A 56,087-nucleotide genomic window follows, 5' to 3' on the forward strand; every position below is an offset into this window, starting at 1 on the left:
GCGTCGCACCCCATCCAGTACCAGGCACCGCTGTTTCGCGCCCTGGCGCAATCGGGCGACATCGACTTCTCGGTTCTTTTCATCACCATGCCCGACGCGGCCCAGCAAGGGCGTGGCTTCGGCATTGCCTTCACGTGGGACATTCCACTGCTCGAAGGCTATCGCTGGAGGCAGGTCGATGACATCCGCGGCCGCGGCGGCCTCGACGGCTTCTTTGCGGCGCGCATTTCCCGCCCGCGAGCGCTGCTGCGCGAGTTGCGGCCCGACGTCCTGATGCTCACCGGCTGGCATATCTGGCCGCTGGTGCAACTGCTGTTCGCCGCCCGCAGCCTGGGCATCCCGGTGGTCATGCGTGGCGAGTCGAACAACCTGCGCACGCGTCCATGGCATGCCCGCCTGCTTCACCGCTTGCTATTGGGCCGCTGTTCGGCGTTCCTGCCGATCGGGCGGGCCAGTCGCGGCTTCTATCGCAGCTATGGCATTGCCGAGCGCCAGTTATTCGACACGCCCTATTTCATCGACAACCAGCGCTTTGCGCAAACCGCCGACAAGCTCCGGCCCGAGCGCGCCGCACTGCGCGCGAAGTGGGGGATTGCCGAGGCGGCGACTTGCTTTCTTTATGCCGGCAAGCTCGAGCCCAAGAAGCGCATCCTCGATGTGCTGGAAGCGCTGCGCGAAGCTCGCGGCCGAACGAGCGCGCCGTTGCACCTGCTGGTCGTCGGCACGGGCGAATTGATGGAACAGGCGAAGGCGGCAGTGGCGCAGCACGAGCTGCCTGTGACCTTCGCCGGGTTTCTCAACCAGACCGAAATTCCGGCGTCGTATGTCGCTTGCGACTGCCTCGTGCTCGCCTCCGACTTCGGCGAGACCTGGGGCCTGGTCGTGAATGAAGCGATGGCCTGCGGCAAGCCCGCGATCGTGAGCGACCGCGTCGGCTGCGGGCCCGATCTCGTCACGCCCGGCGTCACCGGCGACATCTTTGCGTTTGCGGACACGCAGGCGCTTGCGCAATGCATGGTGCGCGCCGCGCAAGATCCTGCGCGCCTGAAGGCAATGGGCCAGGCCGCGTGCGATCGTGTGACGCGCGACTACTGCGTCGATGTGTCGGCCAGTGGCACGATACGGGCGGTTCAGTTCGCCCACCCATCCGCTTGAAGGTCCTGCACGTCATCCCCTCGCTGTCCTCCACGGACGGCGGCCCGAGCCGCGCTATCGCGCTGATGGAGCGCGCGCTGTCCGCGCAAGGCGTGACCGTGGAGACCGCAGCGACCGACGACGACGGCCCCGGCCGCCACAACGGCAAGCCGTGTGCAACGCCACTGCCGGAAAACGGCGTCGTGCGCCGCTACTTCAGCAAGCGCCGCGATTTCTACAAGGCTGCGCCTTCGTTTGGCGAATGGATCGGGCAACACGTTCGCGACTACGACCTCGTGCACATTCACGCGCTCTTCTCGTACATGCCCATGGCTGCTGCGCGCGCAGCACGCCGGGCCGGCGTGCCGTACATCGTGCGGCCCTTGGGCACGCTCAATTCGTACGGCATGGCCAACCGCAGGCCGCTGCTCAAATCGTTGTCGATGCGCTGGATCGAAGGCCCCGCATTGCGGCATGCGGCGGCTGTGCACTTCACCAGCGAAGACGAGGCTGTGCAGGCGCGCATGACAGGCGTTGCGATGCGCGAGCAAGTCATCCCACTCGGTGTCGAGATCGAACCCTTCGGTGCGGCCGGCATGCGGCTGCCAAGACCTGAGGCGCCGCGCATCCTTTTTCTGTCCCGGCTCGATCCGAAAAAAAACATCGAAGGCCTGCTGGACGCCTTCGCGTTACTGCTCAAAGACTTGCCGCAGGCGACGCTGGTCGTTGCAGGCACGGGTGAGCCTGCTTATGTCGAAGCACTCCAGCGTCGCGCACAACAGCTGCATGTGGCGGCCAGCGTCCAGTGGCCGGGACACGTGCAGGGTGATGCAAAGGTGGCGGCATTCGCGAACGCGGATGTCTTCGCGCTGCCGTCTTTCTCGGAGAACTTCGGCATTGCCGCGGCCGAAGCCCTGGCGCAGGGCTTGCCGTGCCTGCTTGGCGAAGGCGTGGCGCTTGCGGGCGATGTCGCGCAGGCCGCGGCTGGCGTTGCCGTGAAGCCCGATGCTGCTGCCATTGCACTGGGGCTGCAACGTATCATCGGCGGCGGCATGTATGCGTCCATGGCGCGCAACGCCGCCAGCCTGGCGCGCGACCGCTATTCGGCCGAAGCCATGGGCATTCGCCTGAAGACTCTCTACACGGACATCTTGCGGCTCACATGAATTTCCTGGATCGCGTCGAAGTCCTGATCCTCACCTGGAACGAGGAAGCCAACCTGGCCCGCACGCTGGACGCGCTGCGCTCGTTCCCACGAATCCTCATCGTGGACAGCGGCAGCACCGACGGCACACTGGCCATCGCTGCCAGCCATTCGAACGTGCGGGTCGAGACGCGTGCTTTCGACACGCATGCCAATCAGTGGAACCACGCCCTGAGCGCTTGCGGCGGTACGTCGGAATGGGTGCTCGCGCTCGACGCCGACTACGTTTTGCCGCAAGCCGTGGTCAGCGAAATCCAGGCGCTGGCGCCGGCGGCTTCGACCGGGGGCTTCTGGGCCCGGTTTCGCTACTGCGTCGAAGGGCACCCGTTGTCCGCGTCGCTCTACCCGCCGGTGATGATCCTCTATCGCCGTGCCGGGGCCAGCTACTTCCAGGATGGCCACACCCAGCGAATCGCCACCACGGGCGAGGCGAAGACGCTCACCGGCGAGGTGATGCATGACGATCGCAAGAGTCTTGCCGCCTGGCTTGCCGCACAGGACCGCTATGCGCAGCTCGAGTGCGAATTGTTGCTGGGCACGCCCTGGGAGCGCCTCGGCTGGCGCGACCGGCTCCGGAGAATGGGGTTTGTCACGCCGTGGCTTGTGCCCCTGTATTGCCTCACGGTCGGCCGGGGGTTGCTCGACGGCAAACCGGGGCTCTACTACGCACTTCAACGCGGCATTGCCGAAACCATCCTGAGTCTGCGACTCTTGCAGGCGCAAATGCGCACAACCCTGAGCGGAGCCAAGTCGCAATGAGTTTGATCCTGGGTCTCAACGCCTTCCACGGCGACGCCTCCGCCTGCATCCTGCGCGACGGCGTGATGATCGCTGCGGCAGAAGAAGAGCGCTTTCGCCGCATCAAGCATTGGGCGGGCTTTCCGAGCGAGGCCGTGCGCTATTGCCTCCAGGCGGCAGGCGCGAATCTCAGCGACGTCGATCACATCGCGCTCAACCAGGACGGCAGGGCCAATCTCGCACGCAAGGTGGCCTTCACACTCAAGCAACGCCCGGAGATGGCGCTTGTGCTTGAGCGCCTGCGCAACAAACACGAGCGCGCCGGCGCTGCTGACCACCTGGCCCGCGCGTTTCCTGATGCGAAGTTCAAGGGCCGGGTGCATGCGGTCGAACATCACATCGCGCACCTGTCGTCTGCGTTTCACGTCTCGCCGTTCGAAGAGGCCGTCGTCGTATCGGTCGACGGGTTTGGCGACTTCGCCAGTGCGGCGTGGGGCGTCGGGCGGGGCACACGCATCGAGGTAGAGGGGCGTGTTCACTTTCCTCACTCGCTGGGAATCTTCTACCAGGCGATCACACAGTTCATCGGCTTTCCGCACTATGGGGACGAATACAAGGTCATGGGCCTGGCGCCCTATGGCCAGCCGACGTACCTCGACGCAATGCGCCGTATCGTGCGGCTCTTGCCGACGGGCGCCTTCGAGCTGGACCTTGATTACTTCCGCCATCACCGCGAGAAAATCGACTACCAGTGGGAGGACGGCAGCCCGCATGTGGGCTCGCTCTTCAGCGACAGGCTTGCCAGCCTGCTCGGGCCGGCGCGCGCTGGCGACGAGCCGCTTGAGCAGCGCCACAAGGACATCGCCCGCTCGGCGCAGGCCATGTATGAAGAAGCCTTCTTCCACCTGCTGAACGCGCTGCATTCGAAACACCGGCTCAGCGCAGTTGCGCTGTCGGGCGGGTGCGCGATGAACTCGGTCGCGAACGGTAAAGTGACTGTCCGCTCGCCGTTCTCGTCGCTGTACGTGCAATCTGCGGCAGGCGACGCCGGCGGTGCGATCGGCGCGGCGCTCTCGGTCTGGCACGACCTGGGTGGTGCGCGCGGCGAGGTCCACACGCATGCTTACTGGGGCCCGTCGTTCGATGCGGGCGAGGTCGACGCGCTGATCGACAGTCGTGCTGCCTCCATCGAGGCAGCAGGATGCCGCGTCGAGCGGCTGGACGATGCCGCCCTGTTCGAACAAACGGCGGCCGCCATCGCGCGCGGCGAAGTCGTGGGCTGGTTCCAGGGGCGGATGGAATGGGGCCCGCGTGCGCTGGGCAACCGCTCGATCCTCGGCGACCCGCGCCGAGGCGACATGAAAGACATCCTGAACCTGAAGATCAAGCGGCGCGAATCGTTCCGACCGTTTGCGCCATCGGTGTTGCGCGAAGCCGTGCCCGATTGGTTCGAGCTCGATGGCGATGTGCCATTCATGATGCAGGTGTATCCGATTCGCATGGAGCGGCGCGCCACCATTGCCGCCGTGACGCACGTGGACGGCACGGGCCGGCTGCAGACCGTGACGGCAGCTGCGAACCCGCGCTATCACGCGCTCATCACGGCATTCCACAAGCTCACCGGGGTGCCGATGGTGCTCAACACATCGTTCAATGAAAACGAGCCCGTTGTGTGCACGCCCGTCGAAGCCCTGGACTGCTTCCTGCGCACACGCATGGACAGGCTCGTGATGGGCAACCTCGTGCTCTCGCGCACGCAGCCGCATGCTTGATGTCTTGCGGGCCCTCGTGTGGCTTGCCTCGCCGCTGCCACTGAGCCTGCTGCTCGCTGCTGCCGCCTGGCTCCTGCGCAATCGCACGCCTGCGCGTGCCCGCAAATTGGCCGTCGCATCGTTCACCGTTCTATGGATGGGCTCGATGCCGTTGACTGCTGATTTGCTCGGCGCGCCGTTGGAAAATTACTACGCTCCTGTCGCAGTGGCCGCTGCACCCAAAGCGGACGTCATTGTTGTGCTGGGTGGCGCCCTGGTGGGAGCCCATCCGCCGCAGCGTCCCAACCTGGCTTTGGGGCATTCCGCGGACCGCATCTGGCAAGCGGCAGCGCTCTATCGCGCAGGAAAGGCGCCGTGGGTCGTCGTGGCGGCTGGCGCGCGAGATCCGGATGACGACGGCCAGGTGGAGGCTGACGCCATCGTCGAGATGCTGCTTGCCTTGGGCGTGCCCAAGGAGCGGATTCGTGCCGAGAGCAGCAGCGGCACCACCCGCGAGAACGCATCCAACACGCGCGCCCTGGTCACCGGCTTGAATGCCCGTAGCGTCTTGCTGGTCTCTTCCGCCCAGCATCTGCCGCGGGCCGTCAAAGCGTTCGAGTGGGAGTGGCGCGGGACCGGGGTGAATGTGATTGCGTTTGCCGCAGACGTCAGCGCCGATGACGAAAACTTCACGTTTTCCGACCTCGTCCCCTCCGAGGATGCCCTCAGACATGTAACCCGGACGCTAAAAGAGTATGCAGGACTAGGCGCGCTGGCTATCATGACCACAGTCACACGGTGAAGTGACTGTGACATGCCATTACACATATCCGTCATTACCGCTGTTCTGAACAGGGCGAACACATTAGGTGAGTCGCTTGCGTCGGTGCACGGGCAATCGTGGAGCAACGTCGAACACATCGTGATCGATGGCGGCTCGACTGACGGCACACTCGACGTCATTGAACAGTACAGGGGCGGGATCGCCAAACTGACCTCATCGACAGACGCCGGCCCGTACTACGCGCTCAACAAAGGCATCGCCTACGCTTCGGGCGACGTGATCGGCTTCATGCATGCCGACGACATGTTCGCCTCACAGCATGCACTCGAGCGCATTGCGGGCGCATTCGAAGATCCTTCGGTTGACGCGGTATATGGCGATCTGGTCTATGTGCGCAAGGAAGACTCGTCGCACGTCGTGCGCTACTGGCGCGCCGGGCAGTTCGAACGGGCGCATCTCACGCAGGGCTGGATGCCTCCGCATCCGACCTTCTACGTCCGGCGCGAGCTGTATGCGCGCTTTGGCGACTTCGACACACGTTACAAAATCGCCGCCGACTACGACCACATGTTGCGCCTGCTCTGGCGGGCCAAGATCAATGCGGCTTACGTACCCGAGGTGCTGGTGCGCATGCGGATGGGCGGGCTGAGCAACCGGTCCATCTTCAACATGGTGAGTAAATCACGCGAGGACTACACCGCCATGCGTGAAAATGGAATCGGCGGCCTGCAGACTCTTCTATTGAAAAACGTCACCAAGCTGCCGCAATTCATGGTCCGCGCCGCACCCGTGCGCTGACCGATTCGACGCCTTGTAGTATTGGTTCGTATGTTCGTCGTCCGCACGAAAATCTTCGTTATTGGCTCAGTGCTGTGCGCTGCGTCGGTTTGCCACGCCCAGGCGAATTCTGCAGAGCCGAACAATGCCCCGTCCACGGCCAAGGCAGCACCGTTCCAGCCATCACAGGCAGGTGCGAACGGCTCCCAGGTTGCAACCGCACCGCAGTTCGTGCCGACCGCTCCCAACGCGCTTCCCCTTGCCACGCTGACCAAGGACTATCGCCTGGGCCCGGGTGACCTGGTCGAGCTCGAAGTGTTCGACATGGAAAACCTCAAGCGGACCGTTCGTATCAACGCCGCCGGGAACGTGTCGCTGCCCTTGATCGGCTCGCTCACGCTGGGCGGCCTCACGGTCCCGGAAGCCGAGGCCCGGATCGCCCAGAAGTATTCCGAGAAGTATCTGCAGGACCCACAGGTTTCGCTCTTCGTCAAGGAATTCACCACGGAGCGCGTCACCGTCGAGGGCGCGGTCGTCAAGCCGGGTGTCGTTCCCCTGAGCGGCCAGATGACACTGCTGCGCGTGCTGGCCGTCTCGGGTGGCTTTGGCTCGATTGCCAATATGTCCGAAGTCCTGATTTACCGCGTGAACGAGAACAATGTGCGCCAGGTTGCCGCGTTCGACGTCGAACAAATCCGCGCCGGCAAGGCAGAAGACCCCCTTGTGAAGGGCGATGACCTGATCGTGGTCCAGCGGGACCGCACACGCGCCTTCCTCAAGGATTCGATCTTTCGCGACATTGTCGATTCGGTCAATCCGTTCTCAGTGATCGTTCCCAAGTAGCCAACGCCCGAAAGACATCCCTCCCCACCATGGGCAAGACCGAACACATCCCGCCAGTCGCTCAACGGCCGCCGTCGAGCGAACTCGCCCTGCGCCAGCCCTACCTGCTCCAGACCGCCATTGCCCGGCAGCAGGAAGAAGAGGACGAAGCGAACGCGCTGACGCTGGCGGACCTGCTGCAGATGGTGCTCAAGCACAAGTGGACACTGCTGCTCGTCATCCTGATTTCCGTTTCCATCGCCGGCGTCAACACGTTCCTGCTGCGCCCCACTTATCGCGCGACGGCGGTCTTGCAGATCGAACGTGCGCCTGCACGCATCGTGGACTTCAACCAGGGCGGCGGTGACGTTGACCAGATGGCGGTCGATGAATCAGTCGGCCTGAAGACGCAGTACGAGCTTCTGCGAAGCCGGTCGCTCGCCGAGCGGGTGATCGACGACATGCAGCTCGACCGGTCGAAGACAGCGCTCACGCCTGCTGCCAAGGCCAATCCCGCGCCAGCGTCTTCAGCCAATTCATCGAACAGCTACCTTGACCGGATCATTTCCGGCTACCGCAAACTGTCAACGCCCAGCACCCAGGACGCACAATTCCTGGGCCGCGAAGCAGTGGTCGGCGCCTTCCTCGGTGCGCTCTCCGTAGACCCCATCCCGAATTCACGGCTGGTGCGCGTGTCGGTCGACAACGCCGACCCGATGCTCGCCGCCCGGGTGGCGAATGCCACGGTGCAGACGTTTGTTTCGCTCGGCCAGGAACGCCGGATCGAGTCGTCGTCTTACGCCAAGGTGTTCCTGGAAGACCAGATCAAGCAGGTCAAGGGCAAGCTCGAAGAGTCAGAGCGCAGGCTGCAGCAGTACGCGCAGCAAAAGCAGATCCTTGCGCTCGACGACAAGACCAACGTGGTCAACCAGAGCTACATGGACTTCGCCACCGCGCTGTCCAAGGCCGAGCAGGACCGCATTCGCGCAGAGGCGATGTACAACGAGGTCAAGGCCAACCCCGAGCGCGCCTTGCAGGCCCAGGAAAGCAAGACGCTGCAGACCTTCAAGGAAGCCAAGGCCAAACTGGAAGTCGAGTACCAGCAGAACCTGCGCATCTACAAGCCTGACTATCCCAAGATGGTCCAGATCCGGGCGCAAATTACACAGATCGACGACCAGATCAAGGCCGAGCACGGCAATGTGCAAAGCCTGGTGAAGGCGCAGTTCGACGCGGCTGCCGCACAAGAGCGCCAGTTGCGCGAGCGCCTGAACCAGACGCGCAAGGAAGTGCTGACAACGCAGGACAACAGCATCGACCTGAACCTGCTGCGCCGCGAAGTCGATACCAACCGCCAGATCTACGACAGCCTGCTGCAACGGCTCAAGCAGATCGGCATTTCCAGCAACCTCACGACGAACAACATCTCGATCGTGGACGCCGCGACGCCGCCGCTCTTTCCCTACAAGCCCAACTTGCAGTCCAACCTGGTGGCCGGCCTGGGCATCGGCGTGTTCCTGGGACTGTGCCTGATCTTCGTGCTGGAATACATGGACGACTCCATCAAGTTCCCGGAAGAAGTGGAGCGAGTGCTGGGCGTACCCCTCATGGGCGTGATCCCCGTTGGCGAGAAAAAACGCAGCACGCAGAATTCAATCGCCCTGGACGTCCACGGCGACCCTCGATCGTCGATCGCAGAGGCGTACCGCTCCGTGCGAACGGCGCTGCAGTTCTCGACCTCCCACGGCGCGCCGACTCGCCTGCTCATCACCAGCACCACGCGCGACGAAGGCAAGAGCACCACGGCGCTCGCGCTCGCGATCAACTTCACGCAGATGGGCCATCACGTGCTGCTGGTCGATGGCGACATGCGCAATCCGTCCGTGCACAAGATGCTCGGCATCTCGAACGACATGGGCCTGTCCAACCTGCTCTCCGCCGAAACGCGTGGCGAGCAACTCATTCAGACAACGACCATTCCGAAGCTGTCAGTGCTCACGGCTGGCCCGCCACCGCCGAACCCCGTTGACCTGCTCATGGGCCCGAAGCTGCTGCAGCTGCTCGACAAGGCTGGTGCTGTCGGCATCAGTCATGTCATCGTGGACGGCCCGCCCATCCTGGGTATTGCCGACTCCATCGTGCTGGGCAACCAGATCCAGGACATCCTGTTCGTGGTCCGTGCGGCGTCTACACGCAAGTCGAACATTCGCGATGCGCTGCGGCGCCTGCGGCTGTCCGGGCTGGCGCCGCGCGGTACCGTCATGACATTCGCACCCGCCCGTGCGATGAAGGGGTACGGCGCGTATTACGGCTACGGCGTCGAGCCCGCTGCGCCCGCCCTTCCCCGCCAGTCGGCCTGAACCCATGAACGCCACGCCAGCAGGACGTCGCAGCGCCGTCGAAAGGGCCCTGCTCGACTATCAGCGCTCCCCTGGCAAGTTTGCACTTGCCACCCGTGAGCCCGCCGCCCTGTTCTCGAACATGAAAGACGTGCTGCAGATCGCCGCCGGGCGCGCTGCCGAAGGCGAAGACACGGACGCACCATCTGCAGAGTTGCGCCAGGCCGCGTGCTTTTTCATGCGCGGCGCGATGCTGAATCAAACAGCGGATCACTACACGCTTCTTGGCCTGGACAAAACCGCCACCGCAGACGCCATCAAGGACCACTACCGCCTGATGATGCGGCTGATCCATCCCGATTTTGCGCAGCAGGAGGGCGGCACCGATTGGCCGCCGGACACCGCTTCGCGCGTGAACCGGGCGTATGAAACGCTCTCGTCGCCGCAGTTGCGTCAGCAATACGACGCTGACACGGCGCCAGTGGCCGCAACAGCTGCGCCCACAGCGCAGACCTTGCGCGCCGAAGCAGAGAAGGCGCCGCCGGCCGATCCTCGTGCCCACCTGAGGGTGGTGGCGGGCGTGATGGGCGGCGTGGGCGTCGTGCTGCTCGGGACTTTCTTCTTCGGCGGCTCGGACCGCGAAAGCCTTGTGCAAAGACAGCAGGAAGATGCGGCGGAAGCCGCGGTCGAAGCGAAGACCCGCCCAGTGGAAACCGTGACTGCGCCGGTTGCACGCCGCGCGCAGCCAGCCGCCACGACGGATGTCGTGGTGGCCGCGGCGACGGTACAACCACCGCCAGCACCACCACCACCGCCGCCGCCAGCGCCGACGCCACCCGCGCCACCACCCCCACCTCCGCCTGCGCCGCCGCCTCCACCTCCTGCGGCACCCCCGCCACGAGTTGCGAATGCCATCCTCGCACCGCTGCCCCCCATCGTCGGGCAGCTCGACCAGGCCAGGCCCTTCGTCGCGATGATCCAGCCCGCTGTCAAGCCTCAAGCGGCGGCCAGCTTGTCGCCGACACTGAAGATCTCAACGGCCGTTTCATCCATGCAGGCGTCGCGTCCGACACCGGCTGTCCCGGTCAGCACGGCGCCGGTCATCGAGATGCCGCGACCGGCGCCAGCGGCTGCTCCGCCAGCAGTTGCGATCGTCGAGCCGCCGGCACCCGCTGCGGCACCTGTGGTCGCGCCTGTCGCCCGCCCCAACCCTGGGGTGACGATCGCCCAGGTCCATCCATTGCTGGCCGACCTGGTGCAACAAGTCGAAAGCGGCACCGGCGACCGGCTGCTCACCATGCTCGACCGGGACGCGCGCCGCTCACCCTCGGCGCAGGCGCTGGTGCGCCAGTACAACAGCATCGTCGATGGCGGCACGGTCAAGGTATCGCATGTGCAGTTCCGCACCGAGCCGCAGGAGGGGCGCCTGCTCGTCACCGGCTACCTCATCATGGAAGTAGCCTCGCCAAACAGCCTGACCTCCGGCAAGGAACTTGTCCTGCAAGCGGAATTTGTCTCCCGCAACGGCGCCGTGGTCATGACCAGCCTTTCCCGCCCGGGCGCCATGCGCGCCCAATAAAGCATGCCGCGCAGCCCTGCCCATCGGGATGCTGCGCAACGGCCGTTCGTGGCGCTCCTGGTGCTCATCGCCGCGCTGCTGCTGGCATGGCCCGTGATCTCCGTGAATATCGCTCGCGGTTGCGTGGTGGCCGACACGCCGTATCTCTCACTCTGCCCCATGGGCGATGCGGGGGTGGCGGCCATTCGCGAGCGCATCGCTGCAAACCCCGGCGAAACGCCAGCCTACCTCTCGCTGGCCGACCTGGCTCCTGCGAGCGCCGCACTCACGGCCGCCCAGCGCCTGGCGCCAACGCACCCGAAGATCCTGCTCATGAGTGCCACCTCTGCACTGCAGGGCGGAAACCTGAAGGCTGCCATTGCACCCCTGATCGATCTGGCCGAATACCACGGCGACAACGGCACAGCCAACCTGATCCTGGCGCGGCTCGTCGTGGCCGGTCAAACAGAGCTGCTCGAGCCCTACCTGAAGCCTGATTCGGCGTGGCCTGCGCGCGTGCTGAACGCGATGCCGCGCGTCGGCGGCTCGACGGCATCTGCCCTGCCGCTCATTTCGAAGGCGCTCGCCGCAAAGGCGCTCGACCCCGCGGCCGTCTCGGCGTACGTCGTCCAATTGAAGGCTGCCCGCTCATGGGGCGATGCCTATGCGCTGTGGCTCACGCTGCACGCGCAACCCCTGCCCATGCTCTACAACGGCAGCTTTGACGAGCCGTTCCTGTCGGAAGGCTTCGACTGGGAGGTGAATGATCAGATGCCGCTCAGCCGCGCTGGTGCCGTGGTCGATCGCGTGGGCTATGAAGCGCGCGGTGCAGTGCTCAATGTCAAGCTCACCGGCCGCTCCATCGCGACCCCGCTCGTGAGCCAATACGTCTTCATCGGCCAGGGACGCTACCGCCTCAAGGGTGAATACCGGACGCGGCGGTTGCGCCTGGACAACGGACTGGCCTGGACGATACGGTGCACGAGCGAGGCAGGCGCTGCGGCTGGGCCATCCGATGGGTTGCCGGAGGCAGACGCTGCCTGGCAGCCATTTACCTTCGAATTCACACTGCCAGCGACTTGCGGGCCAGTGGCCATCGTCCAGCTGGAGCCGTCGTCCAGGGCCGCCGCCATGGCGGGCGGCAGCGGGGAAGCATGGTTCGACGCGCTCACGCTGGAGCGCCTTGCGAATTGACCTGCCAGGGGCCTTCCCTTATAGTGAACTTCAATTCCGTTTGCAGGATCCCTCATGAAAACCCACCAGTTACTGGCTTTGGCCACCGTCGTCCTGAGCGCCGGCGCGATCGCCCAAACCCAAATCGGCACGGTTGTCAGCGTGGCCGGTCTCGTGACCATGAGTGACGCCAACAGCGTGACCACCGTCGTGCTCAGCACACCTGTCAGGAACGGCTCCAGCTTCGTGACCAGCTCCACTGGCAATGTCGTTCTTCGCGTCAACGGCAACTGCATCGTCACACTCACACCGAATCAGACGGCGACCGTCTCCTCCGACCAGACTTGCAACAGCATCCTCGCGGGCATCACGCCCCTGCCTGCTGGCGGTGCTGTAGCAGGCGGTACGGCCGGTGGTGGCGCAGGCGGTGTCGCTGGTGCGGGCGGTGCAGGCGGCGGCGCATTCCTTCCGGTGGTTGGCGCTGCGGCGATCGCAGGTGTCATCGCCAATAACGGCAACTCACCGAACAGGCCTGTCAGCCCTCAATGAGAGCGCAGACCGGCGAATCCAGTACAACGGGGCTCTTGAGCCCCGTTGCTCTTTTTGCCGGCGCACTATTGCTGACTTGCGCGCCCGTCATGCGCGGCGGCAACCGGTATGCCGCACTGATCGTCCTCGAACTGCTGGCACTCGTTGTCCTCGTGCTATTCGCCTTCAAGTCCGCGACGACGCCCGCAGTGACGGCCGCCATTGCCCGCAGGCGGCCGTTTCTGCTGCTGCTGGCCAGCCCCCTGCTGCTTGCCCTTGTCTTTCTCACACCGCTGCCGCCAGAGCTCTGGAGCCGGCTTCCGGGCCACGCCGAGATCGTGCGTGCCATGCAGGATGCGGGCGTCGACAACGCCACGTGGCGCGGCGCATCTGTCAGCCCGTCCGCCACGGCGGCATCACTACTGGCGGGCCTGCCATTGCTGGCCTGCCTGCTCCTGGGCTTCCTGGCGTCCATCGATCAATTGCGCGTGCTCATGCGGGTCGTGGTGTGCGTCGCTTTCGCACAGGTGGTCCTGGCGCTGCTGCAGGTGGCCGGTGGCGAGACCTCGCCGTTCTACTTCGGGGTTCTCACCTTCGGCGCACCCGTGGGCACATTCGCGAACCGCAATCACTTTGCGAACTACCTCGCCATGGCGCTGGTCGCGCTGGTGTGGCTGGCCTACGAAAGCTGGCGCGACTCCAGGCAAAAAGAGGATTCAACGTTCACAGGCCGCCAGCGAACCGTGGTGTGGGTGTGCTGCGGCCTCTTCCTGATCGTGGGCATCCTGGTCTCGCGCTCGCGCGGCGGCGCGCTCTTCGGGCTGCCGTTCGCTGTGCTCGCGCTGATGGCCATCAGCCTGCGCATCAAGGGCTGGTCGCGGGGCTGGCGCATTGCGGTGCCACTTTCGCTTGCCGTCTTTGTGCTGTCGATCGCGCTGGTGGGTTACGAGCTCGTGCTGTCGCGCCTGACCACCGAACAGCTCGCGTCGTCAGCTGACTTTCGCGGCCGCCTCGCCGAGACGACTTTCGAGGGCGCCATGGCGTTCTTCCCGCTGGGCTCCGGCTGGGGCACGTTCGACCTGGCCTACCCCCGCTTCCAGCCCGCCTCATTGCCGGGCTTCGCCAACCAGGCACACATGGACTACGTGCAGATGCTCTTCGAAGGCGGCATCTTCTTCGTTGTGTTCGCCATTGCATTTATCGCATTGGCCGCCAAGCGCGCCTACCTGCTGGCGCGGCGGGCCTGGCTGGACCGCACGCTCAATCGCGAATGCATGGCCGCTGCGCTCGCGGGCCTGGGCCTCATGGCCTTGCTGCTGCACTCCACCGTGGAGTTCAACATGCGCATTCCCGCCAACGCCATGCTCGGGGCCTTGCTGTGCGGCGTCTTCCTGCGACCGCTGCACACTTCCACCGGCTCCACCACCTCCGCATGATCGACCTGCACAGCCACATTCTTCCGGGCATCGATGACGGCGCAAAGACGCTGGAAGACTCGCTGGCCATGGCGCGCATCGCCGTGCAGGACGGCATCCGGGTGATGGCGTGCACGCCGCACATCTATCCCGGCATGTACATGAACAACAAGGCCGGCATCCAGGCTGCGCGCGACGCGCTGCAGCAGGAGTTCAACCAGCACGGCATCGCGTTGCAGCTCGTGATCGGGGCCGATGTGCACCTGGTTCCCGGCCTCGTCGAGGGCATGCGAAAGGGCCTCATTCCAACGCTCAACGGCAACACGCGTTACCTGCTGCTGGAGCCATCGCATCACCACGCGCCACCGCGTTTTGAAGAGCTGGTTTTCAACATCGTGGTGGCGGGTTACACGCCCGTCATCACACATCCCGAGCGGCTCGTATGGATCGAGGACAACTTCGCTGTCTTCGGCCGGCTCGTGCACCAGGGCGCGTGGATGCAAGTCACGGCTGGCGCGCTGACCGGCAAGTTCGGCCCGCGTGCGAAGTACTGGGGCGAGCGACTGCTTGGCGAGGGCCTGACACACATCCTCGCAACCGACGCGCATACAACGGGGCGGCGCAGGCCGGTGCTGTCCGAAGGCCTTGAAGTCGCACGCAAACTGCTCGGCGATGAAGAGGCGCAGCAACTCGTCGTCGGGCGGCCCGATGCAATCTTGCGCAACGTGCTGCCTTCACAAACGGCGCCGCTGCCGGCGAGCGCGTCGCGTGCAAGCGGCATCGGCTGGCTCGGCAAGCTGTTCGGGCGGCGATAGGCGCCACGGCGCGCTCGCTGTCTTGTGTTTGACAGCCAAGTGCACCCTGGCGGCAAACAATGCATCCAACAACGAAGGAGACCGTGATGAACATCGCCTCACTCAAGGAAGTGGTCAGCGCCGAAGAGTGGCAGCTGCGCGTGGACCTCGCCGCCTGCTACAGGCTGGTGGCCCTGTACGGATGGAGCGACCTGGTGTTCACGCACATCAGCGCGCGCATTCCCGGCCCCGAGCATCACTTCCTGATCAATCCCTACGGGCTGATGTTCGACGAGATCACCGCATCGTCACTCGTCAAGGTCGATCAGCAGTGCAACAAGGTCATCGACTCGCCCTTCCCCGTGAACCCGGCGGGCTTCGTGATCCACAGCGCCGTGCATGAGGCGCGCGACGACATCCAGTGCGTGCTTCATACACACACGCGCGCCGGCGTTGCCGTGAGCGCGCAAAAGTGCGGCATCCTGCCCATCTCGCAGCAATCAACCTTTGTGCTGGGCTCGCTCGCGTATCACGACTATGAAGGCGTGGCCTTCCGCGACGAGGAAAAGCCGCGTCTGCAAAAAGACCTGGGCAGCGCCAACTTCCTGGTGCTGCGCAATCATGGCCTGCTGGTGTGCGGCAAGACGATTGCCGATGCATTCCTGTCGATGTACACGTTCGAGAACACCTGCCGCATCCAGCTCGACGCGCAGGCCGGCGGTGAGCTGGTCATGGTGAATCCGCAGATCGTCAGTGGCGTGGCGCAGGCCATGCGCGTGCAAACCGGTGGCCTGGGCGGCGCGTTCGCGTGGCCATCGCTGATTCGCAAACTGGAGCGCACGGACGCGAGCTACAAGACCTGAGCGGTATTCCCACGCGCTGCCTGAATTCGGCGCGCGGGCTCCATGCCACGTGCAGCTGCGGGCTTGCAGCCCACCTACTTCATCACCTGGTTGATCGCACGCTGAATCCGCACTTCAACGATCCACCCCAAGGCCAGCGCGGCGCCCAGTGTTAGCAGTGCGCCAAGCCATGGCGCTTCAAACAGCCCCGCCTGCCGGGCTATCTGGATCAGCGGCAGGTGGCATGCATAGAGAAAGTACGAGACAGGCGCGATCAGACAGAACGGTCGCATCAGAGGGAAGAACCCCCTGAACCTAATCATCGACCATCCGTAGGCAATGCCCACGAATGCTGCGGCAGCAAGAAAGTGACGCACCTGCAGGAATGGGCTGGTGCCAAGCGCAATCTTCGCGCCGGACATGCCGACAAGCGGAATGCTCCACACGAGCGCCAGCGCGAGCAGGCCGCCAATGATCTTCATCGCAGTGCCTCTGGCAACAAAGCCGGCCGCGCTGTAGTCGCGCGAGAGCTCCACCCCCGCCCACCAGATCACGAAATAGCCGAGGAACAGCGAAAGCTGATTGGGCAGCAGCAGGTAGCTTCCCGCGCCAAGCAACGAGAGCAGCCATACCAGTGGAAACCGTGACGCTTTCCTGTCTGCAGCCCACAGCGAGAGCGGGATGAAGCCCATGTAAAACCACCACTCGTAGGAGAGCGACCAAAGCGCCGAATTGCCACGGTACGTGTCAACCCACACGCCCGGCTTGAGCGAGGCCACGTCTTGCATCATCAAGATGTTTCCCAAGAGCTGCACCGCCTGCACGGGCACCAGTTCGCGGGCGCTGACGCACGCCGCAAGATAGGCCAGAAAGAGCGCAACCAGAAAGATCGGGTAGATGCGCCGGAACCGGTGGATCAGGTATCGCTTCGCGGTCACAGATCGGCCGCGAGTCGAATGATCAATCACGAACCCCGAGAGCAGGAAGAACAGAATGACCGCCTCCTGCCCAAAGTAGAGCAGCATTCCCCATCCGGAATTCGGGGCAAGGCGCGCGTGATGAGCGAAGACATAGAGCGCCGCAAAACCGCGCAGAGCCTCCAACCCAGGCAGCTTGACTCCCGACATGGCTCTTTCGCAAAACAATAGCGCCTGGCTCGATTGCCGGGCTGCACAGCCAATGATGCCATGCGTTGGCTGCCAGATGACCGGGGCGTGCGCTACCCGCCCGCCCCCACCGCAGCCAACTCCACCACCGCCTTGCCACTATTGGCCGTCATCCGGGGCTCGTGTTCATTCACGATGATCTCCTTGCGGATCATGTTCACATTGCCGAAGTAGGTCGCGAAGGCCACGTCTTTCGCATCGCGGCCCGTGCCGATACGAACGAGCCGGTCGACAGGTGCCATGCCCGAGCCATCGAACAGCACCCACCGGCCTCCCAGCCACGCTTCGAACACCGCATGAAAGTCCTGCGGCGGCTCGTCGAACCACACGTGGCCCACCACCAGGCGCGCGGGTATGTTCAGCGCGCGGCACAGCGTGATGCCTACATGCGCCATGTCGCGGCACACACCGGCGCGCTGGACGAACACTTCCTGCGCAGTCGTCGTCGCAGTGGTACTGCCGGGGCGGTACCGGATCGACTCATGAATCCATTGCACGATCTTGCGTACACGGCCGATACCCGGCTCGATGTCACCAAACATCTGGTAGGCCACCTGGCACATCACGTCCGACTCGCAGTAGCGCGTGGGCATGAGGTAGTGAAAGATTTCGTCAGGCACTTCACCCACCGGCGACTCGGGCAGATGCTCATCGACATGCTCCGAATACACCTCGACGTCGGCCTTGTAGTTCACCATCAGGTGCCCCGGCTGCGCGTCGAAGCGAAAGAAGCGGTTGCCGCTGCGCTCGTCGGTGAAGGTGTGCAGGTTGACGCCTGACGAGACAGCCAGCTTCTCGCTCAGGATCTTCTGCGTGGGCCAGTGCGCCGCTTCGAGGTTGAAGCAAAAGTGCGAAGGCGCCCGAACTTCATATTCAAGAACGGTTTCGACAGTCGAGACATGCATGGGTTCTACGTGGGTGAGCTCAGGCCTATCGCCTGCCCACCGATCGTAGAAATCCAGCCCAGCCGTGCGAATCAGCACCCGGCGCGGCGCCCTGTAGGACGGCGCCCTGAGTGGGGCCGTGCCTGGGGGCTATTTCCCGAACAGGCCTTTCAAGCCTGTTCCGATCGCGTCGCCAATCTTGGCCCCGCCACCCGTGCCGAGGCCGGGCGCAATCACGGTGCCAATCGCCGCGCCCACCAGCGCGCCGCGGCTCAATGACACGCTCGGCTCATCCAGCGTGCCACCCACAGCCAGGGGAATGCCCAGCGCGCCGCCGGCAGCGCCACTGACCAGATCGACCGTGATGCGGCCGCTGAGCGCCTTGTTTGGCGACATCGCAACATTGCCGCTGGCCGACAGCACGCCCGATGTCGCAACGAGGCTGTTCAACTGCACCGCGCGCCCCTGCGTGACGACATTGCCGGCCAGCGCGTCCAGATGCGTTTCGCCCCCGCGACTGGTGCCGACGGCTTTCACGGCCTGCGCCAGATCAACGCCGTGCACCACTGCACCGCGCACCGTGAACTTCGTCTGGGTACGCAACACATCGGCGAGCGCACTTGGCGCCGCAAATTCCGCTTTCAGCGTGGTGCTTGCTTCGAGCTTGCCCGTCAGCGTTCGCGATGGGGCCGTCAGCGCGGCGATCTCGACGTTCCTGGTTTCAAGTTCACCTTGCAACACGGAGAGCGCCTTGTCGCCCGAGGCCAGTTTGAGCTGGCCCGCCATCGTGCCGCCGCCGATCTGCACGCGCACCGCCCAGTGATCGGCCTCGCGCACCACGCTCGCCTTCGCGCCGGCAAGATGGCCCTTCTTCACCTCAAGGCTCGCGTTGCCAGGCAGGCCTGCTTCGTCAAACTCGGCAGTCGCATCGACCGTGGTCGTCAGGCCCTTCTCGCTTACCCAGCTGATGCCGTCCAGCACCACCTTCCTGGGCATGGCCACCTTCACGCCGGTGGCCGCAGGCTCTGCGGGTGTGGCGGCCTTGTCCGCAGGCGCCGGCTTCTTCCGCAATGCTGCGCCGATCGCGGCAACCGCTGCTTGCGGAACTACGGCATTGCGCACGATCACCGTCTTGACCTCGAGGCGCCCGCGCAGCAGTGGCGCATAGCTCGGGCGCGCGATGATGCGCTCGAGCGTCAACGGGGGCTGGCTCAACACCCGCACATGGTTGAGTGCGACGGCCGGCAAAGGCCACACATCCACATCGATGCTGCCCAATTCGACCGGCACGCCCACAGCGCTGCTCACCTGGTCAGCCACGAATCCGCGGAAGTCATCGCTGTGCACCCAGCGCTGCAATCCAAGCGCGATCACCGCCAGCATCAACGCCGGCGCCACCACCAATCCTGTTACCCACCACATCCATTTCTTCATGAGCGGCATTGTCGCGCGTCCCTACGCCCCACGAGGTCACGCTGCACCGCTAGGATGTTGGTCTACTCCACGATCCATTCGCCCGGCTTTCCAATCCCATGAAGACTCTTTTCGATCCCGTACAGGCTGGCAGCCTTCAACTTCCCAACCGCATCGTGATGGCGCCGCTCACGCGCAACCGCGCACCCGGGGCGATCCCGAACGACCTGATGGCCACGTACTACGCTCAGCGTGCGAGCGCGGGCCTGCTGATCACCGAAGCAACCGCCATCAGCGCGCAGGGCCAAGGCTATGCCGACGTGCCCGGCCTGTACGGCACCGAGCAACTCGACGGCTGGAAGCGCGTGACCGATGCCGTGCATACCCAGGGCGGGCGCATCGTCGTGCAGCTGTGGCACGTGGGCCGCGTGTCGCACGTGGACTTGCAACCCGACGGCCAGCTTCCGGTGGCACCTTCGGCCATCGCGGCAAAGACAAAGACGTTCCTGATCAAGGATGGCGTCGGCAGCTTTGCGCCGACCTCGATGCCGCGTGCGCTGGATTCAGAAGAGATCCCCGGCATCGTGCAGGACTTCCGCCACGCGGCGCGCCATGCAATCACGACATGCGGCTTCGATGGCGTCGAGATCCACGGGGCCAACGGCTACCTCATCGACCAGTTCCTCAAGACCGGGGCCAACCATCGCAAGGACGACTACGGCGGCTCGATCAAGAATCGCGCGCGCCTGCTGCTCGAAGTTGTGCGCGCCATCGTCGGCGAAATCGGCGGTGACCGCACGGCGATTCGCCTGTCGCCCGTGACACCAGCGAACGACATCATCGATGCCGATCCGCAGCCCCTGTTCGACTACGTGGTGCGTGAACTTGCGCCCCTGGGCCTTGCATACATCCACATCATCGAAGGCGCGACAGGTGGCCCGCGCGTGCTCGAAGACCGCCCCTTCGACTACCGCGAGCTTGAAAAGACCTACCGCGACGCCGGCGGCAAGGCCGCATGGATGGTGAACAACAACTACGACAAGCCCTTGGCTGAACACGCGATTGCCAACGGCGCCGATCTCGTCGCGTTCGGCAAGCCATTCATCTCGAACCCGGACCTGGTCGAGCGCCTGCGAGCCAACGCGCCATTGAACGAGCCTGACAAGTCCACGTTCTATGGCGGCGGCGCCAAGGGCTACACCGACTACCCCGCGCTAGGCGCCACCTAAGCGGCCATCGCAGCGAGCAGGAGCGGGCGGCCGACTTGCGGGGCGCCACCGGGCAGCTCGTCGAATGGACGAAACACGGTCTGCTCGCTGGCGCGCTGCGCTGATTGCGTAACAACACCGCGCGACTTCTCTGCAGACGCGATCGTGCGCTGCGTCCAGCCAAATCCCTGGGGCGTGTAGTTCGCAGGGTTGCGCATGACTGCGTCTGCTTCCTTTGCAAAATTCCGTGCCTGATTGCGCAGCGCCTTTTGCGCTGACGCATGCTGCTGAGCTGCCTGCGTCAGCGCATTCTGGGCCTTGCCCAACAAGCCGTTCGCCTGTGCACGTGCGGCTTCACTCAAGCCATATCGCATGAAAAGTTCGGCGCCGTCATCCAGGCTGCCGAGCTCCGCTGCGATGGCCTGCTTCTGCGGCGAATCGCCCGGCAGCAATGTGTCCAGACACGAGCGCTGGTTGCCAAATGCCACACGCGTCACAAGGCTGAGCGTCGGACTCAGTTCGGCGCGTTGCGGCCCACCGGCAAGCATGCCGTTCTCACGCACGATGGTGCGGCGCACGCCAAGGTCAATGCCCACGCCGGCCTCCCTGGAGGCCAGGTCCCCGGCCAGCGCCGCCCTGAGCACGGCTTGGGCGCGCACGTCGCGGCTGAAGACTTCGCGCTTGAACTGACCGCCCTCATGCACGCTATGACTCTCGCCAGCAGCCGCAGCAAGCTCCAGAGAGAGCGAGGCGATGGTCAGGTCCGCTGTCGCGGTGACGGAAACATCGCCGCGGACCAGCGAATGTGCGGCCGACTCAACCGCAGTCGCGGCCTGCACGTGTGGTGCGATGTCGGCATTGTTCGCCACGGCGACAAGCAGCGCCTCACACGCCGCCTGCTGGTCGAATTTCACGCGATACCCCTGGTCGCGCGCACGCGTCACGCCCATCCGGATGTCAATCGCGTCCATGAGTGTCGTGACTGATGCGCCATGACGCGCACTGGCTCCCGCCAGGATTTCCACATCAAAGGTGCCATCCTGCGCGAGCGAAACTGCAATGCTCCTGCGCTTTTCAGCGGACAGGCTTGTGTCAACCGACAGCCCGGGGACGGTGGGGACCGACACCGAAATTTCTCCCGCCGCACCGAACGAAATCGTGATGACCTGGCCGGGCTTGAGCGCAGCCAGGGCCTGCTTGAGCATGGCCTCATTCGCCTGTTGCCTGCCTCGCTGTGCAGCGGCAGCCTTGGCTTGCGCCGCCGGTCGGCTGGAGGGCTTGGCAATACTGGCTGGAGAGCGGAGAAAGCCGCCTGCGCGATTCGCCAGAGACGCGGGGTCAAAATCGGCGCAGAGTTTGTCGAGTGACCGCGTGTCCGCGGGCAGCTTCTCGCGCAAGTGCACAGCCGCTTCTTTCACGACAGGATTGGCTGAGTTCACATTCATGTCCTGACCCATTGCCGCCAGGCGCTGAATGATCAAGCTGCTGTAGGTGACGCCGTCGGCGCGCTGACCCGCCGGTGTGAAATTCGCATCCTGGCTTTCGTTGGCCACTTGCACCACAGCGATGCGACGCAGTGCGCGCAGCAGCTCCTTCGCGCCTGTGCGGCGATGCAGGGCTTCTTCGATCAGCGGCCGGGCCTGCACATCGATGGCGGGGTCATTGATATCGGCAGCGCTGATGCCCAGATTGGCCAGCAACTGCATGCCAACCTGCGCAACCCGCACTTGCGGATCGAGCGAAGCCACCAGTGAATTCTTCTGCAGCGCCTGGCCGAATGCCTGGATCTGATTCATGCAAGCCTGCACATCAGCGGAGCTCTGAAAGCCTTGCCGGGCATGGTCTTGCATCGAACCAATGTCGATCCCTTTGGCCTGGAGCTCAAGAAACAACGCATCGGACTGGGCGGTGTCGTCCACCGACAGCCGGATCCAGTTGGCAATTGCCAGATCACGCTCGCCCACCATGCGCGGCGCGTTCTGCACAAACCAGGCAATGAGCGTGGCATCGGCGCGCAGCGCCTGGAAAGCGCCTGTGGGAAACCTGTTCGCGCCTCGCGCACCAGACAGGGCTGCTGATTGCATGGCAATGTCGAGCGCGCGCGCAGCCTTGCGACGCAGGTGTTGTGCCTCAAGATTCAACAGAACCTGCTTCTGGGCGGGATCGAGCGCATCCGACTTGAGGCTCCACGCCAGGTCGTCCCACTGGGCACCAGGCAGCACCATGTCGATGATCTCCGCGTCGCGATCGCACATGGCTTGCAGCCACTGCACCTCACGCGTGCCGGTGATGATTTCGTCCAGGCGTTCAAAGAGTGCCGTGCGAAAGTCTGCGGCGACACGGCTTGCCACATTCGCGAGGCTCGCGCGTGCGTTGACGTAGCCGGCAACATCGAGACTGTGCAATGCCTGCCGCAGACGCGGCTGCGCGGCCATGGCGTCAAGATCGGCAGACCGCGTTCGCAGTGCTTCGAGCGTAGCGCGCGCCGCATTGGCCTGCGCCTGCAGGCGCAGCCGCGTATCACTGTCCAGGTTCGAACTGCTGGCGATTGACAAGTCACGCTCGTCGAGCTCACGCAAGCGGCCTTCAATGTCCGGTGCAGCGCTGTCGACCGTGATGCCATCGATCGCCGCGACGATGAACAACTCATGCTGGGAGGCACTCTGCTCAAGAAGAGAGCGCAGTTCCGTCAGACGCGTCAATAGCATTGCAATGCTCGCTGTCGACAGACCGCTTTCCGCCGCAAGTTCGCTCTCAATGGTGTTCAAGGCCTGCAAGCGCCTGCCGAACGTGCCGCCACCACCTTCCAGAGCGTCGATCTCTTTCGCGTAGCGCTGCAGACGCGAGCATTCCATGCCTGTGGCAAATTGAGCAACGAGCGCCGCGTAAATCACCTCAGTGCATTTGCGGGCCTTGGTCCCGCCCATGCCCGAGCGCACCAGCGCTGATCGCAAGTCATCCTGCAAGGCTTGTCCGCCATCGAGCTGGCTGAGCAACTGGGCAACGTCCTGCGGCCGCGCGGAGGCGAACTTCTTCGCGAGTTCGAACGACGCATCGGGCGCACCCTTGCCCGATTTGACAGCGCTCACCAGTTCGGTCAGTGCACCTTCACGGTCAGAGCCGTGAGGCTGACCGTCCCGGCCCTGTGTATCGCTGCCCTTGCGGGTCAACGCCTCGCGAAAAAATCTCGATTGGTGCGCGCGGCTTGCCGCGACCAGGGCGCCTGCAGGCAGGTCAGACGTTTTCCTGCGCAACAGGAAGTCGGCCACCTGGCTCTTGCGTGAGCGGTGCGAAGGCTTGATGGCACCCAGCTCTTCGACGACGTCATCCCATCCATCGAAAGATGCGGCGACTGCCAGCGAATCAATGTCTGCGGCACCATCCGGTGTCGTGGTGGGCGCAAGGAAAGCTGCGGACTTCGCGGAGGCGGAGGGGCTCACATCAGACCTTCAACATGGAGAAATTGGTGGGGGAGCGAAGCTGACTCAGCGCCTCGCGACTGGCCTCGTATTCCGCTTCGGCCAGGTCGTTGCGCAGACGTACAGCGTTCTCGAGAATCTGGACAACCAACGCGGCGAAGCTCGCTTCATTCAGGCAGGAGAGCGGGCGTTCTTGCCAAAGCACCAGCTCGGCATCAAGAGGGTCGACGCCGAAGGCGGCGCCACCAGTCCCGATGCCCATGAAGCTCGCGAGCAGGCACCGCTCCGCGAGATCAGGGTTTTCTTCAGGCTCCCAGGGCAAGAGCGCTACACGCAGATAGACCGAGCCGTTGTCAGGAACCTCGACGCAGCAGTCGAGGCCAGAGTCATGACCAATGGTGCAAACGCCATCGTGATCAAGTGCCAACCCAACCCGGGTCTGCCTGCCAATGTGCTGAAGCCAGTGATTGACGAGCGCTTTGTCGTCCCTGTGAACGCGGCGATTCTTAGCCATCGTGCTCCCCAGTGGGTGGTGCCATGGCTCCCTGAGCCCTTCATGCGAGGGCTTACGAGGGCTATCCTAGGTGGCAATGTGCTGCGCCAAACCTATCCAATTGGTTGTCCACCCCTGCGTATCTATCGAAAATTTGCCTCTTGGGCATGGCTCGCCCCACCGGCAACTCTTTACACAGCCGTGACGTCGCCTCCACGGTCCAGATACAACTCGCGCCCACACTTGCTTCCAACCTGGGATGAATCCCGGGCCCTCTGGATTCAAGCAAAGGACCTCTCGATGAAACTCGCAACCAAGCACCTCGCACTTGCCGCCATGCTGGCAACCATCGGCTTCACAGCCAGCGCCCAACCACAGAACCCGCCTGCCGGCGGCCCCGGCGCGATGCCCGGCCACTCGATGATGCGCGACGGCTTCCATTTCGGCCGCGACCCGGCACAGATGCAAAAGCACCGCGAAGAGCGCATGGCTGAGCGCATGGCGACATTCAAGCGCGCACTGCAAGTCACCCCCGCCCAGGAAGGCGCCTGGACCGCGTGGACGCAGGCCATGCGCCCCGCGCAACACCAGCGCCCCGACCAGGCCGAGATGCTGCGCATGACCACGCCTGAGCGCATTGACCGGATGCGCGCCCTGCGCAACGCGCACATCGCCGAGCAGGACCGCAAGGCCGACGCGACCAAGACCTTCTACGCGACGCTGTCGGTCGAGCAAAAGCGCGTGTTTGACACCGCCTCCATGAAGTTCATGGGCCGGGGCATGGGTGAGCGCGGCGGGCGCCACGGCTGGCATCACGGCGGCTGATTCCCGGCCGCAACAGCAGCCGCCTGATTCGGCGGCTGCCCGCAAAAGCCCGCGCCGGCATCAAGGCGTGGGCTTTTTTTTCTTTCTAGAACTTCACCCCGTAGCGCAACTGCAGAAAGTTCTCACCGGGGTTCGGGTGCTTGATGCCGGCGTTCGAATAGTGCGTCAGGCGCAAGCCGACCTCCTGCGCGCCGAAGCTGTAGCCCGTGCCGATGGTGTCGGCGAAGTTCAGGCGCGTGCTGAACGTTTTGCTGGCGGTGATGTAGACCTTGTCGGTGTACGACAGCCCGATGCCGCCTTCGACGAAGAAGCCCGTGGCCGACTTGTCGAAGTGATAGCGAAAAATCGGCTGGAGCACGACCTGGGTGAACGACACGCGACCCGTTGCTGACTTGCCGCTCCACTGCCCGAGCGACGCCTCTGTCTGCAGAGTCACGAGGCCGCCTGCCGTTTCATAACGCCAGTTCCACGGCCAGACAAGGCCCGCATTGAAGCTGTAGCCGCTGTGGTCAGCGACTGCGCCTTCAAAGAAGAATCCCGAAGGACTCCAGTCAGCGTGCGCGGCACCAGACGCAACAGCAAGACACGCAGCCAGCGGCAAAAGTTTGATTCGCATGAGGCAGCCTTCAGTGATGGGGGCGACTGGAAGCTTATGCGATTTTCCTGACCACAGGCACACGGTCTGCAGTCCTACAGCACTCATAGCTGCTCGACGGTAGAAAAGTCTCTCCCGCTTCGGGAGACTTTTCGCATGACCGATACAGGCGCTTCCACCCCAACCTTGACCGTGATGACGGTCAACATCCACAAAGGCTTCACCAGCTTCAACCGCAAGTTCATGCTGCATGAGCTGCGCGACGCTGTGCGCAAAGTCGGCGCCGACGTGGTCTTCCTGCAGGAAGTCATGGGCACGAACGGGCGTCACCGCAATGATCCGGCCGACACGCCTCACTACGAATTTCTGGCAGACGAAATCTGGCCGCAGTACGCCTACGGACGCAACATGGTGTCGACGAAGGGCCATCACGGCAATGCAGTGATGTCGAAGTTCCCCATCGTCCACCACCAGAACCACGACGTGTCGGTGTTGGGGCCTGAAAAGCGCGGGCTGCTGCACTGCATCCTGGAGATTCCCGGCACCGGCCACCAGGTGCACGCCGTGTGCGTTCACCTGGGGCTGGCCGAGTCGCACCGGCGGCAGCAACTCGACCTGCTGTGCGAGCTGGTTCGCGGCGAGGTGCCGGACGATGCACCGCTCATCGTGGCCGGCGACTTCAACGACTGGCGCCGCCGCGCGCACAGCATCCTGGAAGACGGTGTTGGCTTGAAAGAAGTGTTTGTCAGCGCGTATGGCGAATCTGCCAGGACGTTTCCTTCGCGGTTTCCGATGTTGTCGCTGGACCGCATCTACGTGCGCAATGCGTCCGTGCATCTGCCCGTCGTACTGCCGCGCAAGCCTTGGTCGCACCTGTCCGACCATGCGCCGCTTGCCGCCGAAATTCATCTTTAGGAGCTTGAGCCATGCACAGCCGCTGGATCACCGGCAACGACATCCAACTTCTCGAGAACGGCGAGGAATTCTTTCCGCGCGTCTTCGACAGCATCTCGAAGGCCAGCCGGGAAGTGATCATTGAAACCTTCATCCTCTTTGAGGACAAGGTCGGTCTTGAACTGCATGAAGTGCTGACCGCCGCGGCCCGGCGAGGCGTGCAGGTGGACCTGACGATTGACGGATTCGGCTCGCCCGACTTGTCGCCGCAATTCATCTCGTCGCTGCAGGAGGCAGGGGTTCGCATTCATGTGTTCGAGCCTGGCAAGCCCCTGTTCGGCTACCGCGTGAACCTGCTGCGCCGCATGCATCGCAAGATCGTCGTGGTCGATGCGGCCACCGCCTTTGTCGGCGGCATCAACTACTCGGCGGATCACCTGGGTGACTTCGGCCCCGAGGCCAAGCAGGACTACGCCGTGGAAATCCACGGCCCGCTCGTCGCCGAGATCCATCGCTTCACGCACGCCGCGCTGGCACAGGGCCAGCGCTTCCAGCGCGGCCTGCGGGCCTGGTGGCGCGGCCGCCGCGACTTGCGGTCAACGTCGAGCGAGTTGCCGCCCGCTGGCGAAGCAGCGGCGATGCTCGTGGTGCGCGACAACACGCAACACAAGGGCGACATCGAGCACCACTACCGCGTGGGCCTGCGCGCCGCCCGGCGCCGCATCGTCATTGCGAACGCGTATTTCTTTCCTGGCTATCGCTTCATCAAGGAGCTCAAGCGCGCCGCGCGACGCGGTGTCGAAGTGCACCTGATCCTGCAGGGCCAGCCCGACATGCCGATCGTCAAGACCGTGGCGATGATGCTGTACCACCAGCTCATCCGCGCGGGCGTGCAGATCCACGAATACTGCGATCGCCCATTGCATGGCAAGGTGGCGCTGGTGGACGACGAGTGGGCAACGGTCGGGTCGAGCAACCTCGATCCTTTGAGCCTTGCGCTCAACCTGGAAGCGAACGTGATCATTCGCGACAAGGCATTCAACCACCGGCTGTACGAGCGGCTGGACCACTTGATGCAGCACAACTGCAAGCACGTCACCAGCGAGGAGTTGGGGGAGCTGAAGGGCTGGAGCCTGGCGCGCAGCTTTGTGGCCTACCACTTCTCGCGCCTGTATCCCGGCTGGGCCAACTGGCTGCCCCGCCATGCACCGCGCCTGATGCCCGCCATCGACGCGCGGACTTAAGGTGCCATGACGGACCGCACCCTTTCCGCACGCGTGCTGGACGGGCGCGCGCCAGCAGGTACGCGGCCGTGGTGGCGCTGGGCCAAGCGGGCGGCCTCGCTCGTTTTCTTCGCGGCCGTCGTGGCCCTGCTCGGCCAGTACGCGCAGCACATCGACTGGGACGACGTTCTTGAGTCGCTGGGCAGCACGCCGCCCATGGCCTTGTTCGTCGCTGCGTTACTGGCTGCCGCCAGCCACCTTCTGTACAGCTGCTTCGACCTGATCGGCAAGCGCTACACGGGCCACAACCTGCCGACGCTCACAGTGATGGCGGTGACATTCGTGAGCTATGCCTTCAACCTGTGCATAGGCTCGCTGGTGGGTGGTGTTGGCTTTCGGTACCGGCTCTATACCAGGCTGGGCCTGAAGGGCAGCGTCGTGACGCGCATCGTTTCGATGAGCATGCTGACGAACTGGCTGGGCTACAAGCTGATGGCGGGCATTGTTTTCCTGCTGCATCCGCTGGCGCTGCCGCCAGGCTGGCATCTGGGCAATCACGCGCTGCAGTGGCTGGGCGCGTTGCTGATCTGCACCTCGCTGGCGTACATCGGCGCCTGCGTCAAATGGGGCGGCCACAGCTGGACGATCCGCGGCCATGAGGTGTACCTGCCGCCATGGCGTATGGCCGTGCTGCAAATGACGATCTCATGCGTGAACTGGAGCCTGATGGCCGGCGTGATCTTCGTGCTGCTCGGCCAGCGTGTGCCTTACACCGACGTGCTGACGGTGCTGTTGATCGGGGCTATCGCAGGCGTGGTCGCGCATGTGCCGGCAGGCTTGGGTGTTTTTGAATTCGTCTTTGTTGCGCTGCTGTCGCACGTGGTGTCCGAGGGCACGCTCATCGGCGCGCTGCTGGGCTATCGGGCGATCTACTACCTGGCGCCGCTGGCCCTCGCGAGCGTGCTGTACGTGGCAATGGAAGCGCACGCCCGCAAACACACCACACACGCGCCGAGAGATTCATGATGCAAGCGTGGCTGGACAGCGAAACCGACATCGAAGGCTTTCGCGAAGAAGCCCGCTCCCTGCTTGCCAGCCAGGTGCCGCCTGACGAAGTCCAGTGGCTGGCCCTGGCGCGCGACGACGCGGAGTTCACCGGCACGGCGCCTGCAGGCAGGCCGCTGGGCAGCTCAGCCAGAAGCGCCTCTTCCATCGTCCCCGCTTCATTCCAGCGGCTGTGCGAGATGGTGGTGTTGCACCAGGACCCTGAACGGTTCAACCTGCTCTACAGGCTGCTGTGGCGGCTGGTGCACGAGCCGGGCCTGCGCAACAGCGCGGCCGACCCCGACATGCTGCACGCGCAGCAAATGGGCCACGCCGTACGGCGCGACCTGCAGAAGATGAAGGCGTTCGTGCACTTTCGTGTGGTGAGCGACGCACTGCAGGCGCCCATCGAGATGGGATGGTTCGAGCCAACGCACCATATCGTCGAGGCGGCGGCGCCGTGGTTCGCACAGCGCAACCCCCGGGCGCAATGGGCGATCTTCACACCCAGGCGGTCCGTGGAGTGCAAAGGCCAGCTGCTGCACTTTGGCGCGGCACTGCCTCGCACGGCATTGCCAGCCAACGATGCGCCGGACGCGGCATGGGCGGCTGTGTATTGGCAAGTGTTCGGCAAGCAGTAGCCTGCGTGCCGGCGGAGTGTCCATAATCCGTGCAACATGGCTGACGCAATGACCGTACGAGTCACGCACCGCTACCAGCTGCCAGCGCAGCGGCTCTTTGACGCGTGGCTCACGCCGTCGGTGGCGGGGCGCTTCCTCTTTGCGACACGCACGGGCACGGTGCTGCACTGCGAAATTGATGCGCGCGAAGGCGGGCAATTCACAGTGACCGATCGCCGCCCGACGGCCGATGGCGACGAAAGCTTCTTTGATGCTCAGCACCGCGGCACTTATGTGGAGATCGATCCGCCCTCGCGGCTGGTATTCGACTTTGCCGTGGAGCCTTATGCCGATGAAGCAACGCGCGTCACGCTCGACTTCGTGACGCTGGGCGCCAACCTGTGCGAGATCGTGCTGACGCACCAGCTGCCAGACAACGAGACGGCGCGGCTTTACGAAGAGCGCACGCGCCAGGGCTGGGCCAACATGCTCGCCCAGCTGGACAAGGTGCTGAACACGCGGACGTGGGGCGGCTTGAAGGGCTAGCGGCTGCGCTTTGCTCTAGCCAAAGGGCCGCACACCGATCAACGGCCCGTGCAGCCACAGCGCGAACACGCCGCAGGCCACGGCGCCCACCACCACCGTGATGGCGGTACCAGCAGCAGATGGCGCCGCGTACACCGTGTTGTTCGCACGATCGCGCTGGCGCCCCGCGCGAAAACTCAACACCGCCCACGCCAGGAAAGCGCCGAACACGACGACATCCACCACGAGGCCCACCGACAGCAGATGCGCGAGTGACCAGATCTTCACGCTGAGTACTTGCGGGTGATGGAACTTGTATTTGAACCAGTTGCGCGGCACATAGGCGGCCACGAAAAAGATGAACGCGAACAGCATCATCAGGGCCGTGACGTGCTTCATCCAGCCCGGCGAGAGCCACAGCGCCGTCGTTTCCACGCGGGCCATCTTGTAGCCGATGACCAGCACGACAAACCCGATGATCGACAGGGCGGTGTAGAGGCCCTTCCAGGCATTCGCACCCATCTTCGCGATCATGGCGGTGCGCCAGCCGTCCGCAAAAATGCGCACCGAATGCACGCCAAGAAAGATTGCCAGCCCCAGTATCAGCACCGCCATGACGCGCTCCTCGTTAGTGGTCGGATTATGGCTACCCCAGGTCCTTGATGGCTTTTTTCAACGCGGGCAACAGTGTCTCTTCCATCTTGGGCACATTGCTCTCGCGCACGCTCACATACAGCGCCTGCAAGAACGCCGTGAGATTGTGCCGGGCGGCCAGCGCCGCCTGCGTCTGCACGAGCGGCGGCGCGAGCGGCTGCGCCTTGGGCACCTTGGCCACCAGCGCGAAAAGCCACTTGTCCCAATCCGCCGGCGTGAGCCAGGTGCTGCGCGCCAGGTAGAACACCGGCGCCATCAAGCGCTCGCCTTCGCCGTAACGGTAGAACTGCTCGCCAGGCGGCATGACCTGCGCGCCGATGGCTGCGAGCATCAGTTGCGCGTGCGTGCGAGTGAGCAGCGGATTGAGTGCCAGCTGCATCATCAGGTCCGCCCCGTGCGCCACGCCATGACGCCAACCGTCACGCGCGTCAAAGCCGCGATAGTCGCGCACGTTCTGCAGGTAGGCCGCACCGCGCTGCACGATTTCATCGCGCTCGGCCACCGTCAGAAAGGGCTTGAGCCGGTCGATGCGCGCCACTTCGGCGAGCGTGAGCGCGGCAAACGGCTGGCGAAAACCTTGCGGGTCAGGCGCGGCAGCAAGGTCTGCCACCGTGCGCTCACGAATGGCGGAGATCGTGGCCGGCTGCAGCTGGTAATTGCGCATCCAGAACTGCAGCGCCTCGAACGCGATCTCGTCGCGAAGCAAGGGGTTGGGATCGGCGAGGCACGGCAGCAGGCTGGTGGCCAGCGCATTGCGCGCGTCGTCTGAGGGCACCTGCCACTTCGCGGTTTTGAGCGCTTGAAGGGACGCGATGGATTGGCCGGCGGGTGGGCATTGGGCGAGGGCGGGGGTTGCGCACACAGCAAACAACAGGCACATCACTAACCGTCTCATCGCAACTCCTTTGGGCCTTGGGGTGAAGGCACTTTATCGCAGTCGTCGCCGTCAAGCCTGCTAACTTTTGCCATTTCGTTTGCGAGTTTTTTTGCGACTTTGCATGTTCGTCTAAGTCGTTGTTCCAGAACAGGAATTTCCACTTTCCGCGACTTCTTTTGCGACTTCTTTTGCGACTTTGTTTGCGAGAAGTTTTGCGACTTCAAATGCGGGTTGTTCGCGGCCGCTCAGGCATGCCGCTACGATGGTGGCATGCACACCCGCGCGCTCGTTCTTTATTCCGGCGGCCAGGACTCCGCCACGTGCCTGGCCTGGGCGCTGAACCGCTTCGAGCATGTCGAGACCATCGGGTTCGACTACGGGCAGCGGCACCGCGTCGAGCTCGATTGCCGGCCTGCGCTGGTGAGCAAACTGCGGGATGCCTTTCCGTATTGGGGCCATAAGCTGGGCGACGACCATCTGCTGAACCTGCCAGTGCTGGCCGAGATCAGCGATACCGCCCTCACGCAAGACCGCGAGATCACCTTCAAGAGCAACGGCCTGCCGAGCACGTTTGTGCCGGGGCGCAACATCCTGTTCTTCACACTTGCTGCAGCCGTGGCGTATCGACGCAACCTCACGGTGCTGGTCGGCGGCATGTGCGAGACCGATTTCAGCGGCTACCCGGACTGCCGCGACGACACACTCAAATCGATGCAGGTCACGCTCGGCCTCGGCCTGAACGAACGCATCGTGATCGAGACGCCGCTGATGTGGATCGACAAAGCGCGCACGTGGCAAATGGCAGAGCGGCTGGGTGGCCGTGCACTGGTGGAGTTGATCCGCACCGAATCGCACAGCTGCTACCTGGGCGACCACACGACCGATCACGACTGGGGCTATGGCTGCGGCACCTGCCCCGCGTGCGAGCTGCGCGCGATGGGCTGGCACCACTACGTGGACAAGCAGACGGCGGCGCAATAGCCTTAGCTGGCCGCTGCAGCCACGTGCTGCCGGAGCACATCGGCCACCTTCTTCTTCGGTGCCTTCTGCACCTTGACCAGCAGCTCATGCGAGCAGTCGAACACATCCCACCGCCGCTCCAGGTCGCGCTGGATGCGCGCGAGCAACAGCGCGGCCACTTCCGCGTCGGCCATGGCGCGGTGGGCGCGGCTGGAGAACGAGAGATCGTGAAACGCGGCGAGCGAGGCCAATGCAAAACGCCGCGCCTCGGGGTAGAGCCTGCGGGAGAGCAACATCGTGCAGGCGAATGGTGACTGCGCATTCGCCGGCGCAACGCCTCTATGCCAGCCGATGCGTGACACCTCTGCCTCCCAGAAGCGCCTATCGAACGAAGCGTTGTGCGCCACCAGCGGCGCATCACCCACAAACCGACTCGCGGCCTCCATCACCTCTTCAGCAGGCGGCGCGTTGGCAATCATGTCGTTGGTGATGCCGGTGAACGACTCGATGAAGGAGTTGATGCGCGCGCCTGCGTTCATCAGCGACTGAAAGCGATCGACGACGCGATCGCCCTCCATGAGGACGATGGCGATTTCCGTCGCGCGGTCACCCATGGCGGGGGACAGGCCGGTGGTTTCGAAGTCGATGACGGCGATGGGCACGGGGGGAGTCTAAGGGTGCGGAGTAAAGGTCATGCTGCGAGACCACTTCACAGCTTGCACGACATCTGCATCGCCTAGCGCAAGGACCACCAGTTTGGTTCGCACTGCGTCACCGCGCTGCAAAGTAGCCAGGTTAGTCTGGCCCAACTGCCCTTCCACTTGAAAGCGTTCGCCAGCGTCAACGGCCTGAAGTGCCGCCTTGGTTGGCGTCGTTTCGTTGGTGAATTTGACTTTGGTGCGCATGACGGAAAGGCTTGAAGCAATAGGACGACATTAGCACTCACTCTGATCGCGACTGCAACCTCTCGACCCCAGCCCTATCAATTGAAAGTAGACCCTAGGTCATACTGCAGCACCAACGCGGAGGTACCGATGCCGACCCCACGCCAGAACTGGACACGAGGCGAGACCCTTGCGGCATTGCACGTCTATTTGCTCTTGCCTTTCGGCATGCTCCATCACAACCAGCCGCTGATCAGGCAACTGGCCGGCTGGATCGGCCGCTCACCCAATTCCGTCGCCCTGAAGCTAGTCAATCTCGCCAGTCTCGATCCGCAAATTGTCGCCAGCGGTCGCAAGGGGATGGGAAATGTCTCAGCGCTCGACCGGCAGGTCTGGCGAGAGTTGCTAGCGGATTGGGATCCAATTGCACTGCAAGCGGCCTCCGAGTACGAGCGCCTCGCTACTTCGCACGGGGTCGCATCCGACGCGGATGTCGTCGATGAACTACCTACGATCGAAGAAGGTCGCACGCGGATGGCGACTGTCGAAGTGCGCGTGAATCAAGCGCGCTTCCGCAAATCCGTGCTGGCGGGCTACCACAGCACCTGTTGCATCAGCGGCCTGCGTAGCGAACGATTGCTTGTCGCAAGTCACATCGTTCCGTGGAGCGAAGACAAAAACAACCGACTGAATCCGCAAAACGGTTTGTGCTTGTCCGCACTTCATGACCGAGCGTACGACCAGGGTCTGATCACAGTTCTACCGAACTACACGGTCAAGGTGTCGCCTCGCCTGCTTGAAGCGAACGACGCGCCGTTCTTTGAAGATGCGTTTCTGAAATTCGATGGTCTGAAAATTCAACTTCCGGAGAGGTTTCTCCCTCATGTGGACTTCTTGGCCGCTCACGCTACGAAGTTCAATTACATGTGAGGCGCTTAGCCGAAGACTTGAGCAGCTAAATTGCCAAACGGTCCTGCTACCGAGCGAGCGCGCTGGGCACGCCGCAAATGAGCACACAACCCTCGGGCTTTAGGGGAAATGGTGGACTGACACACGCTGGTCGACGATTTGCCGTCAGGCAAGCAGCGTCATTCCAGCCCCGCGCACCGCCGCTTTGTCAAAGGTCACGATCTGCGAACAACCCTCCGACGAAGCCAACTTCGAAATCAGCACATCGACAAACCCAGCCGTCGACCGCTTTGCTTCGTTGAAATGCTGAACGGCCTCTTGGACAACCTCGCGGCGCTCGATATGAAACTGTGCGGTAGTCAGCAGGTCTTCAATCGTGGATGCCAACTCTTCTTGGGTCGCGGCATACAGGCGTCCTAGAACCCAACACGTCTCAGCCAGCACAACTAGGCTGACAAAGCCTGGTCGAGCCACGCTCAATTGCTTCTCAATCAGCCGCGTTGCCAAAGCCGACTGCTTCGGATCGTCTTGCGCCAGGTATCGCACCAGCACATTGGTATCCAGTCCGATCATGACTTTCGCTTCACTCGACCGTGGCGAGCCGCTGTCTCTGCAGCAATTGCCTCGTCCATCTGTTCGATGCTGACCGGCTTGCTCGCCCGTCCGGCGAACCGCCCTTTTAATGAAGTTGTGCCGGCTTGCAGGGCCACCACCTTGTACCCATCGGCAACCTGGACAAAGTCAACCTTGGTCCCCGCGTGCAGACCAAGCGCTGCCCGCACCGACTGCGGTACCGTGATCTGACCTTTGCTGGTCATCGTGGCTGTGGGCATGGCAATCTCCTTACGTGAGGTAAGGAATTATAGTGGATTCGCCAAGCGCCGCTTCACCCCCTCAAACCACAACAGACTCACTCCCACCATCACCGCCGCCCCCAACAGTAACCCAGCCGTCGGCGTCACAAACGCAAACAGCCTGCTCACCGCTGGCACGCTCAGCACCACGCCAAGCAACGCAATCGTCGTCAGCGCAATCCAGCCAAACTGCCCAACCATCGCAGCACGCCCCCACCACACCGTCCGCGTCCACGACCGGTTCGTGTGGATCAACGCCAGGTTCGACAGCACGAGCACGACAAAGGTCATCGCGCGTGCCATCTCATCACGCCCCTCGTCCATCGGCGCCAGCGCTCGCGTGCCCGCATACGTCGCCAGCAGCAGCACCAACAACCCCGCGCCTTGCCACAAACCGCGCTTCATCACCGCGCCATCAAACAGCCGCTGATCGGTCTTTCGCGGCGGCGCCTTCATCGCATCGGGCTCCAACGGTTCAGCTTCAAACACGACAGAGCACGCAGGGTCGATGATCAATTGCAGAAACAGGATGTGCACAGGCATCAACAGCATCGGCCAACCAAGCAGCACCGGCACCACCGACAGGCCCACGATCGGCACGTGCACGGCCACGACGAACACGATCGCCTTGCGCAAATTGGCGAACACGCGGCGGCCATATCGCACGGCTGTCACAAGCGATGAGAAGTCGTCGTTCAGCAAGACGAGCGCTGCCGCCTGTCGCGCTACTTCCGTTCCGCGCGCGCCCATCGCCACGCCAATGTCTGCCGCCTTGAGTGCAGGGGCATCGTTCACGCCATCGCCTGTCATCGCCACAACGTCACCGCGCGCCTGGAAGGCACGCACGAGTCGCAATTTCTGGTCGGGCTGCACGCGGCAGAAGATGTGTGTGTCTGCCAGCCGCGCGTCGAGCTGCGCATCACTCATGTCCGCAAGCTCACTACCGGTGATGGCCGGCGCATCCGTGCTCAGGCCCGCTTGCCTCGCAATCGAGATCGCCGTGGCCGGATGGTCGCCGGTCATCATCACAACGCGGATGCCCGCTGTCTTGCATTCGGCGATCGCCGCGGGCACGTCCGGACGAACAGGGTCTTCAAGGCCCACCAGACCGAGAAATTGAAAGTCGAAATCGTGTTGCACGCCGGGCAACTCTTCGGCCACGAAGACCGCTTGCGCTACGCCAAGCACACGCAGTCCATCAGCTGCCATCGCGAGCACTTGCGCTGCGATGGTGGCGCTGCGCTCGGCACTCAGGTGGCACAGGTCCACGATGGCTTCAGGTGCGCCCTTCGCGGCAATGAGGCGCGCCCGCTGGTCAGGCGACTGCCACACGCGCGACATCGCCAGCATCTCGGGCGAGAGCGCGTAGTCGTCAATCAAGGTCCAGTCGGTGTGCAGGTGCTCGGTGTTCGCCAACAGCTGCCGGCCCGCTTGCGTGATGGCGGCCTCCATCGGGTCGAACGCGCGGCGGTGGCTCGCCAGCACAGCGTATTCAAGCAGGCCGTGCAGCGCCTCTTGCAGGGCGGGTGCACGTGCATTCGTGGCGCTGGTCGACGTGCTCGCAGCCGCTTCGTTCGCCACGTGATGTGCCGCGCTCTCTGACCACAGCTGCCTCACGGTCATGCGGTTGGCCGTGAGCGTGCCCGTCTTGTCCACACACAACACTGTTGTCGCGCCCAGCAGTTCGACGGCCGGAATGCTTCGCGCCAGCACGTTCTCGCGCGCGAGCCGCCACGCGCCAAGCCCCAGGAAGAGCGTGAGCACCACGGGTAACTCTTCGGGCAGGATCGCCATCGCCAGCGTCAGGCCAGCGAGCAGGCCATGCAGCCAGTCGTTGCGCAGGAAGCCGAATGTCAACGCCAGCGCCGCGGCCAGCGACAGGCCGATGATCGCAATTCGTATCACCACGCGATGCGTCTCTTGCTGGATGGGTGTGGCCTGAACTTCAATGCCGGCCAGCGACTGGCCGATCTGGCCCAATGCGCTGCGCTCGCCCGTTGCGATGACGCGCCCGTGAGCCGTGCCGCCTGTCACCAGCGTGCCCGAAAACGCCTTGGCTTCTTCGGCCGAGGCTGCATCTTTGTTGACCGGTACTGATTCGCCCGTCAGCAACGACTCGTCGATCGCCAGGTTGTTGCAGGTCAGCAGCAACAAGTCAGCCGGCACGCGATCGCCCTCTGCGAGCAACACCACATCACCCACGACGAGCTCGCGCGCGTCAATGGTCCGCTCGCCCGAGGCGCGCAGCACACGTGCGCGCGGGCTCGATAAGTCGCGCAATGCATTGAGTGCTTGTTCGCTGCGCCGCTGCTGCACGAAGCTGATGCCCATCACGACGAACACGAAGCCCAGCAGCATCAATGCTTCCTGGATGTCGCCCAGCACCATGTAGAGCGCGCCGCACGCCACGAGCAACAGGAACATCGGCTCCAGCGCCACTTCGCGCAGCAGCCGCAGCACGCTGCGCGGCCGCGATACGGGCAGCGCGTTGGGGCCGTCCTGCGCGAGGCGTTGTTGTGCCTCGTCGTCGCGCAGGCCAGCCAGTGAGTCTTCTGTCATTCAGGGTCTTTCCAGGAAGAGCTCAGTTCATCACCTGCGCTGCGCGCTGTGTTTGACGTGTGTCAATTCAAGCGGTTTCGCTGGTGGCATCAGGCCCGCGAGATAAGCCAACCCTAAGGTAGCAAGACCACTATGGCGATGAAGGAATTGCCATGAACGCTCCACGACTTGCTCTTCAACTGTTGGCTGTACTTGCTGCCACGCTGGCGCTTGCGCTTGCACCAATTGCCGTACAGGCGGCCACGCCCGGCGAACTCATCGCTGGCTACACGGCCCAAGCCGGTGCTGCGCCGGTGGCTGCGCGCGGCCAGCAGTTCTTCAACACCACGCACGGGCGTGAATGGTCTTGCGGCTCGTGCCACGGCGCGGTGCCTGTACAGCCCGGCAAACACGCGAGCACGGGCAAGCCCATCGGCGCTTTGGCGCCTGCGGCCAACGCCGAACGATTCACCGATGCCGCCAAAACCGAAAAGTGGTTTCGCCGCAATTGCAACGACGTCGTGGGCCGCGAATGCACCGCCGCAGAAAAGGCCGATGTGATGAGCTGGCTGCTCTCGCTCAAGTCTTGATGCGACTGATCCCACTTCGAAGAACTCATCATGTCCAACCCATCTCGCTTGTCCTCAACGATTGCCGCCTGCGCTGTTTTGTTCGCAGCCGGCGCCAGCTTGTGCCAGTCAGCGCGCGCTGATGAACATTCACGCTTCGCGCAAGTGCCGCAGCTGCCGCTCTACAAGACCGAATGCACCTCATGCCATATGGCGTATCCGCCGGGCATGCTGCCCGCAGCCTCGTGGCAGCGATTGATGTCCGGCCTGCCCAAGCACTTCGGCACGGATGCATCGCTCGATGCCGCGCAAGCCAAAACATTGTCGGCATGGCTGGCGGCCAACGCGGGCACAGGCCGCATGGCGAGCCAGGCGCCGCCTGAAGACCGCATCAGCCGGTCGAGCTGGTTTGTGCGCCAGCACGACGAAGTGCCTGCCGCCACCTGGAAGCGTCCTTCCATCAAGAGCGCATCGAACTGCACTGCCTGCCACACCGGCGCCAACCAAGGAGATTTCAATGAACACAACGTCCGCATCCCCCGCTGAAGCAGCGCGCAAAGTACTCATCTGGGACGCGCCCGTGCGCGTCTTCCACTGGCTGATGGTGTTCAGCTTTGCAGGGGCTTACCTCACTGCGGAGAGCGAGCGCTGGCGGCTGCTGCACGTGTCGCTGGGCTACACGATGGTGGGGCTGGTGATCTTTCGCATCGTGTGGGGTTTGGTCGGAACGCGTCACGCACGCTTTTCAGATTTCGTGCGTGGCCCTAAGGCTGTTGCGAGCTACATCCGAGGCATGTTGCGCGGCGATCCGGAAACGCATGTCGGGCACAACCCGCTCGGCGCGGTGGCCATTCTTGTCTTGCTCACGCTGACGCTTGTTATCGGCGCATCGGGCTGGGCTGTCTTCAACGACGCGGGTGGTGAATGGCTCGAAGGTGCGCACGAGTTCGCCGCGAACTTCATGCTTGCCGTGATCGGCGTGCACATTGCCGGAGTCGTGATGACCAGCAGGCGCGCCCGCGTGAACCTCGTGGGTGCCATGGTCACAGGCAACAAAGTGGCTCGCCCGGAAGACGGCGTTCGCAGTGCGTGGCGCAGTGTGGCGGCGTTGATGCTTGTCGCCGTGGCCGGCTTCTGGTGGCTGCAATGGCAGCAGGCGCCCACGGCACAAGGGCTGGCCAGCCACGCGGCATCGTCTACCCATAAAGACGGCGATAACGATGACGATTGACGCGGGACAACATCGCGCGATGCACGCACCGGCAAACTGAAGTCATGCGAATCCTGCTGGCTGAAGACGACCCCCTGCTCGGCGACGGGCTGCGCGCTGGCCTGCGCCAGCTCGGCTTCCTCGTCGATTGGGTGCGCGATGGCGTCGCTGCAGAGCGCGAGTTGCGCGCGCATCCGTATGCGGCGGCCGTGCTCGATCTCGGGCTTCCGCTCAAGGACGGCATCACCGTGCTGCAGGAGATACGGCGCGCGGGCCTGTCGCTGCCTGTGCTGGTACTTACAGCGCGCGACGGTGTGCCCGACCGCATTCGCGGGCTCGATGTCGGGGCAGACGACTATGTGGTCAAGCCAGTGGATCTGCATGAACTCGGCGCGCGGCTGCGTGCGCTCGTGCGCCGCTCGCACGGGCAGCCACAAGAGTGCCTGCGCGCTCGCGACGTCGTGCTTGATCCGGCGGCGCGCTCTGTCTTGCGCGCGGGTGAACCCGTTGCATTGTCAGCTCGCGAGTTCGACCTGCTGCACACGCTGATGCTCAATGCGGGCCGCGTGCTCTCGCGCGAACAGCTCGAACAACACGTCTATGGCTGGGGCCAGGAAGTGGAGAGCAACGCGATCGAAGTGCACATCCATCACCTGCGTCGCAAGGCGGGGAATGCGTTGATCCAGACGGTGCGCGGCGTCGGCTACATGGTGCAGCGCGAAGGCGAGACTGCATGACGCGCACGCTTCCTCACTCGCTCCAGGGCCGGCTGCTCGTGCTGCTGTTGGGCCTGGTTGTCTCCGTATGGATGGCGACGGCCGTCATGACCTGGTTCGACGCGCGGCAAGAACTCGACGAGCTGCTCGATAGTCATCTTGCGCAAGCCGCGGCCATTCTCGTGATGCAGCAGTCGCATGAAGTGGGCGAGGACAACCACGAGGTCGACTCACCTTCGCTGCATCGCTACGCGCCCAAGGTGGCGTTCCAGGTGTTTCATGAGGGGCGCCTGGCACTGCGTTCGGCCAATGCACCCGCGGCGCGAATGATCGGCACGGGCGATCGCATCGAGTCCGGCTTTCACACTGTGAGTTTCGACGGTGCCGCGTGGCGCGTGTTCGCCACGCATGGCGCTGAGCAGGATGTGCAGGTGTTCGTCGGTGAGCAGATGACATCGCGCACGTCGATTCTTTGGGCGGTGCTTCGCAGCGCGTTGTGGCCGATGCTGTGCGCGTTGCCGTTGCTCGCACTGGCGATCTGGTGGTCAGTCAACCGCAGCGTGGCGCCGCTGCGCAGGCTCGGCCGCTCGCTGGGTGAGCGCGATGCCCGTTCGCTTCAACCCGTGACCATCGCTGGCGCACCTTCGGAGATGACGCCAATGGTCGATGCGCTGAACGATCTGTTCCGCCGCATTGCTGCGCTGATGGAGTCCGAGCGGCGCTTCACGGCTGACGCCGCGCACGAGCTGCGCACACCCATTGCTGCGATCCGCGCACAGGCGCAGGTGGCCATGGGTGAACAGGACGAAGCCTTGCGCCGCCATGCGTTGCAGGCAACGCTGCTGGGCTGCGACCGCGCGACGCATCTGGTGACGCAGTTGCTGACGCTGTCGCGGCTGGATGCTGGCTCTGCGAATGGTGCCAAGAGTGATATCGCGCGTGATGTCACCAGCAACGCAACGCTTGTCAATCTTGGCGAGTTGGTGCGCCAAGTGGTGGCCAATGAAGCGCAGCAGGCGCTTCGCAAGCAACAGCACATCGAGCTCGACGCCAGCCGGGGTTGTATCGTCCCGGGCGATGCCACCTTGCTGGCCGTCCTCGCGCGCAACCTGGTGGACAACGCAATTCGCTACAGCCCCGAAGGCGCCACCATCCGTGTCACCGTGCAAAGCGACAAGGCTGGTGTGCTGCTGCGCGTCGATGACAGCGGCCCAGGCTTGGCCGACGCAGATCTTCAGCGCCTGGGAGAGCGATTCTTTCGCGTGCTGAGCAGCAGCGAAGGCGGCAGCGGCCTGGGCTGGTCGATCATCCAGCGTATCGCCGCTGCGCATGACGCGACCGCCAAGGCAAGCCGCTCTGAAGTGCTGGGCGGTCTATGCGTTGAAGTAACGCTGCCCGCTCCGGGCGCCGCCAGCAACAACTAGACGTCGATATTCGCCGCCCGCAGCGCGTTCTGCTCGATGAACTCGCGGCGCGGCTCGACCTCGTCGCCCATCAGCATCGTGAACACGCGATCGGCTTCGATCGCATCGTCGATCTGCACGCGCAGCAGGCGGCGCACGGTCGGGTCCATCGTCGTTTCCCAGAGCTGCTGGGGATTCATCTCGCCCAGGCCCTTGTAGCGCTGGCGGGCGGTCACGCGTTCGGCTTCGGCGATCAGCCAGTGCATGGCCTGGCGGAAGTCGCTCACGCGCTCTTCCTTCTGCTTTTCGCCTTCGCCCCGCAGCACACGCGCGCCTTCGCGCAGCAGGCCGCGGAAGGTGTTGGCGGCTTCAGCAAGCGCAGCGTAGTCGGCGCCGTGCACGAAGTCTTGCGTGATCACGCTGCTCTTGATGTTGCCGTGATGGCGGCGGCTGATTCGCAAAATCGGCTTGTCGGTGCGGGTGTCGAATTCGCCTGCGACTTCGGCTGGTGCCGCGTTGCTGGCTTTGTCGAGTTCCTGCAGCTTGGTTTGCAGTGCGATCGCTGAGGCTTCCGCATCAGCGACGGTGTCGAGGTTCAGGCTCACACCGTCGGCAATGGCGCGCAGTGCTTCAGCGTCCATGAAGCCTTGCAGGCGGTTGATCACTGCTTCGGCCACTTGGTGCTTGCGCGCAAGCTCAGTTAATGTTTCGCCCGTGATCACGGCCGCGCCTTCTTCGCTGCCCGTGATGACGCTCGCACCGTTCATCGCGATGCGCAGCAGGAATTTGTCGAGCTCGCCGCCGTCTTTGAGGTACAGCTCCTCTTTGCCGCTCTTGACTTTGTAGAGCGGTGGCTGCGCGATGTAGATGTGGCCGCGCTCAACCAGCTCGGGCATCTGGCGATAGAAGAACGTGAGCAGCAGCGTGCGGATGTGAGCGCCGTCAACGTCGGCGTCGGTCATGATGATGATGCGGTGGTAACGCAGTTTCGCGACGTTGAAGTCATCCGCGCCAGTGGTCGTCTTGCCGCTCTCATCGGGGTTCGCTGTTGCTTTGCCGATGCCCGTGCCCAGTGCGGTGATCAGCGTCAGGATTTCATTGCTGGTTAGCAGCTTTTCGTAGCGCGCTTTTTCAACGTTCAAAATCTTGCCGCGCAAGGGCAGGATCGCCTGGAACTTGCGGTCGCGACCTTGCTTGGCGGAGCCGCCTGCTGAGTCGCCCTCGACGATGTAGATCTCGCACTCGGCCGGGTCTTTTTCCTGGCAGTCAGCGAGCTTGCCGGGCAGGCCCATGCCGTCGAGCACGCCCTTGCGGCGCGTCATTTCACGGGCCTTGCGGGCTGCTTCACGCGCTCGTGCGGCTTCAATGATCTTGCCGACGATGATCTTCGCGTCGTTCGGCCGCTCTTGCAGGAAGTCGCCCAGCATGCGCGCAATGACGTCTTCAACCGGGCCGCGCACTTCGCTCGACACCAGCTTGTCTTTGGTCTGGCTGCTGAACTTCGGCTCTGGCACTTTCACGCTCAGCACGCAGCACAGGCCTTCACGCATGTCGTCGCCAGTGACTTCGACTTTGGCTTTCTTGGCGAGCTCGGTGTCGTCGATGTATTTGTTGATGACGCGCGTCATCGCTGCACGCAGGCCCGTCAAGTGAGTGCCACCGTCGCGCTGCGGAATGTTGTTGGTGAAGCAGAGCACTTGCTCGTTGTAGCCGCTGTTCCACTGCATCGCGACTTCAACGCCGATGTTGGTGTTCTGGTCGCTCTGCCTGTCGCCCATCGCGTGGAAGACGTTGGGGTGCAGCACCTGCTTGCCTTTGTTGATGAAATCGACAAAGCCCTTCACGCCACCTGCGCCGGAAAAATCGTCTGTCTTGCCCGAGCGCTCATCGACGAGCTTGATCTGCACGCCGTTGTTCAGGAACGAGAGTTCGCGAAGGCGCTTGCTCAGGATGTCGTAGTGGAAATCGTTGTTCTCTTTGAAGATATCGGTGTTGTCGGGCAGGAAGTGCACTTCGGTGCCGCGCTTGTCGGTATCGCCAAGCACTTGCATCGGCGACACGAGCACCTTGCCATCGGGCGTATCGATCTCTTCGGTGATCCGGTTTTGCACAAAGCCACGGCTGAATTCGAGCACGTGCACCTTGCCTTCGCGGCGAACGGTCAGGCGCAGCATTTTCGAGAGTGCGTTCACGCAGCTCACACCCACGCCGTGCAGGCCACCTGAAACCTTGTAGCTGTTCTGGTTGAACTTGCCGCCAGCATGCAGTTCGGTCAGCGCGATTTCAGCAGCTGAGCGCTTCGGCTCGTGCTTGTCGTCCATCTTGATGCCGGTCGGGATGCCGCGGCCGTTGTCAACGACAGAGATCGAGTTGTCGCTATGGATCGTGACGGTGATGTCATCGCAATGCCCCGCCAGCGCTTCATCGATGGAGTTGTCGACCACTTCGAACACCAGGTGATGCAGGCCTGTGCCGTCTGATGTATCGCCGATATACATGCCCGGGCGCTTGCGCACGGCCTCCAGGCCTTCCAGGATCTGGATCGAGCCTTCGCCATAGGCTGCACTCGCGCCGGCCTGGTTCGCGTCAATCTTGGGCTGGAAATTCGAACTGTCCTCCCCTGCCGGGCCGGTGTTCACGTTGTTTTCGTCTGCCATGGAATGCCTGATCTCAATCTCTTTAAAGGACCAAACCCGCCTTGACTGGCGGGTTGGTATTGGCTGTCGTGCCGCAAGTGCCGCGGCATCCACTCTCAAATCCGCATTGGCATCACCACGTACTTGAAGGTTGAGTTCTCGGGAATCGTGAAGAGCGCTGAGCTGTTCGAGTCAGCGAGTTCCATCTTGACCATGTCCTGGTCCATGTTGGCCAGCGCATCGATCAGGTACGTGACGTTGAAGCCGATCTCGATGGCGTCGCCGCCGTAGTCGATATCGAGTTCATCAACGGCTTCTTCCTGCTCGGCATTGTTCGACGCGACACGCAGCGTGCCGGGTTCGATGTTCAGGCGCACGCCCTTGAACTTCTCGCTGGTGAGAATCGCAGTGCGCTGCAGGCTTGCGAGCAGCGGCGCGCGGCCCAGCGTAACGGTGTTCTTGTGGTTCTTCGGGATGACGCGGTTGTAGTCGGGGAACTTGCCCTCGACCAGCTTCGTCACGAACTCCATGCCATCAAAGCTGAACTTGGCCTGGTTGCTCGCAAACTGCATTTCGATCGCGCCTTCCTTGTCGGACAGGAGGCGCTGCATTTCGAGAACGGTCTTGCGCGGCAGGATCACTTCCTGGCGCGGGACCTCGACATCAAGCGTTGCATTCGCAAACGCCAGGCGGTGACCGTCAGTTGCGACGAGGCTCAGTTGCTTACCCTCTGCGACGAACAGGATCCCGTTGAGGTAGTAGCGGATGTCGTGCACGGCCATCGCGAACGAGACCTGGTTCAACAGGTCTTTCAAGGTCTTTTGCGGCACGCTGAACACGGGCCCGAAGCTGGGCGCTTCCTGCACCAACGGGAAATCTTCGGCGGGCAGCGTCTGCAATGTGAACTTGCTCTTGCCGCCTTTGAGGATCAGCTTGCTGGCGCTCGACTCAAGGCTCACGGTCTGGTCCGTTGGCATGGTGCGCAGGATGTCGATGAGCTTGCGTGCACCCACGGTGGTCGTGAAATTGCCGCTGTCGCCACCCAGATCGGCCGTTGTGCGGATCTGGATTTCCAGATCACTGGTGGTGAGTTGCAGGTTGCTTCCTGTCTTGCGGATCAGCACGTTGGCCAGGATCGGCAAGGTGTGCCTGCGCTCCACGATGCCAGCTACCGATTGCAGCACCGACAGCACTTTCTCTTGCGTTGCCTTCAGGACGATCATGTCTTCCTCTTCTTTAATATTCTTTAATTCAACTTAGTAGTAGTAGATAAGGGGCAGGCCCATCTGTGGACAACCGCTATTTTCCCCTTTTTCATCAAGCACTTGCCGAAATTAAAACCCTGTGGCGCTGGATGCGTTTCGTGTCGGCCGGGCGGGGACAACTTTCAGGTTTTGGCACGCCCTGTGGATAACGGGCAGGTTGTGCCAGAACTCTCCACAGGGTTGGCGGCGGCAAAATTTTTTATCCCTTCAGGGTCTGTTCGAGTACGTGGAGCTGCTGGTTCAACTCGGTCATCTGCTGGCGCTCGCCGCCGATCTTGCGCACGGCGTGCAAGACGGTGGTGTGGTCGCGGCCACCAAACAGCTCGCCGATCTCCGGCAGGCTCTTCTGGGTGAGTTCCTTGGCCAGGTACATAGCGATCTGGCGAGGCCGGGCAATCGAGGCCGGCCGCTTCTTGCTGTACATGTCGGCGACTTTGATCTTGTAATAGTCGGCCACGGTCTTCTGGATGTTCTCGACGCTGATCTGCCGGTTCTGTATGGAAAGCAGGTCTCGCAGGGCTTCCCGGGCGAGCTGGATCGAGATTTCCTTCTGGTTGAACCGCGAATAGGCCAGTATCTTGCGCAGCGCGCCTTCGAGTTCGCGCACGTTCGAGCGGACGTTCTTGGCCACGAAGAAGGCTACTTCCTCTGGCATCTCGACGCTTTCAACCCGAGCCTTGTTGATCAGGATGGCAACGCGCATTTCAAGCTCAGGCGGCTCGATCGCGACGGTCAGGCCCGAATCGAAGCGTGAAATCAGGCGTTCATGAATGTCTGTCAGGCCCTTGGGATAGGTGTCCGACGTCATCACGATGTGCGACTTTTTGGCGAGCAGCGCTTCAAAAGCGTTGAAGAATTCTTCCTGCGTCCGGTCTTTGTTGGCGAAGAACTGGACGTCATCGATGAGCAGCAGGTCGAGCGAGTGGTATTTCTCCTTGAACTCGTCGAATGTCTTGCGCTGGTAGGCCTTGACCACATCCGAAACAAACTGCTCCGCATGGATGTAGAGAACTTTGCTGCCAGGCTTGTCCTGCAGGAGTTTGTTGCCTACCGCGTGGACCAGGTGGGTCTTGCCGAGGCCCACACCGCCATAGATGAAAAGCGGGTTGTAAAGGTAGCCGGGTGTTGTGGCGACATGCATGGCTGCTGCCCGTGCCATCCGGTTTGCCGTGCCTTCGACAAGCGTATCAAAAGTCAGGGCCGTGTTCAGTCGGTTCTTGAAGCCGGCCGCGTTGGGGTCTTCGCTGATCTCCGGCGGTTCAGCCGCAGCGGCGGTTTCATTCGCGGCTGGCGGAGAATAAGTACGGGCGGATGATTCTCGAAGAGCGAGCGCTAACTCAAGCTGAACAGGTTGACCGTAAATCTTCTCAAGCAAGCTCGAGATCCTGCCAGCATATTGGGCGCGCACCCAATCAAGTTTGAAGCGGTTCGCCACAAACAGGGTTACCTTGGAAAAGTCGTCAGACACCTGGGCCGCCAGCGGCTTGATCCAGGTGTTGAACTGCTGTTCGGGCAGCTCTTGGGCGAGCTGGTCGATACAGGCCTGCCACAGGCTGTCGCCCGGGTTCAGGCTGGCGTGCGACGCCAGATGGTGTTGCCCCTCGCTCATTCTCGGCAGTTGCCTTCTTCTGTGGATATAGTCATTCTGGGAAGGCCGCGATTCTAGGTTATCTAAACCTTATCCACAAAGACGATTTCGCCATGACGTCATGTTTTGACAGCCGCAAACTGTTCTTGACATTCCCCTGCACGGCAGTGGTAACGGACAGCGCAATTGCCGGTCCGGTCGATTTGGACGATAATGCCGGGTTACCCCGAGAATCACCATGAAACGTACTTACCAACCTTCCAAAGTGCGCCGCGCTCGCACCCACGGCTTTCTCGTTCGCATGAAGACCCGCGGCGGCCGCGCTGTCATCAACGCTCGCCGCGCCAAGGGCCGCAAGCGCCTGGCTGTCTAAGCTGCCGGTTTTTCCACGCTGGCCGGCCTTGCGGCGCATGCAGCGGCTCAAGTCCCGGGCACAGTTCCAGGCCGTCCTGGCAGGGACAACTGTTTCCAGAACGGCGCATTTTGCGCTGCACAGGGCGCAGTTGGACGCGGTGGAACTGAATGCGCCTTCGACAATCACAGGGCCTGAGTCCAATGGACGCCAGGCCCTGTTTCTCGTGCGCGATGAAGCGTGGCTTGGCGCGATGATCCCCAAGCGCTGGGCCAAGCGTGCCGTGACCCGCAACACAATCAAACGCCAGATCTACGCCGTGTCGAGCCTTGCCGAGCCATCGTTGCAAGTCGCAGCGCACGTCGTGCGCCTGCGCGCCGGCTTTGATCGCAAGCAGTTCCCCAGCGCATCATCAGAAGCGCTCAAGCGCGTTGTCCGTGGCGAGCTGGAGCAGCTCTTTGCAAAGGCGCCGACGTGATTCGCATGCTGCTCATCGGTGTAGTGAAGGCCTATCGGCTGGTATTGAGCCCGTGGCTTGGGTCCAGCTGCCGTTTCACGCCCACGTGCTCGGCGTATTCGTTGCAGGCACTCGAGCGTCATGGCGCAATGACGGGCTCTTATCTGACACTGCATCGCCTTGCGCGCTGCAACCCCTGGTGTGAAGGCGGGCATGATCCTGTACCGCTTGAAAAGCGGCGCCTTTTCACCCATCTCGTGACACCCCTTTCGAAGAAGAAGTCTTGATGAACGACATTCGCCGCACCATCCTGTGGGTGATCTTTGGCTTTTCCATGGTGCTCTTGTGGGACCAGTGGCAGGTCCATAACGGCAACAAAGCCACCTTCTTCCCGTCGATGGGCAAACCCATCGCTGCAGCCAGTGCGCCAGCGGGAGCCGCCAGTGGCTCTTCCGCCGCAACGGCAAGCGCCAGCAGCGTGCCTGGCGCTTCGCCGGTGGCGGCCGCAGCTGCAGGCGCGACGCCGGTACCGGTCGCTGCGCCAGCGCCCGCAGCCCAGAAAGTCACGGTTACGACAGACCTGATGCGCATCACGTTTGATACGGCCGGCGGCTCGATTGTTCGCGAAGAACTGATCCATCAGCTGTCGGACGACAAGAAGAGCAATGTTGTGTTGCTCAATGACGCGCCTGGTCATCGCTATGTCGCCGAGACTGGCTTGATCGACGGCAACTTCCCGAATCACACGACGGCGATGACGTTTACCGGCGATCTGGAAATGAAGGCCGGCGCCAATGAGCTGGTGGCACGTTTCGAGTCGCCGGTGCAAGGTGGCGTGAAGCTGGTGAAAACCTACACCTTCCGTCGAGGCCACTATGAAGCAGTGGTCCGTCATGAAGTCACCAATGTTGGAACAACGCCTGTGACGCCTCGGGTGTATATGCAGATCGTGCGCGATGGCAGCAAGCTGGAGGCAGGCGGTTCGTTTTTCAGCAACCCCACCTCGACTTACACCGGCCCGGCGATCTTCACGGAAGAAAAGAAGTACCAGAAGGTCGAATTCGCCGACATCGAGAAGAACAAGGCCGATTACGCCAAAGAGTCCGCCAGCGGCTACGTAGCCATGGTTCAGCATTATTTTGCGAGCGCGTGGATTCTCCCCGCTGGCGTGAAGCGCGAAAATTTCGTCCGCAAGATTGACACCAATATGTATTCGGTGGGCGTGATGTCTCAATTGCCGGCAATAGCGCCCGGCGCAACGCAGACGCTGGACGCCACGTTCTTTGCCGGTCCCCAGGAAGAAACGAAGCTGGAGAAAATCACGCCCGACCTGGAGCGCGTGAAGGACTACGGCATGTTCCACATCATTGCCAAGCCGCTGTACTGGCTGCTCGCGACACTGCATGGCTACCTCGGCAACTGGGGCTGGTCGATCATGGCGCTGGTGCTGCTGATCAAGATCGCGTTCTACTGGCTGCAAGCCAAGGGCTACCAGAGCATGGCCAAGATGAAGGCCATCAATCCACGCATCATGGCCATGCGCGAGCGCTACAAGGACAAGCCGCAGGAAATGCAGCAGGAGATGATGAAGATCTACCGCGAGGAGAAGGTCAACCCGATGGGCGGTTGCTTGCCCATCATGGTCCAGATCCCCGTGTTCATCGCGCTCTACTGGGTGTTGCTGTCCAGTGTTGAAATGCGTGGCGCACCGTGGGTGGGCTGGATCCACGATCTTTCCGCACCGGATCCCTTCTTTGTCCTGCCGCTGGTCATGACGCTGACAACGCTGTTGCAAACGGCGCTGAACCCGACACCGCCCGACCCGATGCAGGCCAAGATGATGTGGCTGATGCCGCTGGCTTTCAGCGTGATGTTCTTCTTCTTCCCGTCGGGACTGGTGCTCTACTGGATCACGAACAACGTGTTGTCGATTGCCCAGCAGTGGCTGATCAACACCCGCATGGGTGTCCCACCGGAATTCAACCTTCCGAAGTTCAGGTAAGTACTGGATAAAAAAATCGGGCCGCTGACGCGGCCCTTTTTCTTTTCCGGACAATACGCATCATGCTCACGCGACAGGCACAACCGATTGCTGCTATCGCCACGGCGGCCGGCCGTGGCGCCGTCGGCATCGTGCGTGTGTCCGGCGCATCGGTGGGGCCGCTGATTCACGCTATCTGCGCACGCACGCTCAAGCCTCGTGAAGCGACCTACCTGCCCTTGCGTGCCAGTGACGGCAGCATCATCGACCACGGCATTGCAATCCATTTCCCCGCGCCCAATTCATACACCGGCGAAGATGTTCTTGAACTACAGGCGCACGGCGGCCCCGTCGTCATGCAGCTGTTGCTCGCCCGCTGCCTGGAGGCGGGAGCTGACATGCAAGTGCGTGTTGCTGAACCAGGCGAATTCACGCAACGCGCATTCCTCAACGACAAGATCGACCTGGCGCAAGCCGAAGCAGTCGCGGACCTGATAGACGCCAGCACCGAGACGGCTGCGCGCAGCGCCGCTCGTTCGTTGTCCGGCGAATTTTCGAGTGACATCCATGGCCTGCGCGACGAACTGATCACCCTCAGGATGCTGGTCGAAGCAACGCTTGATTTTCCGGAAGAAGAAATAGATTTCCTGCAGAAGGCAGACGCGCAAGGCCAGCTCGATGGGCTGCAGCGGGGCCTTGCAACGGTGATGCAACGCGCAAAGCAGGGGGCGCTGCTGTGCGAAGGCATCAAGGTGGTGATCGCTGGCCAGCCTAACGCGGGCAAGAGCTCGCTACTCAATGCGCTCGCCGGCGCCGAGCTCGCGATCGTCACGCCGATCGCCGGAACAACGCGCGATGTCGTCAGCCAGACGATCCAGATCGAGGGGGTCCCGCTTCACGTAATCGACACCGCAGGCCTGCGCGAGAGCGACGACCAGGTTGAAAAAATTGGCATCGCGCGTGCGTGGGGGCAGATCGAGGAAGCCGATGCGGTACTGTTCCTGCGCGATCTGACGCGGGCTGGCCAGCCCGACTACGAGGCGGATGATGCTGCGATCGCTCGCGAGCTGGCAGCAAAGCTGGGCGCGCGCGTCACGGTGATCGATATCTGGAACAAGGCAGACGCGGTCGAGCCGCGCGCCGCGGCTGGCGCACTATGTCTTTCAGCCAAAACAGGCGCAGGCCTGGACACACTACGCCGCAAGTTGCTGGAGGTCGCAGGATGGCAGTCTGCGCCAGAAGGCGTCTACATCGCGCGTGAGCGCCACGTCCATGCGTTGCGCCGGGTTGAAGGCCACCTGCGCGAGGCAGCAAGCCTGCTTGCACTGCAGGCGAATGCACTGGACTTGCTTGCCGAAGAGCTGCGACTCGCCCAGAACGCGCTCAACGAAATCACTGGTGAGTTCACGCCGGACGACCTGCTCGGTGTGATCTTCTCGCGCTTTTGCATCGGCAAGTAGCGCAGCAAATCTACAATCCGCGCACCGTTTTCTTGCGGGACACACAATGACCCAATGGCTCTTTGCGCGACGTATCGTTGCGCTCGCCTCGCTATGCGCAGGCGTCGCGTTGACCGCTTTTGCAGCACCGCCTGTTGCCCCGGTGCGCGACACCCCGCAGACCTATCACGGCGTCACCCTGCACGACCCGTATCGCTACATGGAAAATGTGCGCGACCCTGAGGTCAAAGCGTGGCTGTTGAGCCAGGGCACGTTCGCCCGCGCTGCACTGGACCGCATTGCGGGGCGCGACAAATTGGAGCAGCGAATCGCGCAGCTGTCAGCCGCCAGCGGCGATACCGTTCGCGATCTGATTCGTATGCCCGGCGAGCGCATCTTCTATTTGAAGCGGCCAGCCCGTGCGAAACAGGCGCGCCTGATGATGCGAGTCGGCCTGCACGGCGCCGAGCGGTTGCTGGTGAATCCGGAAGTGCAAGCCGCGCAAACAGGTGTGCCCCACTCGATCAACTATTTCGTGCCGTCGTGGGATGGGCAGCATGTGGCTTTCGGCATGTCGGCCGGCGGCTCGGAGGATGCGTCGCTGTACGTCCTCAATGTCACGACGGGCAAGCTGCTCGGCGCGCCCATCGCGCGCGTGCGTGAGCCCAATGTCAGCTGGACACCCGACAGCCAGTTCGTGTCTTACAACCAGCTCAAGGTCATCGGCCCGGAAGACGCCGAAACCGAGACCTATCTCGACAGCCGCGTGATGCTTCTGAAGGTCGGCGCTCCCGAGGCATCGGCGCGCGCCGTTTTCGGCCCGACAGTAACGCCCCAGCTTGGGCTTGCGCGTCTCGATGTGGGCAGCCTGCTATTCACCCCCGGCAGCCCCTGGGTAGTGGCGCGCACGACAGACACGACGTTGCCTGAAGGCAGCCTCTTCGTCGCGAAGGTGAGCGAGCTCGAGCGCGGCGGCGCGGTCGCCTGGCGCCAGGTCGCCAGCTTTGAAGACCGCGTGGTCGATATTGAGTTGCGCGGTGATGACTTGTACATGCGCACATTCAAGGGCGCGCCCCGCTACAAGGTCATGAAGCTCGACTTGCGCACGCCTGTGCTTGCCAATGCCGTCGACGTCGCACAGGCTCCGCAGGACGGCGTGATCGAAGGCTTCGCCTTGACCCGGGACGGCCTCATTGCCGCCGTGCGGGAAAGCACGGCCATTGGACTGCGACGCTATCCTGCGGGCGATCGTGAGGGTCGCGCCATGAAGATGCCCTTTGTGGGCGCTGCCGGACTTCTCGCCGATCCGGCGCACGTCTATGGCGACGTGCTCTATTCGATGTCCGGCTGGACCCAGCCTGAGCGCATTTTTCAACTCAACGGCGAGGTTTCCGTCGACACCAGGCTGCAACGCGTGAGCACAGGCAGCGCGCTCACCGGCGTCGTTGTTGAAGAGTACAAGGTGCCCAGCCACGACGGTGCACTGGTGCCGATGACAGTGCTCTATCGCAAAGGCTTGAAGCGTGACGGCAGCAATCCGACCCTGCTCGATGGCTACGGCGCGTACGGTTTTTCCGAGACGGCGCACTTCGATCCCGCGAGCATGGCGTGGCTCGAAAGAGGCGGCGTGCTTGCTTTCGCCAATGTGCGCGGCAGCGGCGTCTATGGCGAACCGTGGCGCGCGGCGGGATTCAAAAGCACAAAGCCCAACACCTGGAAGGACGGCATTGCCTGCGCGCAATACCTCATCGCACAAGGATTCGCATCGCCGCGCACATTGGCCGTGACAGGTGGCAGTGCCGGTGGCATCTTTGCGGGCCGGGTGGTGACCACGGCGCCGCAGCTTTTTGCGGCAGCCGTTTTCAATGTCGGCACCATGGACTCGATCCGCTCGGAGGAAAGCGCGAACGGCATCACCAACATTTCTGAATTCGGCACCGTCAAGAAGCCCGACGAGTTCCGTGCGCTGCTTGAAATGAGCACGTACCACCACATCCAGGATGCAACGGCGTACCCGGCCGTGATGTTTGTGCACGGCTTGAACGACCCACGGGTCGAGGTGTGGGAAAGCGCCAAGGCGGCTGCACGCTTTCAGGCGGCGACGGCAAGCGCGAAACCTGTCCTGCTTCGCCTGGATGCCCAGGCCGGGCACGGGATCGGCAGCACCGCGACGCAGCGCCATGCCATGCGTGCGGACATCTACAGCTTCTTGCTGTGGCAGATGGGCAAGACACAGCAGGCGCCGTGAAGCGGCGTTACATGTGGCGCTGCTGAGGTTTCAGGTGTAAGGACCAGTTAGGGCCACTTGTAGGCCCGCGGTGCGGGCATTACTGTCGGCCCATGAACGCGCCACTTCACCTTCCGCTGAGGTTCGATTTGCAGGGGCTGGTCCAGGCGACCAACACCGCAGTGTCGAATGACGCTTTCACCCCGTCGCTCACGCCCGCGCAGTGGGAACTGCTGGGTGGGTATCTCACCCCCTTCGCGCTCAAGCAGGGGCAGGTGCTCATCGAGCAGGGCGCGCTGGACCGGACGCTTTATATCGTTGAGTCGGGCCAGCTCAGTGTTCACTACAAGGACGGCAAGGAGCGTGTGCGCCTGGCGATCGTGGGGCCGGGCTCGGCGGTGGGGGAGGGCTCGTTCTTCACGCGCGGCGCCCGCAGCGCCACCGTTCAGGCAGCCGGACCGTCGAAGATCTGGTGCCTGACGCCGATACGCTTTACCGAACTCAGCAACCGCCAGCCAGCCGTTGCGCTCGAAATTGCGCTGGCGCTGGGCTCGCTGGTTGCGCGGCGCCTGGTCAACAAACCCAAGCGCGTGGCAGTCACCTGACCGCGTGGTCGGGCAATTAATTCACGGACCGCGGGGAACAACGGCATTCCTGATACATATCTGGCAGAAAAAGTTGGTGGCAAGTTCATGGGCCCGTCTTAAACTGTGGAGCCCCTGATGAAGTATGTTGCGTGCGCTGCCATTGGCACAGCACGGCGCATGCGGAAAGCTCCACCATGTCATTGATCAGCTGGTTGTTTCCCTCCATCGAACGCAAAAAAGTGACGAAGCCGCAGCTGCCAGACAGCTCGGGCCTCTCGCGCATGGACCCGACCCGTCCGGTAGGGCGCGCCGGCGCCAAGGAGCCGCACCCTGTCAGTAACGGACAGCCAGCCAATCGCAAGAATGAACGCATGGCGCGGCGCGAATTGCTGTATTCAGTGGTGCGCGACGCAATGATGCGCGCCGGCGTTTTGTCGGCCAGCTACAAGTTCAAGGTGCTGTCACTTGACCCGCGTGGCAGGCAGTTCCTGGTGATGGTTGACCTTGCGCGCGACTTCGGTGGCGAGACGATGCGTCTGGCCGAGATCGAGGCCATGATTGCGCAGGGCGCCAAGTCCCGGCACGACATTCTCGTGACGGCGGTGTACTGGCGCATCAACGAGCATGTCGCCGTGGGCGATCCGCAGGCGGCCCCTTCCCGTGCGCGAGCAGGCACCCCCTCGAGCCCGATGCCGCTCGAATCCCAACCCGCACCGCTGGAGTCGGCACCTGCTGCACTGTTGCAACCCGCCGCTGCGCACGGTGCGGCGCGCTATGAGCCCTTGCTGGCCGATGAAGTGGCCGCTTTCAAGCAGGCATTGGCCGCGGGCGCCTCCCCGCGCGAAGCCGCATCGGCAACGTCCGCTGCGGCAGTGGCGCAAAAGGCAGCCGTGGCAGGCATGGCAGCGAGTGCCGCTGCGAGTGCCGCGCAAAACGGTGTCGGCCCAGGTGCCAATCATGGAGCGACCGCCCGCGCGTTCGACGGCTCTGCCAAGCACGGACCCCAGAGCTATACCCTGCTCACCGGCTTCGAAGACACCGAAATGCCGGAGACGTCTGGTGAGCGGGCTCCGCTCCTGTCGGGCACACAGTACGGCGAGCTGAACTGACGCCCGGCGCGCGAGGAGGGCTTTGCCGACGCGTTGCGTTGCGCACCCTCACGCCTACAATTCCCCTCCTGGCAGGGCCGTAGTCCGGGAGCACAACGATGAATGTGGAACAGCTGGTCAACGCGATCGGCGCGCTTGAAAGCACCGACGCGCTGCAGTGCAAGCTGACGCTGGACGAATGGAAAACGCTGGCACCCTACCTGTCGATGCGCTTCCTGAAGGAAGGCGATCCGTTGATGCGTGAAGGCGAGTGCGAGCGCGAGTTGTTCATCCTTGCCGACGGCGAGCTCAAAGTATCCATCCTTGGCAACACGATTGCAACGTTGGTCGCGGGCACCGTTGTCGGGGAAGGCACCTTCTTCTCGGGCGCCCCCCGCAGCGCGACGGTCACGCCGTCCGGCCCTGGCGTAGCGTGGGGCCTGAACTGGGACAAGTTCAACGCCATGACCAACAAGCACCCCAAACTGGCCGTGGACCTGGTCAGCAGCCTGGCTGCGGTGCTGGCCATCAGGATGCGCGAAGCGATCCTCGTGGGCAACTTCACCTGAGTAGCTGCTAGCCGCCCAGCAGCTTTTGTTCGGCCATGGCCAGCGTCTCTGGCCTGCCAGACAGCACGAGCGTATCGCCATCTTCGAGGGGTGGATCTGCTTGCGGATCGACAGGCTTGCCATTGCTTCTGCGCAAGCTGACGACCCGAACGCCCA

54 protein-coding genes (2 of these 54 cut by a window edge) are annotated in these 56,087 nt (G+C 63.1%); 37 read left to right on the forward strand and 17 right to left on the reverse strand.

Annotated features, from left to right (window positions below; genetic code table 11):
• The 14 genes from GHT07_RS06125 to GHT07_RS06190 form a co-directional block, all read left to right on the forward strand.
• On the forward strand, positions 1-1,155 hold the 3' portion of the coding sequence (locus GHT07_RS06125; protein ID WP_153584180.1) for a glycosyltransferase family 4 protein. 57 nt of this gene lie to the left of the window's left edge; only the last 1,155 of its 1,212 coding nucleotides appear in the window; its start codon lies off the left edge, out of view; the stop codon is at positions 1,153-1,155.
• Positions 1,152-2,300 carry a glycosyltransferase gene (locus GHT07_RS06130; RefSeq protein ID WP_194792849.1) on the forward strand — a complete coding sequence of 383 codons (1,149 nt, stop codon included), beginning with the start codon at positions 1,152-1,154 and terminating at the stop codon, positions 2,298-2,300. Before GHT07_RS06125 ends, GHT07_RS06130 begins: the two co-directional genes overlap by 4 nt.
• Entirely contained in the window at positions 2,297-3,097 is an 801-nt protein-coding gene (locus tag GHT07_RS06135) for a glycosyltransferase family 2 protein (protein WP_153584182.1), read from the forward strand. The genes GHT07_RS06130 and GHT07_RS06135 overlap by 4 nt, the downstream gene beginning before the upstream one ends.
• On the forward strand, positions 3,094-4,848 hold the full coding sequence (locus GHT07_RS06140) for a carbamoyltransferase family protein (protein ID WP_153584183.1): 1,755 nt from the start codon (positions 3,094-3,096) through the stop codon (positions 4,846-4,848). The genes GHT07_RS06135 and GHT07_RS06140 overlap by 4 nt, the downstream gene beginning before the upstream one ends.
• Entirely contained in the window at positions 4,841-5,629 is a 789-nt protein-coding gene (locus GHT07_RS06145; RefSeq protein ID WP_153584184.1) for a YdcF family protein, read from the forward strand. The genes GHT07_RS06140 and GHT07_RS06145 overlap by 8 nt, the downstream gene beginning before the upstream one ends.
• Positions 5,630-5,641: 12 nt before the next feature.
• The gene (locus GHT07_RS06150) at positions 5,642-6,409 is read left to right on the forward strand and encodes a glycosyltransferase family 2 protein (RefSeq protein ID WP_153584185.1); all 768 of its coding nucleotides are present in this window, start codon (positions 5,642-5,644) and stop codon (positions 6,407-6,409) included.
• Between the two features lie 210 nt (positions 6,410-6,619).
• Positions 6,620-7,231 carry a polysaccharide biosynthesis/export family protein gene (locus GHT07_RS06155; protein WP_194792850.1) on the forward strand — a complete coding sequence of 204 codons (612 nt, stop codon included), beginning with the start codon at positions 6,620-6,622 and terminating at the stop codon, positions 7,229-7,231.
• A gap of 29 nt (positions 7,232-7,260) precedes the next feature.
• Positions 7,261-9,570, forward strand: coding sequence for a GumC family protein (locus GHT07_RS06160; protein ID WP_153584187.1), 2,310 nt, complete (start codon positions 7,261-7,263; stop codon positions 9,568-9,570).
• A gap of 4 nt (positions 9,571-9,574) precedes the next feature.
• On the forward strand, positions 9,575-11,128 hold the full coding sequence (locus GHT07_RS06165) for a J domain-containing protein (protein WP_153584188.1): 1,554 nt from the start codon (positions 9,575-9,577) through the stop codon (positions 11,126-11,128).
• A gap of 3 nt (positions 11,129-11,131) precedes the next feature.
• The gene (locus GHT07_RS06170) at positions 11,132-12,301 is read left to right on the forward strand and encodes a hypothetical protein (protein WP_153584189.1); all 1,170 of its coding nucleotides are present in this window, start codon (positions 11,132-11,134) and stop codon (positions 12,299-12,301) included.
• A 54-nt stretch (positions 12,302-12,355) separates the two neighbouring features.
• On the forward strand, positions 12,356-12,829 hold the full coding sequence (locus GHT07_RS06175) for a hypothetical protein (RefSeq protein ID WP_153584190.1): 474 nt from the start codon (positions 12,356-12,358) through the stop codon (positions 12,827-12,829).
• Positions 12,830-12,864: 35 nt separating this feature from the next.
• On the forward strand, positions 12,865-14,244 hold the full coding sequence (locus GHT07_RS06180) for an O-antigen ligase family protein (protein WP_194792851.1): 1,380 nt from the start codon (positions 12,865-12,867) through the stop codon (positions 14,242-14,244).
• Positions 14,241-15,038 carry a tyrosine-protein phosphatase gene (locus GHT07_RS06185; RefSeq protein WP_153584192.1) on the forward strand — a complete coding sequence of 266 codons (798 nt, stop codon included), beginning with the start codon at positions 14,241-14,243 and terminating at the stop codon, positions 15,036-15,038. Before GHT07_RS06180 ends, GHT07_RS06185 begins: the two co-directional genes overlap by 4 nt.
• An 86-nt stretch (positions 15,039-15,124) precedes the next feature.
• On the forward strand, positions 15,125-15,880 hold the full coding sequence (locus tag GHT07_RS06190; protein ID WP_153584193.1) for a class II aldolase/adducin family protein: 756 nt from the start codon (positions 15,125-15,127) through the stop codon (positions 15,878-15,880).
• Positions 15,881-15,954: 74 nt separating this feature from the next.
• Here the strand turns inward: GHT07_RS06190 and GHT07_RS06195 are convergent, their stop codons facing one another.
• The 3 genes from GHT07_RS06195 to GHT07_RS06205 all read right to left on the reverse strand — a co-directional run bounded on the left by GHT07_RS06195 (position 15,955) and on the right by GHT07_RS06205 (position 19,343).
• The gene (locus GHT07_RS06195) at positions 15,955-16,986 is read right to left on the reverse strand and encodes an acyltransferase family protein (RefSeq protein WP_153584194.1); all 1,032 of its coding nucleotides are present in this window, start codon (positions 16,984-16,986) and stop codon (positions 15,955-15,957) included.
• A gap of 92 nt (positions 16,987-17,078) precedes the next feature.
• Positions 17,079-17,930, reverse strand: coding sequence for a transglutaminase-like domain-containing protein (locus GHT07_RS06200; protein ID WP_153584195.1), 852 nt, complete (start codon positions 17,928-17,930; stop codon positions 17,079-17,081).
• A gap of 129 nt (positions 17,931-18,059) precedes the next feature.
• Positions 18,060-19,343, reverse strand: a complete 1,284-nt coding sequence (locus GHT07_RS06205) for an AsmA family protein (RefSeq protein ID WP_153584196.1) — start codon at positions 19,341-19,343, stop codon at positions 18,060-18,062.
• A gap of 98 nt (positions 19,344-19,441) precedes the next feature.
• Here GHT07_RS06205 and GHT07_RS06210 point away from each other — a divergent pair, with 98 nt between their 5' ends.
• Positions 19,442-20,551: an alkene reductase gene (locus GHT07_RS06210; RefSeq protein WP_153584197.1), complete on the forward strand. Its 1,110-nt coding sequence runs from the start codon at positions 19,442-19,444 to the stop codon at positions 20,549-20,551.
• On the opposite strand, the gene GHT07_RS06215 is transcribed toward GHT07_RS06210, so the two are convergent.
• Positions 20,548-23,970 (reverse strand): hypothetical protein, encoded by a 3,423-nt coding sequence (locus GHT07_RS06215; protein WP_153584198.1) that lies wholly within the window; start codon positions 23,968-23,970, stop codon positions 20,548-20,550. The genes GHT07_RS06210 and GHT07_RS06215 overlap by 4 nt on opposite strands.
• A 1-nt stretch (position 23,971) precedes the next feature.
• Positions 23,972-24,463 (reverse strand): CesT family type III secretion system chaperone, encoded by a 492-nt coding sequence (locus GHT07_RS06220; protein WP_153584199.1) that lies wholly within the window; start codon positions 24,461-24,463, stop codon positions 23,972-23,974.
• 279 nt (positions 24,464-24,742) lie between these two features.
• Here GHT07_RS06220 and GHT07_RS21280 point away from each other — a divergent pair, with 279 nt between their 5' ends.
• Complete coding sequence (locus GHT07_RS21280; protein ID WP_194792852.1) at positions 24,743-25,267, forward strand: Spy/CpxP family protein refolding chaperone; 525 nt, start codon at positions 24,743-24,745, stop codon at positions 25,265-25,267.
• Between the two features lie 85 nt (positions 25,268-25,352).
• Here the strand turns inward: GHT07_RS21280 and GHT07_RS06230 are convergent, their stop codons facing one another.
• A complete protein-coding gene (locus tag GHT07_RS06230; protein WP_153584201.1) occupies positions 25,353-25,883 on the reverse strand; it encodes an acyloxyacyl hydrolase in 531 nt (176 codons plus the stop codon).
• 135 nt (positions 25,884-26,018) lie between these two features.
• Here GHT07_RS06230 and GHT07_RS06235 point away from each other — a divergent pair, with 135 nt between their 5' ends.
• Genes GHT07_RS06235 through GHT07_RS06255 form a run of 5 tightly spaced genes read left to right on the forward strand, consistent with a single transcriptional unit; the run spans position 26,019 to position 30,189 of the window.
• Entirely contained in the window at positions 26,019-26,777 is a 759-nt protein-coding gene (locus GHT07_RS06235; RefSeq protein ID WP_153584202.1) for an endonuclease/exonuclease/phosphatase family protein, read from the forward strand.
• Between the two features lie 11 nt (positions 26,778-26,788).
• Positions 26,789-28,000, forward strand: coding sequence for a cardiolipin synthase ClsB (gene clsB, locus GHT07_RS06240; RefSeq protein ID WP_153584203.1), 1,212 nt, complete (start codon positions 26,789-26,791; stop codon positions 27,998-28,000).
• A gap of 6 nt (positions 28,001-28,006) precedes the next feature.
• Positions 28,007-29,005: a lysylphosphatidylglycerol synthase domain-containing protein gene (locus GHT07_RS06245; RefSeq protein WP_153584204.1), complete on the forward strand. Its 999-nt coding sequence runs from the start codon at positions 28,007-28,009 to the stop codon at positions 29,003-29,005.
• Positions 29,002-29,664, forward strand: a complete 663-nt coding sequence (locus tag GHT07_RS06250) for a TIGR03915 family putative DNA repair protein (protein ID WP_228488203.1) — start codon at positions 29,002-29,004, stop codon at positions 29,662-29,664. The genes GHT07_RS06245 and GHT07_RS06250 overlap by 4 nt, the downstream gene beginning before the upstream one ends.
• Before the next feature lie 36 nt (positions 29,665-29,700).
• Positions 29,701-30,189: an SRPBCC family protein gene (locus tag GHT07_RS06255; protein ID WP_153584205.1), complete on the forward strand. Its 489-nt coding sequence runs from the start codon at positions 29,701-29,703 to the stop codon at positions 30,187-30,189.
• 15 nt (positions 30,190-30,204) lie between these two features.
• On the opposite strand, the gene GHT07_RS06260 is transcribed toward GHT07_RS06255, so the two are convergent.
• Together GHT07_RS06260 and GHT07_RS06265 are read right to left on the reverse strand one after the other, a co-directional pair.
• Positions 30,205-30,783, reverse strand: a complete 579-nt coding sequence (locus tag GHT07_RS06260) for an NnrU family protein (RefSeq protein ID WP_153584206.1) — start codon at positions 30,781-30,783, stop codon at positions 30,205-30,207.
• Positions 30,784-30,814: 31 nt separating this feature from the next.
• Positions 30,815-31,717 carry a DUF2785 domain-containing protein gene (locus tag GHT07_RS06265; RefSeq protein ID WP_153584207.1) on the reverse strand — a complete coding sequence of 301 codons (903 nt, stop codon included), beginning with the start codon at positions 31,715-31,717 and terminating at the stop codon, positions 30,815-30,817.
• Positions 31,718-31,969: 252 nt separating this feature from the next.
• On the opposite strand from GHT07_RS06265, the gene queC reads away from it, so the two are divergent.
• Positions 31,970-32,680 (forward strand): 7-cyano-7-deazaguanine synthase QueC, encoded by a 711-nt coding sequence (gene queC, locus GHT07_RS06270; protein WP_153584208.1) that lies wholly within the window; start codon positions 31,970-31,972, stop codon positions 32,678-32,680.
• A gap of 2 nt (positions 32,681-32,682) precedes the next feature.
• On the opposite strand, the gene GHT07_RS06275 is transcribed toward queC, so the two are convergent.
• Entirely contained in the window at positions 32,683-33,321 is a 639-nt protein-coding gene (locus tag GHT07_RS06275) for a 3'-5' exonuclease (protein WP_323740819.1), read from the reverse strand.
• A 9-nt stretch (positions 33,322-33,330) separates the two neighbouring features.
• Positions 33,331-33,564: an AbrB/MazE/SpoVT family DNA-binding domain-containing protein gene (locus GHT07_RS06280; RefSeq protein WP_153584209.1), complete on the reverse strand. Its 234-nt coding sequence runs from the start codon at positions 33,562-33,564 to the stop codon at positions 33,331-33,333.
• A 129-nt stretch (positions 33,565-33,693) separates the two neighbouring features.
• On the opposite strand from GHT07_RS06280, the gene GHT07_RS06285 reads away from it, so the two are divergent.
• Positions 33,694-34,473 (forward strand): HNH endonuclease, encoded by a 780-nt coding sequence (locus tag GHT07_RS06285; protein WP_153584210.1) that lies wholly within the window; start codon positions 33,694-33,696, stop codon positions 34,471-34,473.
• 144 nt (positions 34,474-34,617) lie between these two features.
• Here the strand turns inward: GHT07_RS06285 and GHT07_RS06290 are convergent, their stop codons facing one another.
• The 3 genes from GHT07_RS06290 to GHT07_RS06300 are packed head-to-tail and all read right to left on the reverse strand — an operon-like array spanning position 34,618 to position 37,865.
• Positions 34,618-35,025: a PIN domain-containing protein gene (locus GHT07_RS06290; protein WP_153584211.1), complete on the reverse strand. Its 408-nt coding sequence runs from the start codon at positions 35,023-35,025 to the stop codon at positions 34,618-34,620.
• Positions 35,022-35,285 carry an AbrB/MazE/SpoVT family DNA-binding domain-containing protein gene (locus tag GHT07_RS06295; protein WP_153584212.1) on the reverse strand — a complete coding sequence of 88 codons (264 nt, stop codon included), beginning with the start codon at positions 35,283-35,285 and terminating at the stop codon, positions 35,022-35,024. The genes GHT07_RS06290 and GHT07_RS06295 overlap by 4 nt, the downstream gene beginning before the upstream one ends.
• A gap of 27 nt (positions 35,286-35,312) precedes the next feature.
• A complete protein-coding gene (locus GHT07_RS06300) occupies positions 35,313-37,865 on the reverse strand; it encodes a cation-translocating P-type ATPase (RefSeq protein ID WP_194792853.1) in 2,553 nt (850 codons plus the stop codon).
• A 152-nt stretch (positions 37,866-38,017) separates the two neighbouring features.
• Between GHT07_RS06300 and GHT07_RS06305 the strand changes: the two genes are divergently transcribed.
• From GHT07_RS06305 to GHT07_RS06325, 5 genes are read left to right on the forward strand one after another with little or no spacing between them, the layout of a single operon-like run.
• A complete protein-coding gene (locus tag GHT07_RS06305; RefSeq protein WP_153584213.1) occupies positions 38,018-38,434 on the forward strand; it encodes a DUF1924 domain-containing protein in 417 nt (138 codons plus the stop codon).
• A gap of 30 nt (positions 38,435-38,464) precedes the next feature.
• Positions 38,465-38,959 (forward strand): diheme cytochrome c, encoded by a 495-nt coding sequence (locus GHT07_RS06310; protein WP_153584214.1) that lies wholly within the window; start codon positions 38,465-38,467, stop codon positions 38,957-38,959.
• Positions 38,931-39,644 (forward strand): cytochrome b/b6 domain-containing protein, encoded by a 714-nt coding sequence (locus GHT07_RS06315; RefSeq protein WP_153584215.1) that lies wholly within the window; start codon positions 38,931-38,933, stop codon positions 39,642-39,644. Before GHT07_RS06310 ends, GHT07_RS06315 begins: the two co-directional genes overlap by 29 nt.
• A gap of 44 nt (positions 39,645-39,688) precedes the next feature.
• Positions 39,689-40,360, forward strand: coding sequence for a winged helix-turn-helix domain-containing protein (locus tag GHT07_RS06320; RefSeq protein ID WP_153584216.1), 672 nt, complete (start codon positions 39,689-39,691; stop codon positions 40,358-40,360).
• The gene (locus GHT07_RS06325) at positions 40,357-41,763 is read left to right on the forward strand and encodes an ATP-binding protein (RefSeq protein ID WP_153584217.1); all 1,407 of its coding nucleotides are present in this window, start codon (positions 40,357-40,359) and stop codon (positions 41,761-41,763) included. The genes GHT07_RS06320 and GHT07_RS06325 overlap by 4 nt, the downstream gene beginning before the upstream one ends.
• Here GHT07_RS06325 and gyrB read toward each other — a convergent pair.
• From gyrB to dnaA, 3 genes are all read right to left on the reverse strand, one after another.
• Entirely contained in the window at positions 41,760-44,399 is a 2,640-nt protein-coding gene (gyrB, locus tag GHT07_RS06330) for a DNA topoisomerase (ATP-hydrolyzing) subunit B (protein WP_153584218.1), read from the reverse strand. The two genes, GHT07_RS06325 and gyrB, sit on opposite strands and share 4 nt — an antisense overlap.
• Before the next feature lie 95 nt (positions 44,400-44,494).
• Positions 44,495-45,601: a DNA polymerase III subunit beta gene (gene dnaN, locus GHT07_RS06335; RefSeq protein WP_153584219.1), complete on the reverse strand. Its 1,107-nt coding sequence runs from the start codon at positions 45,599-45,601 to the stop codon at positions 44,495-44,497.
• 241 nt (positions 45,602-45,842) lie between these two features.
• Positions 45,843-47,252 carry a chromosomal replication initiator protein DnaA gene (gene dnaA / locus GHT07_RS06340; protein WP_153584220.1) on the reverse strand — a complete coding sequence of 470 codons (1,410 nt, stop codon included), beginning with the start codon at positions 47,250-47,252 and terminating at the stop codon, positions 45,843-45,845.
• Positions 47,253-47,469: 217 nt separating this feature from the next.
• Between dnaA and rpmH the strand changes: the two genes are divergently transcribed.
• The 9 genes from rpmH to GHT07_RS06385 all read left to right on the forward strand — a co-directional run bounded on the left by rpmH (position 47,470) and on the right by GHT07_RS06385 (position 55,931).
• A complete protein-coding gene (gene rpmH, locus GHT07_RS06345) occupies positions 47,470-47,604 on the forward strand; it encodes a 50S ribosomal protein L34 (RefSeq protein ID WP_027101598.1) in 135 nt (44 codons plus the stop codon).
• A gap of 37 nt (positions 47,605-47,641) precedes the next feature.
• Positions 47,642-48,061: a ribonuclease P protein component gene (locus GHT07_RS06350; RefSeq protein WP_153584221.1), complete on the forward strand. Its 420-nt coding sequence runs from the start codon at positions 47,642-47,644 to the stop codon at positions 48,059-48,061.
• A gap of 5 nt (positions 48,062-48,066) precedes the next feature.
• Positions 48,067-48,327, forward strand: a complete 261-nt coding sequence (yidD, locus tag GHT07_RS06355; RefSeq protein WP_153584315.1) for a membrane protein insertion efficiency factor YidD — start codon at positions 48,067-48,069, stop codon at positions 48,325-48,327.
• Entirely contained in the window at positions 48,327-50,042 is a 1,716-nt protein-coding gene (gene yidC, locus GHT07_RS06360) for a membrane protein insertase YidC (RefSeq protein ID WP_153584222.1), read from the forward strand. Before yidD ends, yidC begins: the two co-directional genes overlap by 1 nt.
• A gap of 62 nt (positions 50,043-50,104) precedes the next feature.
• Positions 50,105-51,481 carry a tRNA uridine-5-carboxymethylaminomethyl(34) synthesis GTPase MnmE gene (mnmE, locus tag GHT07_RS06365; protein ID WP_153584223.1) on the forward strand — a complete coding sequence of 459 codons (1,377 nt, stop codon included), beginning with the start codon at positions 50,105-50,107 and terminating at the stop codon, positions 51,479-51,481.
• A gap of 46 nt (positions 51,482-51,527) precedes the next feature.
• Positions 51,528-53,708, forward strand: coding sequence for a prolyl oligopeptidase family serine peptidase (locus GHT07_RS06370; protein ID WP_153584224.1), 2,181 nt, complete (start codon positions 51,528-51,530; stop codon positions 53,706-53,708).
• A 92-nt stretch (positions 53,709-53,800) separates the two neighbouring features.
• Positions 53,801-54,292: a Crp/Fnr family transcriptional regulator gene (locus tag GHT07_RS06375; protein ID WP_153584225.1), complete on the forward strand. Its 492-nt coding sequence runs from the start codon at positions 53,801-53,803 to the stop codon at positions 54,290-54,292.
• A 176-nt stretch (positions 54,293-54,468) separates the two neighbouring features.
• Positions 54,469-55,383 carry a hypothetical protein gene (locus GHT07_RS06380; protein WP_228488204.1) on the forward strand — a complete coding sequence of 305 codons (915 nt, stop codon included), beginning with the start codon at positions 54,469-54,471 and terminating at the stop codon, positions 55,381-55,383.
• Between the two features lie 98 nt (positions 55,384-55,481).
• Complete coding sequence (locus tag GHT07_RS06385) at positions 55,482-55,931, forward strand: Crp/Fnr family transcriptional regulator (protein ID WP_153584226.1); 450 nt, start codon at positions 55,482-55,484, stop codon at positions 55,929-55,931.
• Between the two features lie 7 nt (positions 55,932-55,938).
• Here GHT07_RS06385 and GHT07_RS06390 read toward each other — a convergent pair whose 3' ends face one another.
• A protein-coding gene (locus GHT07_RS06390) for a monovalent cation:proton antiporter-2 (CPA2) family protein (RefSeq protein ID WP_153584227.1) crosses the window boundary here: on the reverse strand, positions 55,939-56,087 show its final stretch. The gene runs 1,837 nt beyond the window's last position; the window shows 149 of its 1,986 coding nt (coding positions 1,838-1,986); its start codon lies beyond the right edge, outside the window; its stop codon occupies positions 55,939-55,941.

It is taken from the genome of Caenimonas koreensis DSM 17982 (genome assembly GCF_009646335.1).
GTDB classification, from domain to species: domain Bacteria; phylum Pseudomonadota; class Gammaproteobacteria; order Burkholderiales; family Burkholderiaceae_C; genus Ramlibacter; species Ramlibacter koreensis.

What these genes read in the sequence shown, in the direction of transcription:
- GHT07_RS06135 (WP_153584182.1), top strand. Translation starts at nt 2,297, where the DNA reads ATGAATTTCCTGGATCGCGTCGAAGTCCTGATCCTCACCTGGAACGAG.
- GHT07_RS06140 (WP_153584183.1), top strand. Translation starts at nt 3,094, where the DNA reads ATGAGTTTGATCCTGGGTCTCAACGCCTTCCACGGCGACGCCTCCGCC.
- GHT07_RS06145 (WP_153584184.1), top strand. Translation starts at nt 4,841, where the DNA reads ATGCTTGATGTCTTGCGGGCCCTCGTGTGGCTTGCCTCGCCGCTGCCA.
- GHT07_RS06150 (WP_153584185.1), top strand. Translation starts at nt 5,642, where the DNA reads ATGCCATTACACATATCCGTCATTACCGCTGTTCTGAACAGGGCGAAC.
- GHT07_RS06160 (WP_153584187.1), top strand. Translation starts at nt 7,261, where the DNA reads ATGGGCAAGACCGAACACATCCCGCCAGTCGCTCAACGGCCGCCGTCG.
- GHT07_RS06165 (WP_153584188.1), top strand. Translation starts at nt 9,575, where the DNA reads ATGAACGCCACGCCAGCAGGACGTCGCAGCGCCGTCGAAAGGGCCCTG.
- GHT07_RS06170 (WP_153584189.1), top strand. Translation starts at nt 11,132, where the DNA reads ATGCCGCGCAGCCCTGCCCATCGGGATGCTGCGCAACGGCCGTTCGTG.
- GHT07_RS06175 (WP_153584190.1), top strand. Translation starts at nt 12,356, where the DNA reads ATGAAAACCCACCAGTTACTGGCTTTGGCCACCGTCGTCCTGAGCGCC.
- GHT07_RS06185 (WP_153584192.1), top strand. Translation starts at nt 14,241, where the DNA reads ATGATCGACCTGCACAGCCACATTCTTCCGGGCATCGATGACGGCGCA.
- GHT07_RS06190 (WP_153584193.1), top strand. Translation starts at nt 15,125, where the DNA reads ATGAACATCGCCTCACTCAAGGAAGTGGTCAGCGCCGAAGAGTGGCAG.
- GHT07_RS06195 (WP_153584194.1), bottom strand. Translation starts at nt 16,986, where the DNA reads ATGTCGGGAGTCAAGCTGCCTGGGTTGGAGGCTCTGCGCGGTTTTGCG.
- GHT07_RS06200 (WP_153584195.1), bottom strand. Translation starts at nt 17,930, where the DNA reads ATGCATGTCTCGACTGTCGAAACCGTTCTTGAATATGAAGTTCGGGCG.
- GHT07_RS06205 (WP_153584196.1), bottom strand. Translation starts at nt 19,343, where the DNA reads ATGAAGAAATGGATGTGGTGGGTAACAGGATTGGTGGTGGCGCCGGCG.
- GHT07_RS06210 (WP_153584197.1), top strand. Translation starts at nt 19,442, where the DNA reads ATGAAGACTCTTTTCGATCCCGTACAGGCTGGCAGCCTTCAACTTCCC.
- GHT07_RS06220 (WP_153584199.1), bottom strand. Translation starts at nt 24,463, where the DNA reads ATGGCTAAGAATCGCCGCGTTCACAGGGACGACAAAGCGCTCGTCAAT.
- GHT07_RS21280 (WP_194792852.1), top strand. Translation starts at nt 24,743, where the DNA reads ATGAAACTCGCAACCAAGCACCTCGCACTTGCCGCCATGCTGGCAACC.
- GHT07_RS06230 (WP_153584201.1), bottom strand. Translation starts at nt 25,883, where the DNA reads ATGCGAATCAAACTTTTGCCGCTGGCTGCGTGTCTTGCTGTTGCGTCT.
- GHT07_RS06235 (WP_153584202.1), top strand. Translation starts at nt 26,019, where the DNA reads ATGACCGATACAGGCGCTTCCACCCCAACCTTGACCGTGATGACGGTC.
- clsB (WP_153584203.1), top strand. Translation starts at nt 26,789, where the DNA reads ATGCACAGCCGCTGGATCACCGGCAACGACATCCAACTTCTCGAGAAC.
- GHT07_RS06245 (WP_153584204.1), top strand. Translation starts at nt 28,007, where the DNA reads ATGACGGACCGCACCCTTTCCGCACGCGTGCTGGACGGGCGCGCGCCA.
- GHT07_RS06250 (WP_228488203.1), top strand. Translation starts at nt 29,002, where the DNA reads ATGATGCAAGCGTGGCTGGACAGCGAAACCGACATCGAAGGCTTTCGC.
- GHT07_RS06255 (WP_153584205.1), top strand. Translation starts at nt 29,701, where the DNA reads ATGGCTGACGCAATGACCGTACGAGTCACGCACCGCTACCAGCTGCCA.
- GHT07_RS06260 (WP_153584206.1), bottom strand. Translation starts at nt 30,783, where the DNA reads ATGGCGGTGCTGATACTGGGGCTGGCAATCTTTCTTGGCGTGCATTCG.
- GHT07_RS06265 (WP_153584207.1), bottom strand. Translation starts at nt 31,717, where the DNA reads ATGAGACGGTTAGTGATGTGCCTGTTGTTTGCTGTGTGCGCAACCCCC.
- queC (WP_153584208.1), top strand. Translation starts at nt 31,970, where the DNA reads ATGCACACCCGCGCGCTCGTTCTTTATTCCGGCGGCCAGGACTCCGCC.
- GHT07_RS06280 (WP_153584209.1), bottom strand. Translation starts at nt 33,564, where the DNA reads ATGCGCACCAAAGTCAAATTCACCAACGAAACGACGCCAACCAAGGCG.
- GHT07_RS06285 (WP_153584210.1), top strand. Translation starts at nt 33,694, where the DNA reads ATGCCGACCCCACGCCAGAACTGGACACGAGGCGAGACCCTTGCGGCA.
- GHT07_RS06290 (WP_153584211.1), bottom strand. Translation starts at nt 35,025, where the DNA reads ATGATCGGACTGGATACCAATGTGCTGGTGCGATACCTGGCGCAAGAC.
- GHT07_RS06295 (WP_153584212.1), bottom strand. Translation starts at nt 35,285, where the DNA reads ATGCCCACAGCCACGATGACCAGCAAAGGTCAGATCACGGTACCGCAG.
- GHT07_RS06300 (WP_194792853.1), bottom strand. Translation starts at nt 37,865, where the DNA reads ATGACAGAAGACTCACTGGCTGGCCTGCGCGACGACGAGGCACAACAA.
- GHT07_RS06305 (WP_153584213.1), top strand. Translation starts at nt 38,018, where the DNA reads ATGAACGCTCCACGACTTGCTCTTCAACTGTTGGCTGTACTTGCTGCC.
- GHT07_RS06310 (WP_153584214.1), top strand. Translation starts at nt 38,465, where the DNA reads ATGTCCAACCCATCTCGCTTGTCCTCAACGATTGCCGCCTGCGCTGTT.
- GHT07_RS06315 (WP_153584215.1), top strand. Translation starts at nt 38,931, where the DNA reads ATGAACACAACGTCCGCATCCCCCGCTGAAGCAGCGCGCAAAGTACTC.
- GHT07_RS06320 (WP_153584216.1), top strand. Translation starts at nt 39,689, where the DNA reads ATGCGAATCCTGCTGGCTGAAGACGACCCCCTGCTCGGCGACGGGCTG.
- GHT07_RS06325 (WP_153584217.1), top strand. Translation starts at nt 40,357, where the DNA reads ATGACGCGCACGCTTCCTCACTCGCTCCAGGGCCGGCTGCTCGTGCTG.
- gyrB (WP_153584218.1), bottom strand. Translation starts at nt 44,399, where the DNA reads ATGGCAGACGAAAACAACGTGAACACCGGCCCGGCAGGGGAGGACAGT.
- dnaN (WP_153584219.1), bottom strand. Translation starts at nt 45,601, where the DNA reads ATGATCGTCCTGAAGGCAACGCAAGAGAAAGTGCTGTCGGTGCTGCAA.
- dnaA (WP_153584220.1), bottom strand. Translation starts at nt 47,252, where the DNA reads ATGAGCGAGGGGCAACACCATCTGGCGTCGCACGCCAGCCTGAACCCG.
- rpmH (WP_027101598.1), top strand. Translation starts at nt 47,470, where the DNA reads ATGAAACGTACTTACCAACCTTCCAAAGTGCGCCGCGCTCGCACCCAC.
- GHT07_RS06350 (WP_153584221.1), top strand. Translation starts at nt 47,642, where the DNA reads ATGCAGCGGCTCAAGTCCCGGGCACAGTTCCAGGCCGTCCTGGCAGGG.
- yidD (WP_153584315.1), top strand. Translation starts at nt 48,067, where the DNA reads ATGCTGCTCATCGGTGTAGTGAAGGCCTATCGGCTGGTATTGAGCCCG.
- yidC (WP_153584222.1), top strand. Translation starts at nt 48,327, where the DNA reads ATGAACGACATTCGCCGCACCATCCTGTGGGTGATCTTTGGCTTTTCC.
- mnmE (WP_153584223.1), top strand. Translation starts at nt 50,105, where the DNA reads ATGCTCACGCGACAGGCACAACCGATTGCTGCTATCGCCACGGCGGCC.
- GHT07_RS06370 (WP_153584224.1), top strand. Translation starts at nt 51,528, where the DNA reads ATGACCCAATGGCTCTTTGCGCGACGTATCGTTGCGCTCGCCTCGCTA.
- GHT07_RS06375 (WP_153584225.1), top strand. Translation starts at nt 53,801, where the DNA reads ATGAACGCGCCACTTCACCTTCCGCTGAGGTTCGATTTGCAGGGGCTG.
- GHT07_RS06380 (WP_228488204.1), top strand. Translation starts at nt 54,469, where the DNA reads ATGTCATTGATCAGCTGGTTGTTTCCCTCCATCGAACGCAAAAAAGTG.
- GHT07_RS06385 (WP_153584226.1), top strand. Translation starts at nt 55,482, where the DNA reads ATGAATGTGGAACAGCTGGTCAACGCGATCGGCGCGCTTGAAAGCACC.